This window comes from Pediococcus pentosaceus ATCC 25745 (assembly GCF_000014505.1).
Taxonomy (GTDB): domain Bacteria; phylum Bacillota; class Bacilli; order Lactobacillales; family Lactobacillaceae; genus Pediococcus; species Pediococcus pentosaceus.
On record NC_008525.1, the window covers coordinates 346,028 to 403,698 of the forward strand.

55 protein-coding genes, 1 pseudogene and 1 riboswitch (2 of these 57 running past the window's edge) are annotated in these 57,671 nt (G+C 37.5%); of the genes and pseudogenes, 34 read left to right on the forward strand and 22 right to left on the reverse strand.

All coding sequences use genetic code 11. From position 1 onward, the window contains the following. The 4 genes from PEPE_RS01485 to PEPE_RS01500 all read left to right on the forward strand — a co-directional run. Positions 1-422, forward strand: the final stretch of a protein-coding gene (locus PEPE_RS01485) for an asparaginase (protein ID WP_011672990.1). It extends 550 nt beyond the left edge of the window; the window shows 422 of its 972 coding nt (coding positions 551-972); its start codon lies beyond the left edge, outside the window; it ends in the stop codon at positions 420-422. Positions 423-476: 54 nt separating this feature from the next. Next, entirely contained in the window at positions 477-2,390 is a 1,914-nt protein-coding gene (locus tag PEPE_RS01490) for a M13 family metallopeptidase (RefSeq protein ID WP_011672991.1), read from the forward strand. Between the two features lie 184 nt (positions 2,391-2,574). Continuing rightward, on the forward strand, positions 2,575-3,882 hold the full coding sequence (locus PEPE_RS01495) for an NCS2 family permease (RefSeq protein WP_002832732.1): 1,308 nt from the start codon (positions 2,575-2,577) through the stop codon (positions 3,880-3,882). A 114-nt stretch (positions 3,883-3,996) separates the two neighbouring features. Then, positions 3,997-4,815 (forward strand): ribonuclease H family protein, encoded by an 819-nt coding sequence (locus tag PEPE_RS01500; protein ID WP_011672992.1) that lies wholly within the window; start codon positions 3,997-3,999, stop codon positions 4,813-4,815. On the opposite strand, the gene PEPE_RS01505 is transcribed toward PEPE_RS01500, so the two are convergent. The 3 genes from PEPE_RS01505 to PEPE_RS01515 form a co-directional block, all read right to left on the reverse strand. Further along, complete coding sequence (locus PEPE_RS01505) at positions 4,802-5,320, reverse strand: GNAT family N-acetyltransferase (protein ID WP_011672993.1); 519 nt, start codon at positions 5,318-5,320, stop codon at positions 4,802-4,804. The genes PEPE_RS01500 and PEPE_RS01505 overlap by 14 nt on opposite strands. Positions 5,321-5,432: 112 nt before the next feature. Further along, the gene (locus tag PEPE_RS01510; RefSeq protein ID WP_011672994.1) at positions 5,433-5,624 is read right to left on the reverse strand and encodes an LBP_cg2779 family protein; all 192 of its coding nucleotides are present in this window, start codon (positions 5,622-5,624) and stop codon (positions 5,433-5,435) included. 102 nt (positions 5,625-5,726) lie between these two features. Beyond that, positions 5,727-6,581: a LysR family transcriptional regulator gene (locus PEPE_RS01515; protein ID WP_011672995.1), complete on the reverse strand. Its 855-nt coding sequence runs from the start codon at positions 6,579-6,581 to the stop codon at positions 5,727-5,729. Positions 6,582-6,695: 114 nt separating this feature from the next. Here PEPE_RS01515 and PEPE_RS01520 point away from each other — a divergent pair, with 114 nt between their 5' ends. After that, a complete protein-coding gene (locus PEPE_RS01520; protein WP_011672996.1) occupies positions 6,696-7,721 on the forward strand; it encodes a YeiH family protein in 1,026 nt (341 codons plus the stop codon). 59 nt (positions 7,722-7,780) lie between these two features. Here PEPE_RS01520 and PEPE_RS01525 read toward each other — a convergent pair whose 3' ends face one another. Then, positions 7,781-8,716, reverse strand: coding sequence for an AEC family transporter (locus PEPE_RS01525; RefSeq protein ID WP_011672997.1), 936 nt, complete (start codon positions 8,714-8,716; stop codon positions 7,781-7,783). 93 nt (positions 8,717-8,809) lie between these two features. On the opposite strand from PEPE_RS01525, the gene PEPE_RS01530 reads away from it, so the two are divergent. The 15 genes and pseudogenes from PEPE_RS01530 (at position 8,810) to PEPE_RS01600 (ending at position 28,342) form a co-directional block, all read left to right on the forward strand. Beyond that, positions 8,810-9,139 (forward strand): hypothetical protein, encoded by a 330-nt coding sequence (locus PEPE_RS01530; protein ID WP_002832740.1) that lies wholly within the window; start codon positions 8,810-8,812, stop codon positions 9,137-9,139. 16 nt (positions 9,140-9,155) lie between these two features. Next, positions 9,156-9,977: a Cof-type HAD-IIB family hydrolase gene (locus PEPE_RS01535; protein ID WP_011672998.1), complete on the forward strand. Its 822-nt coding sequence runs from the start codon at positions 9,156-9,158 to the stop codon at positions 9,975-9,977. 253 nt (positions 9,978-10,230) lie between these two features. After that, positions 10,231-10,900, forward strand: a pseudogene (gene pyrE / locus PEPE_RS01540) (orotate phosphoribosyltransferase). Positions 10,901-11,029: 129 nt separating this feature from the next. Next, positions 11,030-11,956 (forward strand): aspartate carbamoyltransferase catalytic subunit, encoded by a 927-nt coding sequence (locus PEPE_RS01545; protein ID WP_011672999.1) that lies wholly within the window; start codon positions 11,030-11,032, stop codon positions 11,954-11,956. Continuing rightward, the gene (locus PEPE_RS01550; protein WP_011673000.1) at positions 11,956-13,233 is read left to right on the forward strand and encodes a dihydroorotase; all 1,278 of its coding nucleotides are present in this window, start codon (positions 11,956-11,958) and stop codon (positions 13,231-13,233) included. Before PEPE_RS01545 ends, PEPE_RS01550 begins: the two co-directional genes overlap by 1 nt. 6 nt (positions 13,234-13,239) lie before the next feature. After that, entirely contained in the window at positions 13,240-14,325 is a 1,086-nt protein-coding gene (locus PEPE_RS01555) for a carbamoyl phosphate synthase small subunit (protein WP_011673001.1), read from the forward strand. A gap of 2 nt (positions 14,326-14,327) precedes the next feature. Further along, positions 14,328-17,501, forward strand: coding sequence for a carbamoyl-phosphate synthase large subunit (gene carB, locus PEPE_RS01560; protein ID WP_011673002.1), 3,174 nt, complete (start codon positions 14,328-14,330; stop codon positions 17,499-17,501). 11 nt (positions 17,502-17,512) lie between these two features. Further along, positions 17,513-18,427 carry a dihydroorotate dehydrogenase gene (locus tag PEPE_RS01565; RefSeq protein WP_002832748.1) on the forward strand — a complete coding sequence of 305 codons (915 nt, stop codon included), beginning with the start codon at positions 17,513-17,515 and terminating at the stop codon, positions 18,425-18,427. Positions 18,428-18,441: 14 nt separating this feature from the next. Beyond that, positions 18,442-19,830 carry a flavocytochrome c gene (locus PEPE_RS01570; protein ID WP_011673003.1) on the forward strand — a complete coding sequence of 463 codons (1,389 nt, stop codon included), beginning with the start codon at positions 18,442-18,444 and terminating at the stop codon, positions 19,828-19,830. A 171-nt stretch (positions 19,831-20,001) separates the two neighbouring features. Continuing rightward, positions 20,002-21,129, forward strand: a complete 1,128-nt coding sequence (locus PEPE_RS01575) for an LptM family lipoprotein (protein WP_011673004.1) — start codon at positions 20,002-20,004, stop codon at positions 21,127-21,129. Positions 21,130-21,142: 13 nt separating this feature from the next. Continuing rightward, entirely contained in the window at positions 21,143-22,630 is a 1,488-nt protein-coding gene (wsfD, locus tag PEPE_RS01580) for a glycan biosynthesis hexose transferase WsfD (RefSeq protein WP_011673005.1), read from the forward strand. Next, on the forward strand, positions 22,623-24,173 hold the full coding sequence (locus PEPE_RS01585) for a hypothetical protein (protein ID WP_011673006.1): 1,551 nt from the start codon (positions 22,623-22,625) through the stop codon (positions 24,171-24,173). The genes wsfD and PEPE_RS01585 overlap by 8 nt, the downstream gene beginning before the upstream one ends. Positions 24,174-24,209: 36 nt before the next feature. After that, positions 24,210-25,439 (forward strand): glycosyltransferase family 2 protein, encoded by a 1,230-nt coding sequence (locus PEPE_RS01590; RefSeq protein WP_041525452.1) that lies wholly within the window; start codon positions 24,210-24,212, stop codon positions 25,437-25,439. A 31-nt stretch (positions 25,440-25,470) separates the two neighbouring features. Beyond that, positions 25,471-27,504, forward strand: a complete 2,034-nt coding sequence (locus PEPE_RS01595; protein WP_011673008.1) for a cellulose biosynthesis cyclic di-GMP-binding regulatory protein BcsB — start codon at positions 25,471-25,473, stop codon at positions 27,502-27,504. Beyond that, complete coding sequence (locus PEPE_RS01600; RefSeq protein WP_011673009.1) at positions 27,488-28,342, forward strand: nucleotidyl cyclase domain-containing protein; 855 nt, start codon at positions 27,488-27,490, stop codon at positions 28,340-28,342. Before PEPE_RS01595 ends, PEPE_RS01600 begins: the two co-directional genes overlap by 17 nt. Before the next feature lie 57 nt (positions 28,343-28,399). On the opposite strand, the gene PEPE_RS01605 is transcribed toward PEPE_RS01600, so the two are convergent. Beyond that, positions 28,400-28,807 carry an iron-sulfur cluster biosynthesis family protein gene (locus PEPE_RS01605; protein ID WP_002832756.1) on the reverse strand — a complete coding sequence of 136 codons (408 nt, stop codon included), beginning with the start codon at positions 28,805-28,807 and terminating at the stop codon, positions 28,400-28,402. A gap of 174 nt (positions 28,808-28,981) precedes the next feature. Between PEPE_RS01605 and gloA2 the strand changes: the two genes are divergently transcribed. The 4 genes from gloA2 to PEPE_RS01625 all read left to right on the forward strand — a co-directional run bounded on the left by gloA2 (position 28,982) and on the right by PEPE_RS01625 (position 33,509). Continuing rightward, positions 28,982-29,362: an SMU1112c/YaeR family gloxylase I-like metalloprotein gene (gene gloA2, locus PEPE_RS01610; RefSeq protein WP_002832757.1), complete on the forward strand. Its 381-nt coding sequence runs from the start codon at positions 28,982-28,984 to the stop codon at positions 29,360-29,362. 148 nt (positions 29,363-29,510) lie between these two features. Then, positions 29,511-30,077 carry a TetR/AcrR family transcriptional regulator gene (locus PEPE_RS01615; RefSeq protein ID WP_011673010.1) on the forward strand — a complete coding sequence of 189 codons (567 nt, stop codon included), beginning with the start codon at positions 29,511-29,513 and terminating at the stop codon, positions 30,075-30,077. A 48-nt stretch (positions 30,078-30,125) separates the two neighbouring features. Next, positions 30,126-32,783, forward strand: a complete 2,658-nt coding sequence (locus PEPE_RS01620) for an MMPL family transporter (RefSeq protein WP_011673011.1) — start codon at positions 30,126-30,128, stop codon at positions 32,781-32,783. Positions 32,784-32,885: 102 nt separating this feature from the next. Beyond that, the gene (locus PEPE_RS01625) at positions 32,886-33,509 is read left to right on the forward strand and encodes an NAD(P)-dependent oxidoreductase (protein WP_011673012.1); all 624 of its coding nucleotides are present in this window, start codon (positions 32,886-32,888) and stop codon (positions 33,507-33,509) included. Positions 33,510-33,577: 68 nt separating this feature from the next. Here PEPE_RS01625 and PEPE_RS01630 read toward each other — a convergent pair whose 3' ends face one another. The 5 genes from PEPE_RS01630 to PEPE_RS01650 form a co-directional block, all read right to left on the reverse strand. Continuing rightward, positions 33,578-33,808 carry a hypothetical protein gene (locus tag PEPE_RS01630; RefSeq protein WP_011673013.1) on the reverse strand — a complete coding sequence of 77 codons (231 nt, stop codon included), beginning with the start codon at positions 33,806-33,808 and terminating at the stop codon, positions 33,578-33,580. Between the two features lie 75 nt (positions 33,809-33,883). After that, positions 33,884-34,624, reverse strand: coding sequence for an ABC transporter ATP-binding protein (locus PEPE_RS01635; protein ID WP_011673014.1), 741 nt, complete (start codon positions 34,622-34,624; stop codon positions 33,884-33,886). Between the two features lie 20 nt (positions 34,625-34,644). Continuing rightward, positions 34,645-35,655, reverse strand: coding sequence for an ABC transporter substrate-binding protein (locus PEPE_RS01640; RefSeq protein WP_011673015.1), 1,011 nt, complete (start codon positions 35,653-35,655; stop codon positions 34,645-34,647). Continuing rightward, on the reverse strand, positions 35,642-36,415 hold the full coding sequence (locus PEPE_RS01645) for an ABC transporter permease (RefSeq protein WP_041526951.1): 774 nt from the start codon (positions 36,413-36,415) through the stop codon (positions 35,642-35,644). The genes PEPE_RS01640 and PEPE_RS01645 overlap by 14 nt, the downstream gene beginning before the upstream one ends. Further along, positions 36,387-36,683 carry a thiamine-binding protein gene (locus PEPE_RS01650; protein ID WP_011673017.1) on the reverse strand — a complete coding sequence of 99 codons (297 nt, stop codon included), beginning with the start codon at positions 36,681-36,683 and terminating at the stop codon, positions 36,387-36,389. The genes PEPE_RS01645 and PEPE_RS01650 overlap by 29 nt, the downstream gene beginning before the upstream one ends. A 93-nt stretch (positions 36,684-36,776) precedes the next feature. Then, positions 36,777-36,888: riboswitch (TPP riboswitch) on the reverse strand. Positions 36,889-37,015: 127 nt separating this feature from the next. On the opposite strand from PEPE_RS01650, the gene nagB reads away from it, so the two are divergent. From nagB to pta, 3 genes are all read left to right on the forward strand, one after another. Continuing rightward, positions 37,016-37,726: a glucosamine-6-phosphate deaminase gene (gene nagB, locus PEPE_RS01655; RefSeq protein ID WP_002832768.1), complete on the forward strand. Its 711-nt coding sequence runs from the start codon at positions 37,016-37,018 to the stop codon at positions 37,724-37,726. Between the two features lie 302 nt (positions 37,727-38,028). After that, positions 38,029-39,228: an acetate/propionate family kinase gene (locus tag PEPE_RS01660; RefSeq protein WP_011673018.1), complete on the forward strand. Its 1,200-nt coding sequence runs from the start codon at positions 38,029-38,031 to the stop codon at positions 39,226-39,228. A gap of 3 nt (positions 39,229-39,231) precedes the next feature. Then, positions 39,232-40,203, forward strand: coding sequence for a phosphate acetyltransferase (gene pta, locus PEPE_RS01665; protein ID WP_002832770.1), 972 nt, complete (start codon positions 39,232-39,234; stop codon positions 40,201-40,203). Between the two features lie 34 nt (positions 40,204-40,237). On the opposite strand, the gene PEPE_RS01670 is transcribed toward pta, so the two are convergent. Then, entirely contained in the window at positions 40,238-40,681 is a 444-nt protein-coding gene (locus PEPE_RS01670; RefSeq protein ID WP_002832771.1) for a Fur family transcriptional regulator, read from the reverse strand. 156 nt (positions 40,682-40,837) lie between these two features. Here PEPE_RS01670 and PEPE_RS01675 point away from each other — a divergent pair, with 156 nt between their 5' ends. Both PEPE_RS01675 and PEPE_RS01680 read left to right on the forward strand, forming a co-directional pair. Further along, positions 40,838-42,259 (forward strand): MFS transporter, encoded by a 1,422-nt coding sequence (locus PEPE_RS01675; protein WP_011673020.1) that lies wholly within the window; start codon positions 40,838-40,840, stop codon positions 42,257-42,259. A gap of 13 nt (positions 42,260-42,272) precedes the next feature. Continuing rightward, positions 42,273-43,175: a YihY/virulence factor BrkB family protein gene (locus tag PEPE_RS01680; protein WP_002832773.1), complete on the forward strand. Its 903-nt coding sequence runs from the start codon at positions 42,273-42,275 to the stop codon at positions 43,173-43,175. A 41-nt stretch (positions 43,176-43,216) separates the two neighbouring features. Here the strand turns inward: PEPE_RS01680 and PEPE_RS01685 are convergent, their stop codons facing one another. The 4 genes from PEPE_RS01685 to nrdI all read right to left on the reverse strand — a co-directional run bounded on the left by PEPE_RS01685 (position 43,217) and on the right by nrdI (position 46,107). Continuing rightward, entirely contained in the window at positions 43,217-43,681 is a 465-nt protein-coding gene (locus PEPE_RS01685; RefSeq protein WP_002832775.1) for an ASCH domain-containing protein, read from the reverse strand. Between the two features lie 75 nt (positions 43,682-43,756). Beyond that, positions 43,757-44,536, reverse strand: coding sequence for a tyrosine-protein phosphatase (locus tag PEPE_RS01690; RefSeq protein ID WP_002832777.1), 780 nt, complete (start codon positions 44,534-44,536; stop codon positions 43,757-43,759). Positions 44,537-44,833: 297 nt separating this feature from the next. After that, positions 44,834-45,625, reverse strand: a complete 792-nt coding sequence (locus tag PEPE_RS01695; RefSeq protein WP_011673021.1) for a tyrosine-protein phosphatase — start codon at positions 45,623-45,625, stop codon at positions 44,834-44,836. A gap of 14 nt (positions 45,626-45,639) precedes the next feature. Further along, positions 45,640-46,107 (reverse strand): class Ib ribonucleoside-diphosphate reductase assembly flavoprotein NrdI, encoded by a 468-nt coding sequence (nrdI, locus tag PEPE_RS01700; protein ID WP_041526984.1) that lies wholly within the window; start codon positions 46,105-46,107, stop codon positions 45,640-45,642. Between the two features lie 173 nt (positions 46,108-46,280). Between nrdI and PEPE_RS01705 the strand changes: the two genes are divergently transcribed. Beyond that, on the forward strand, positions 46,281-47,096 hold the full coding sequence (locus tag PEPE_RS01705; RefSeq protein WP_041526952.1) for an HAD family hydrolase: 816 nt from the start codon (positions 46,281-46,283) through the stop codon (positions 47,094-47,096). Positions 47,097-47,139: 43 nt separating this feature from the next. On the opposite strand, the gene PEPE_RS01710 is transcribed toward PEPE_RS01705, so the two are convergent. Further along, a complete protein-coding gene (locus PEPE_RS01710; protein ID WP_011673024.1) occupies positions 47,140-48,525 on the reverse strand; it encodes a hemolysin family protein in 1,386 nt (461 codons plus the stop codon). A gap of 159 nt (positions 48,526-48,684) precedes the next feature. Between PEPE_RS01710 and PEPE_RS01715 the strand changes: the two genes are divergently transcribed. Further along, positions 48,685-49,623, forward strand: coding sequence for an aldo/keto reductase (locus PEPE_RS01715; protein ID WP_002832783.1), 939 nt, complete (start codon positions 48,685-48,687; stop codon positions 49,621-49,623). 51 nt (positions 49,624-49,674) lie between these two features. Here the strand turns inward: PEPE_RS01715 and PEPE_RS01720 are convergent, their stop codons facing one another. Beyond that, positions 49,675-50,304, reverse strand: a complete 630-nt coding sequence (locus tag PEPE_RS01720) for a GyrI-like domain-containing protein (protein ID WP_011673025.1) — start codon at positions 50,302-50,304, stop codon at positions 49,675-49,677. Between the two features lie 20 nt (positions 50,305-50,324). Further along, a complete protein-coding gene (locus PEPE_RS01725; RefSeq protein WP_002832786.1) occupies positions 50,325-50,657 on the reverse strand; it encodes a hypothetical protein in 333 nt (110 codons plus the stop codon). A gap of 145 nt (positions 50,658-50,802) precedes the next feature. Between PEPE_RS01725 and PEPE_RS01730 the strand changes: the two genes are divergently transcribed. Then, entirely contained in the window at positions 50,803-51,333 is a 531-nt protein-coding gene (locus PEPE_RS01730) for a DUF1836 domain-containing protein (RefSeq protein WP_002832788.1), read from the forward strand. Positions 51,334-51,377: 44 nt separating this feature from the next. Here PEPE_RS01730 and ybaK read toward each other — a convergent pair whose 3' ends face one another. Next, the gene (gene ybaK / locus PEPE_RS01735; RefSeq protein ID WP_172797352.1) at positions 51,378-51,881 is read right to left on the reverse strand and encodes a Cys-tRNA(Pro) deacylase; all 504 of its coding nucleotides are present in this window, start codon (positions 51,879-51,881) and stop codon (positions 51,378-51,380) included. A 109-nt stretch (positions 51,882-51,990) separates the two neighbouring features. Here ybaK and PEPE_RS01740 point away from each other — a divergent pair, with 109 nt between their 5' ends. Together PEPE_RS01740 and PEPE_RS01745 are read left to right on the forward strand one after the other, a co-directional pair. Beyond that, the gene (locus PEPE_RS01740) at positions 51,991-52,713 is read left to right on the forward strand and encodes a GntR family transcriptional regulator (RefSeq protein ID WP_002832790.1); all 723 of its coding nucleotides are present in this window, start codon (positions 51,991-51,993) and stop codon (positions 52,711-52,713) included. A gap of 186 nt (positions 52,714-52,899) precedes the next feature. After that, a complete protein-coding gene (locus PEPE_RS01745; protein ID WP_002832791.1) occupies positions 52,900-55,263 on the forward strand; it encodes a phosphoketolase family protein in 2,364 nt (787 codons plus the stop codon). A 57-nt stretch (positions 55,264-55,320) separates the two neighbouring features. Here PEPE_RS01745 and PEPE_RS01750 read toward each other — a convergent pair whose 3' ends face one another. The 3 genes from PEPE_RS01750 to PEPE_RS01760 all read right to left on the reverse strand — a co-directional run. Continuing rightward, the gene (locus PEPE_RS01750; protein WP_011673027.1) at positions 55,321-56,211 is read right to left on the reverse strand and encodes an RluA family pseudouridine synthase; all 891 of its coding nucleotides are present in this window, start codon (positions 56,209-56,211) and stop codon (positions 55,321-55,323) included. Positions 56,212-56,292: 81 nt separating this feature from the next. Beyond that, the gene (locus PEPE_RS01755; RefSeq protein WP_002832793.1) at positions 56,293-56,745 is read right to left on the reverse strand and encodes a universal stress protein; all 453 of its coding nucleotides are present in this window, start codon (positions 56,743-56,745) and stop codon (positions 56,293-56,295) included. A 230-nt stretch (positions 56,746-56,975) separates the two neighbouring features. Continuing rightward, a protein-coding gene (locus PEPE_RS01760; RefSeq protein WP_011673028.1) for an NAD(P)-dependent oxidoreductase crosses the window boundary here: on the reverse strand, positions 56,976-57,671 show its 3' portion. 168 nt of this gene lie beyond the right edge of the window; 696 of the gene's 864 nt are visible here — the last part of the coding sequence; its start codon lies off the right edge, out of view; it ends in the stop codon at positions 56,976-56,978.

Genomic DNA, 57,671 nt, shown 5'->3' on the forward strand with positions numbered 1-57,671 from the left:
GATTCTTTCAAGCTTTAGTTAATCAGCATGTTTGTGATATTGACCACCTTGAAAAAGGAGTCTATTTAATTAAAGCTTACGCAGGAATCCCTAAAGAAATATTTGAAATTATTAATCGCCCAGGGACCAAGGGGATTGTAATTGAAGGGCTAGGAGCTGGAAATCTACCAGTAGAAGTAGTCGAGCCCATTCAAGCATTAATTGATAATGATATTACGGTTGTAATGGTTTCACGTTGTTACAATGGCTTGGCCGAACCCATCTACGATTATGTGGGCGGCGGAATTGATTTAGAGAGAATGGGCGTTGTATTCTGCCAAGGTCTCAATGGTCAAAAAGCACGTATTAAGTTACAAGTGGCAGTAAGTGCTGGTATGAATTCCAAAGATATTGCTAAGTATATGCATGACGCGGTGTCATAGAAGTAGATAAGAGTATAATACAGAGTTAATAAATTTTGAAAGTGAGGAATTAGAATGCCAAGTTCAATTAAAGACGATTTTTATGATGCAGTGAATGGTGAATGGCTAGCAACTGCAGAAATCCCCTCAGATCATTCATCAACGGGTGGGTTTATGGACCTAGTTGATGGCGTGGATGAAAATTTGATGAAGGATTTTGCAGAAATGCGTTCAGGTGCCAAAGAACCTAATACGCCAGAATTAAAAGAATTTATCAAGTTTTATGAAATTGCAGCTGATTTCAAAAAACGGGACGAAGATGGAGTAAAACCACTTCTTCCGTACTTAAAACAAATTGAAGATTTAAAGAGTTGGGATGATGTAAATGCCAACTTAAAAGAATTATTTTTTAATGGCGTAGAATTACCAGTAGATTTAGGTATTGAACCTGATTTAAAGGGTAATGGAGCAGATAAACGCAATGTTTTATGGGCTGGTGGTGTAAGTTTAATCCTCCCAGATAAAACCTACTATGACCAAGATAATCCGTCTGGACCACAGTTGATGCAAGTCTTTACCCAAATGATGATGCAATTACTAACGAAGTTGGGTAAGTCTGAAGATGAAGCCCAAGCTATAATTGATGGAGCTAAACGTTTCGATGCTAGTATTGCTCCTTTCCGTAAAAACTCTGAAGAACTTAGCGATGTAGCTAAGCTTTATAATCCATGGGAGCTTGATCATTTCGCTGACATGGTTCAAGAGATTGATGTTAAAAAATTAGTCCAAGCATTGATTGGAACTGTTCCAGAAAAATTAATTATCACTGAACCTAAATTCTACGAAAACTTGCACCAAATTGTTAACGCCGATACATTTGAAGATTATAAAAAATGGGCCTACGTTAACATGGTCCGCTCGTTGTCAGGCTATTTGAGTGAAGAATTCCGCCAAATTGGTGGCACTTTTGGGCGAGCATTATCAGGGCAACAAGAATCAATGCCACAAGAAAAGAGTGCATTTTACTTAGCACGTCGCACGTTTAGCCAAGTCGTTGGTGAATACTATGGACATAAATATTTCGGGGAAACTGCTAAAAAAGATGTTCATGATATGGTGGTTTCGATGATTGATGTTTATGAAAAACGACTGGCAGAAAATACTTGGTTAGGGGATGCAACCCGTTCTAAAGCGATTACGAAGTTACGTTCGTTGAAGATTTTAGTAGGTTACCCAGATGAATTAAAAGCAGTTTATAAGAAGTTGAAAACTAAAACAGCCGCTGAGGGTGGAAGTTTAGTGGAAAACGTTCAAGAATTTTCACGAATTTTCTTAGAAGATCAACTTGCTAAGTATGGTAAGGAAGTCGACCGTAGTGAATGGCATATGAGTGCTGATACAGTAAATGCTTATTATTCACCAGAAGGCAACTTAATCTGTTTCCCAGCTGCTATTTTACAAGCACCATTTTACAGTTTAGAACAAACCGCTAGTCAAAATTATGGTGGAATTGGCGCAGTAATGGCGCACGAAATTTCACATGCTTTTGATCCTAACGGAGCTTTATTTGATGAATTTGGTAACATGGACAATTGGTGGACAGAAGATGATTTGAAACATTTCCACCAACTTTCAGAAGCAATGGTAAAAGAATTTGATGGAATTCCATTTGCGGGTGGAAAAGTAAACGGTAAGTTGGTTGTTACCGAAAATGTTGCAGATGATGGTGGACTTAAAGCAGCGTTGGAAGCAGCTAAGGCTACTAAAGATGCTAATCTAGAAGAATTTTTTACTAACTGGGCCACAATTTGGCGCACTAAGGCTACTAAACAACGAGAAGAGTTGCTATTAGCAATTGATGTCCATGCTCCTGCAAAGTTACGGGCGAACGTCCAAGTAAAAAATTTTGAAGAATTTTATGAAACCTTTGATGTAAAAGAGGGCGATGGAATGTATCTTGCTCCCGAAAAACGAGTTCAAATTTGGTAAAAAATCAAACTAAAAAGACGATTGCTAATTAGCAGTCGTCTTTTTTAGTTATTTCTAAAGTAAAATACGAACTATAAAAGTTTAAATAATCAATTTATGGCGTTCTTTACTTATATTTTAAATTAGTGTAGACTTTATTGGTGCTATTTTTGATTTAGATTCGAACTAAAAGGGAGAAATGATTTTGAAACAAATCGCTAAGTATTTTCAATTTGATAAATTGAAAACAAACTATAAAACAGAAATTATTGCTGGGATTACTACTTATATTTCAATGGTCTACATTATGTTCGTTAATCCGAACGTTTTAGGAGCATCTGGGATGGATAAGGGAGCGGTCTTCACCGCAACAGCATTGGCTAGTGCCATTGGTTGTTTCCTGATGGGGATTATCGCTAATTACCCAATTGCTTCAGCACCTGCTTTAGGAATTAATGCATTCTTCGCTTATTCCGTGGTTATTGGGATGCATGTGCCTTGGCAAACGGCTTTGGCGGGCGTTTTCGTAGCTTCCTTAATCTTTGTTTTAATCACCGTTTTTAAACTACGAGAATTAATTATTAATGCGATTCCAGTCGATTTGAAGCATGCTATTTCTTCAGGAATTGGATTGTTCGTGGCTTTTCTAGGTTTGAGCCAAGGTGGAATTGTGGTTGCTAACAAATCTACGATGGTTGGATTAGGTTCATTCTTAGTTCCTTCCACATGGTTGACCGTCTTTGGGTTGGTTGTGACAATTTTCTTGATGGTTCGCAAGGTGCCAGGGGCTATTTTCGTGGGAATGATTTTAACAACCGTCTTTGGTTTATTGACTGGTTTAATTCATGCACCAGCACACATTGTTTCAGCTGCACCAAGCTTGAAACCAACTTTCTTGACAGCTATTTCACATGTTGGGGATATTAATACTCTCCAACTTTGGGTAGTAGTCTTGACTTTCTTGCTGGTAACGTTCTTTGATACAGCCGGCACATTGGTTGGTTTGGCTACTCAAGCAGGATTTATGAAAGACAATAAGATGCCGCGCGTAGGGAAGGCATTGATGTCTGATTCAGCTTCAATGTTGACTGGATCATTATTAGGTACTTCTCCAGTGGGGGCTTTCGTTGAGTCTTCAGCTGGGATTGCTGTAGGTGGACGTTCTGGCTTTACTGTAGTTGTGACAGGAATTATGTTCCTATTAGGACTCTTCTTCTCACCATTGTTAACCGTCGTTACTTCACAAGTTACCGCACCTGCATTAGTGATTGTGGGGGTATTAATGGCTCAACAAACTCGTGAAATTGCTTGGGATAAATTAGAAATTGCTATTCCAGCTTTCTTAATTATCATTGGAATGCCATTAACATATAGTATTTCAGATGGGATTGCATTAGGATTTATTACTTACCCCATTGCCATGATTGCTGCTAAACGTGGCAAAGAAGTTCATCCATTAATGTACGCACTATTCTTTGTATTTATTGGTTTTATTGCTATTTTAAATGCATAAGTATAAAGTTTGAAAATAATCATTTATAATAAGAGCTATGCTTTAAGGCAGTTGGATTAAAATAAAAATTCAACCCTTGGACATAGTTCTTTTTTTAATTTATGAGGTGATTTAATGGCAAAAAAAAGAAAATTTTATGCGGTAAAAAAAGGACGAAAACCAGGACTTTATTTAACGTGGGATGCAGCCAAACAACAGGTTGATGGTTTTGCAGGAGCGGTATATAAAAGTTTTTTGACCAAGGCAGAAGCTGAGGAATGGATGGCAACAGCTTCTAGAAAGACCACTAGAAAAGTATCAACGCAGACTCCATCGACTGTGACCCCTTCCATTATTCTTTACACTGACGGCGGTTCACGTAACACTGGTAATGTCCGTGGAGGGCATGTCCGTAAAGAAGATGTAGCTGCGTGGGCTTTCTTAATCCAAAAAGATGGTGAAAGTATTTCTGGATCCAATGGGGAATTCGGAGCTACCAACAATCGAATGGAAATTATGGCTTTAATTAACGGTCTCCAAAAAATAATCGACCGCTATGGTGAAAAAGCAGCGGTATTAGTGGTAGCTGATTCTAAATATGTTTTGGACGCAATTCAAAGAAATTGGTTAAGTGGATGGCAACGACGAGGTTGGAAGAAAGCTAACGGTGAAATTGTAGCTAATAAAGAACTTTGGCAAGCGGTAGCTAGCATTCTAAAACGAATGCCTAACCTAGAGTATCGTTGGACTAAGGGACATGCTACGAATGAGGGGAATGTTTTTGTGGATCAATTACTAAATAAAACCATGGATAGAATGTTACGGGAACCAACCGAATTTGAAGCACCCAAAAAAGCCGTTTCTAATCCTAAACCTAGTTTAGCGGTTCAAGATTCAACGGCTGATTTTGAGCAATTAGGGCTATTCCATAACCAACAAATTAGTGACGATTAAGTTCAAGGGTAATATTTTGATTATCAGTTTGAGAAGCAACAGCACTGAAACCAACTTGTTCAAGTAAAGTACGAGCAATGGTGTTGTTTTTCAAGGCAGTGGCAAATAACTTTTCGAGTCCTAATTCTTCAAAACTGAAAATGGACATCCGCCGAAGAACTTCACTCATAATCCCCTTATGTTGTTGATTTCGAAGAATTTCAAAACGTACGGAAGCTGATTTCTGTGCTTGATCAAAGTCCCAGATGCAAAATGTCCCTAAGAATTCATGGGTATTTTGGTCCGTAATCCCCCAAATTAATGCTTCATTATTCATGACCAAACGCATCATTTGGTTAACGTAGGTAGTTGTATCCTCAATAGTTGCATCAATATCACGATCACTAGCTTTAGCGATTTCTGGATCGTGACGCAACTCAAAAATGTCACGAACTTTTGAATGTGTAAGCCAATCTAAGGCAAAATGTTCGGTAAGGATTGGATGATATAGTTCAAATTTATTCATAATTGGGCTCCTTGTTTTTTAATCTTTCCTTTACTTTACACTAGATTTGAAAAAAACTGAATGAAAAAGGGACGATGGCATTCATAGCATGTCATCGTCCCTTATTTTTTGATTATCTTTGTTGTTGTTTCATAAAATCATTGATACGTTTTAAGTCATCATCAGTTGGTTTGTAGGAATTTTCCTTGATTCGGTGTAGTTTTTCAACCGACAAATGTGCCCCAAATGCTACATCAGCATCTGTTAGATCATTTTTCTTTTGGCAGTTGATGATTTTTGCTGCTAGTTCTGTCACATCATTCATAATGAATTCCTCCATAAGCTCTTCATCTATAGTTAAAATCGTACCACAATTTTTACAATAAACCTAGGAATTATATTGTCAAAACGCTGAATTTATCCCAGTTTAAAAAAGTTGTCGATATTCGTTTTCGAAGAAGCTATCTTTAGCATATACCAATGAAATCGGACGCGTAAGGTCTAAACCTTGAATTTTGAGTAATGCGAGTTTTTTAGATTCTAATTCCGCTTGGATTAGAGATTGGTACATGAAACTGACCCCGGTCGTTTCTAGGAGTTTAATAATACCAGTGGAACTTCCCAACTCTAGCACTTGCGCAAAATCTTCCTTGTAGATGTTAAAAGAACTGGCCCAATCGGTAAAAATTGAGCGGGTACCTGAACCTTCTTCACGAAGTAAAAGAGGTTCCGAAAGTACTTTTTCAAGTGCTAAGTTTTTTTGATTGGCGAGAGGGTTACTTGAACGTGTGACGGCTACAAATTTTTCGTGGGTAACGATTTGGCTACCATATGCATGTTTATCAAAGTTTCCTTCTAAAACAGCAAAGTCTAAAGTACCTTCATCGATTTGAGATAAAATATCGCGCGTGTTTGAAACGATACATTGAATATTGTGATATTTTTTTCGCCAATTTTGGATTAAAGCCGGAGCGATAAGGATACTAACCGAATGCGTTACCCCAAACTTAAGATTGGTTGTCGAAATCGGCTGGCGTAATTGGGTTAATAATTTATCTTCTTGGTGTTGAGTAGTTTCAATGAAATGAGCCAGTTGCTCACCTGCACTGGTGATTTCTAAACGAGGATGGTGATATTCAACTAATTTTAGTTGTAGTTCATCCTCTAAGCTTTTAATTTGTTGAGAAACTGCAGGTTGCGTGATGAATAATGCTCGGGCAGTTTTAGTATATGATTTATTTTTACAGAGTAGTGCAAAAGTGGCGTAACGATTATCTAGCATCTTTTTTGTCCTTATAAGTTTAATTTATAAACCAATTATAAAACATAATTATATTTTATCTACCATTTTTGATACGATATTAAGCGTGAAGTTAAGAGATAGGAGAGAAGAAAGATGACTCGAATGATAAAAGATTCAAGTTTTTGGGTAGCTATATTAGTTACATTGCTTTGTGCAACAGCAGGATCGCTATTGGCGCAATTGCCTTACTTTAGTTTAATTGGAGCATTGGTAATTTCGCTGGTGTTAGGGATGTTTGTTCAAGTTAGCCCAGCAGTAGTTGAGCGTTCTAAAAAAGGTACTGGTTTTATTTCAAACAAGTTTTTGCGTTTAGGTATTATTTTATTAGGTTTTAAATTAAACTTGGTTGATTTAGCCGATGCGGGTGTTAAAACCATTCTATTAGCTATTTTCGTGGTTACATTTACAATTTTAGGTGTGTATACCTTGGCTCGTAAATTTGGTGTGGATTCTGATCTAGCAATCCTAGTTGCCAGTGGTACTGGTATTTGTGGGGCAGCAGCCGTAATGGGGGTTTCACCACAGATTCAAGTTCCTGAAGACCAACGTGAATTGAAACAAGAAAATGAGGTAATGGCCATTGCGGCGGTTGCCATCTTGGGAACGTTATTTACTTTTATTGAAATTGGATTGAAACCCATGCTTCACTTAACTCCAACTCAATTTGGGGTGGTAGCTGGTGGATCACTTCATGAAATTGCCCATGCGGTTGCTACCGGTGGAGCAGGTGGTCCGGTTAGTTTGGATACGGCGATTATTACTAAGTTATCTCGTGTTTTACTGCTAGCACCTGCTGCGTTAATTATTGGCTTTTGGCACCGTAGCCGTACAAATATAGATCGCGAAAACGTTGTTCGTGGGAAATTACCGATTCCATGGTTCATGGCGGGCTTTATTTTAGCTAGTGTAATTGGAACTTTTGTACCTTTAGGCGCAACTGTACTAGGCTGGTTAGTTAAATTTGCATACCTCTTCCTAGGAATGGCCATGGCTGCTTTGGGAATGTCCGTAAACTTCCGTGTTATTTTCAAACGTGGAAAAGGTGCATTTTTAGCTGCTTTCTTAGGTTCAATTGTATTATTGATTTTCGTAATTATTGTAAGTAAATTATTCTTCTAAAAAAATAAAAAACGAATTGATGGATTTGCGAAAAGGAGCAGAATCATCAATTCGTTTTTTTAATGACTTAAAATCGTCATCATGATGGGGACCATTACCAGAGAAAGCAGCGTGGTTTCAGTTACCATGATTGACGCAAAATCTGCGTCAGCATCGTAAAGTTGGGCAACTACTGGGGCATTGGTCATCACAGGCATGCAAGATTGTAAAATAAATACTTCTTTCATCATCATGGGCATGTGGCTTGGTAATACAAGTAAAGCCATGATGATTGGAGCGAAAATAAATCTTCCGGATAAGACACCTAAATTGTCTTTTTGGAAACGCATGTTTTTCAAACCAGCGTCATAAACAGAAATACCAATGAATAACATGGAGAGTGGGATGGTTAATCCGCCAAGATAATTAAAACTCGACATTAGAAAATTAGGGAGTTTGATGTTTAAGACAATGAGGACAATTCCAATCATAAAACCTAATAGCGGAGCGGAAAAAATCTTTCGTAAAGCATCTTTAAAATTCATTTGAACGTGATTGGAACTATCACGTTGAATGAAGTAGACGCCTAGTGTCCAAAAAATTGTGGTATTTGCCATATAATAAACGAGGACATAGGGAAGACTTTTATCACCAAAGATAGCTAGATTAATCGGTAAACCTACAAAAACGGTATTGGAATTGAAGAACATTGACATAAATAGTCCATGTCTCTTAGGATCAACTTGAATAATCCGAGCCACCAACCATGAAATTCCCATTAAAATAAACATTGATAGTACAGGATACCAAAGGTTAGGGAGCAGTTTAACTAATTCACTCTTAGTAAAATCTTTAGTAATCGAAACAATCATGTATGGCGGGAGGGCCACTTGGGTGACAATTTTGGCGATTAATTTTTTGGAACTTTCAGAAAACCAATGGAGCGAAGCGAGGTAGTAACCGACAGCAACCATGACAATGATTACTAAAACGCCTTGAATACTTTGTAATAACATAATTAAAAAATCCCTTCACAATTGTTTAACTACTATTCTAACTCAAAATTAATGGTAAAATTACATTTAGTAAATAAAATGGAGGACATTAAAATGGCATTTATTCAAATTCCACATGACATGACAGAACTACGGATTATGATGGAACAACTAAAAGAAATGGGTAAAGAGGCTAATGAGGATCAACTTATCGAACAAGCAGTGGTCGATAACGCGCAACAGTTGTTAGATGAAGCGCTTGATGGACACTACTTTACCTGTAAGTTAGAAGATGGAAAATTAGTCGTTTATGATGTGATCAATTTACCAACTGGAAGTATCGAACCATTAGGTAAAAACTTTAAGGAAGACTTTATTACTGACGCGGATAACCTTTGGATTCATCTTTCAAGTAATTTAAACCGAATTGCGGGCGGACGTTAGTTAATAGGAGGAACCGATGAGTATTCAATTAATTGCAAGTGATATTGATGGAACTTTTTTGAATGACCAACGTGATTTTGATCATGCTCGTTTTCAAGCACAACTTGATGAACTTAATCGACGTCACATTAAATTTGTGGTTGCGAGTGGTAATCAAATGGCCCACTGCCAAGAGGTTTTTGCCGACGTAAAGGGCGACATGACTTTTGTGGCTGAAGATGGGGCTTTGACGATGGAACAGGGAAAAATTTTGGATGATAATCCGCTGAAACCCGCTTTGTTGAGGGATGCAATAGAATATTTATTGACTACGCCAGCCTTTAAAGACGCTAAAATTATTCTTTCTAGTCAACATCGGGCGTTCACTAATATGGAAAAGAGTGGTTCCGACTGGTCTTCGAGTGCTTATTTCTACAGCCAGCTTACAGCCGTTGATCATTTTAAAGATATCACGGATCCAATTTATAAAATTGATACGCATTGGACCAATCTCGAAGATGTTCGAGAACAAGCCGCAATGTTGAAACGAGACCTTGGAGGAGATTTAGGAAGTGTGATGAGTGGTTTCAATGGAATTGATATTACAATGCCACATGTCACTAAAGCATACGGTCTCCAACAACTTCAAGAATTATGGAAAGTTTCGATGGATGAAACGATGGCCTTTGGGGATACCCAAAATGATGAAGCTATGTTAAAACATGCCCGCTTGGGTTATGCGATGAAGAATGCAGAACAAGAAGCACTCGATGCTACTGATTTAATTACACCGCTGGATAATAATGATAGTGGTGTATTGGATATGATCGATCGAGTGCTTAGTGGTGAGATTGCATAAAACCATGTAAAGTAAATTGGTCGAATCAAATAGACATACTTTAAAAATATCTTGACATTTCCGATTATTCTCAGTATGATTAGTGAAAATTAAATCGAGTCGCTTTAAGTTAATCCAGAGAGGTTAACAAGCTAGCAGAGTCGCCATCAACAGGTGGAGTGGACGCGGTTAGCGCCGGCCCATACCAACTTGTTGGTGGCTTTTTTTGTACCCAAATAGCGATATCGAAAAATTAAAAAGGGGATTCTTGATTATGAATGACGAACTTCGTAGTAAAATTATCCAGCAACTACTTGATTTAAAGGCGGTTTCGATTTCACCCAATGCACCGTTTACTTATGCTAGTGGGATGAAATCACCCATCTATACTGATTTACGAATGACGATTAGCAAGCCAGTTCTACGTTCAGATATTGCTAAAGGATTAAGTGCAGAAATCAAAAGAGCTTATCCTAACGCTACAGTAATTGGTGGGGTCGCAACAGCGGGAATTCCGCACGCTGCATGGGTGGCTGAAGAATTAGGCTTACCATTAATCTACGTTCGTTCCAAACCCAAGGATCATGGAGCTGGCAAACAAATTGAAGGTCAACTCAAAGCTGACGACCAAGTAGTTTTAATCGATGATTTGATTTCGACGGGTGGCAGCGTACTTAAAGCGGTTGAAGCAGTTTGTAAAGAAAAGATTCAAGTGATTGGAGTTGCTTCAATTTTTAGTTATGGTTTACCGGATTCAACTAAGAATTTTTAGTTATGGTTTACCGGATTCAACTAAGAATTTTGCAGAACAAGATACTGAACTACTTAGTTTGCTCAACTACAATCAAATGGTGGATTATCTTCAAACTAGCAATGCCTTATCCGCTGAGGAAGTAGCTTCGGCTAAGGAGTGGCATCAAGATCCATGGAATTGGAAAAAATAGAATAACACTTTGTTTCAATTAAATCGGTTTCCCGAGAGGAACCAATTGAATCGGCTTTTTAAGCTACTCCCAAGCGAGACGATTCGATTGGTGAGTAGCTTTTTTTATAATAATTTAGGAGGAAAAATAATGAATATGCATGACTTAACCACTGTAGAAAGCTTTAGTGAAGAGGACGTATTACATAAAATTCGGTTAGCTGAGGAATTTAAGAATGGTAAGACAATTGAACTTACACGACCGGTCTATGCAATGAACTTATTTTTTGAAAATAGTACCCGAACTCATACTAGTTTTGAAATGGCAGAAAGTCGTCTAGGAATGCGACTCCTTGAGTTTGAAGCTAAAACTAGTTCAGTTACTAAAGGGGAAAGTTTATTGGATACGGTTAAGACAATTGATGCAATTCAGACGGATATTGCAGTCATCCGTCATCCGCAAAACGATTATTATAAACAACTGCTAGAAGCCGATTTGAATATTAGTATTGTCAACGGAGGCGATGGAAGTGGACAACATCCCTCACAATCATTACTCGACATGATGACCATTTATCAAGAATTTAACCACTTTGACGGTTTAAAAATTGCGATTGCCGGAGATATCGCACATTCCCGAGTGGCCCGCTCCAATGCAATGCTATTAAACAAGCTGGGTGCAGAAGTTTACTTCGCCGGTCCTGAAGCATGGATGGCCGAAGATTTGAAGGCTTATGGAACCTTCCTACCAATTGACGAATTAGTAGAGAAAGTGGACGTCATGATGTTACTCCGAATTCAAAATGAACGTATTTCTCAAGATACCGCAATTAAATTTGAACCACACGAATATCTCCAAGAATATGGATTAACCTTCGAACGAGCCGATCGAATGCAACCAACTGCTATCATTATGCATCCCGCCCCAGTTAATCGTGGTACAGAAATCGAAAGCAGCTTGGTTGATGGAGAAAAATCAAGAATTTTCAAGCAAATGACTAATGGTATGTACATGCGCATGGCAATTTTAACGGATGTATTAGAGGCCAAGGGATTGATTAAGGGAGGATTGCATTAATGAAAGTTTTACTTAAAAATGCCCGAGTAATAAAAAGTCATCAAGTGCAAAAAACTGACGTCCTTGTGGAAAACGACCGAATCACTCAAATTCAACCCGAAATTAACGTTGAAGCTGAACAAATCATCGATGTAAAAAATCAACTTTTAATGCCAGGACTGGTGGATATCCACGTTCATTTTAGAGACCCGGGCCAAACGGATAAAGAAGATGTAGTTAGTGGCAGTGCTGCAGCAGTTAAAGGCGGATTTACGACAGTATTAACTATGCCTAACGTTGATCCTGTCCCTGATACACCCGAAAAAATGACAGCGATGGTAAAACATAATCAAACTGCTGGTAGTCTTCATATCGGACAATACGGGTCCATTACTAAAAAACGGACAAGCGAAGAATTGGTTGATTTTAAAGCTTTAAAAGAAGCTGGTGCGGTAGCTTTTAGTAACGATGGTAACGGCATTCAAACTGCCGAAACCATGTATCAAGCAATGCTTCAAATTAAAGAAGTGGGGCTACCACTGGCTGCGCATGTAGAAGATGAATCGCTAATGCAACACGGGGTGATGAATCAAGGAACGGTAGCCGAAAAATTGGGTTTACCAGGTATTTCAGAATTGGCAGAGACAGCTCAATTAGCACGGGACCTTGAAATTGCGCGTAATACAGGCGCTCATTATCACGTTTGTCATGTTTCAAAAGCTCGAAGTGTGGAATTAATTCGCCGTGCTCAGCGAGACGGCGTCCATGTTACCGCAGAAGTCGCACCTCATCATTTATTTCTTGATGAAACGATGATTTCGATGGATAACCCCATGATGAAGATGAATCCGCCACTACGAACCTTGGAAGATCGGCAGGCACTCTTAGGGGGGCTGCTAGATGGCACAATTGGTATGATTGCAACGGATCATGCTCCGCACACGGTGAAAGATAAGGCTGGATCGATGAAGACCGCCTCTTTTGGAATTACAGGGTTAGAAACAGCTTTCCCACTACTCTACACTAAGCTGGTTAAACCGGGACTTTGCACGGTAGAACAACTAGTGGAATGGATGAGCATTCAACCAGCTGAAATTTTTAACCTCAAGGCAGCTGGGCAATTGGAAGTGGGAGATGTAGCTGATTTAACGGTAATGAATGTTGAAGATGAATATGAAATTAAAGAAGCAGATTTTGCTTCAAAGGGAATCAATTCTCCGTTTATTGGTCAAAAGGTTTATGGACAGACACAACTGACCATGGTTGCTGGAAAAATTGTATATCAACGGGAAGGGTAATTTAAAATGAAACGTTATTTAATTTTGGAAGACGGTACTACATATGAAGGAAAGGCGATTGGAGCCAATCGTGAAAGTATTGGAGAGCTAGTTTTTAATACTGGGATGTCAGGATATCAAGAATCGATTACCGACCAATCATATAATGGGCAAATTTTAATGTTTACCTATCCGTTAATCGGAAATTATGGCGTTAATCGAGATGATTTAGAATCCGTTAAGTCAAGTTGCTTTGGAGTAGTAGTCCATGAGGTGGCACGTCGAGCAAGTAATTGGCAAATGAATATGAGCTTTGAAGAGTTTTTAGCATATCAAGATTTGCCCGGTATTAGTGGAGTGGACACGCGAGCAATTACTCGACATATTCGCGAACATGGAGCGATGAAAGCAGCCTTAGTTAATGAAATTTCAGACGCTAAGTTTGAAAAATTTCATGCAACTGATTTGATACAAAATCAAATTGAAATTAGCTCAACTCATAGTCCGTACCCTAATCCAGCCAACGGTCGTAAAGTCGTAGTAATTGATTTTGGACTCAAGTATTCCATCCTACGTGAACTTGCTCGTCGCGACTGCAACGTAATGGTACTTCCATATAATGCTACGGCAAAAGAAGTTTTAGCTTGCAATCCGGATGGGGTGATGTTTACTAATGGACCTGGTGATCCGGAATCAATGGATGAAAGTGTTCTAGAAATGATTCGCACAGTGGAGGCTGCGGTTCCAGTCTTTGGGATTTGTATGGGACACCAACTTTTTGCCCTAGCAAATGGTGCTAAGACAACTAAGATGAAATTTGGACATCGCGGTTTTAACCATCCAGTTCGCAACTTAGCAACGGGACGAATTGATTTAACTTCCCAAAACCATGGTTATGCGGTCGAACGTGCTTCCATTGCAAACACTGACCTTGAAATTACCCACGAAGAAATTAATGACGAAACCGTTGAAGGACTCAGACATAAACAATATAAGGCTTTTTCCGTTCAATTCCATCCAGATGCTGCACCGGGTCCTCATGATGCGGACTACCTTTTTGATGATTTTATGGAAATGATTGATGAAGCTAAACAAACCCAGGAGGACAAGTAAACATGCCTAAGAGAGAGGATATTAATAAAATTTTAGTACTCGGTTCTGGACCCATCATTATCGGTCAAGCGGCTGAGTTCGATTATTCTGGAACTCAAGCTTGTCTTTCCTTAAAAGAACTCGGATATCAAACGGTTTTAATTAATTCCAATCCAGCAACAATCATGACCGATACGGATATTGCCGATAAAGTTTACATTGAACCATTAACCTTACAATTCGTTTCGCAAATTTTACGTAAGGAATTACCAGATGCTATTTTGCCAACCCTAGGTGGTCAACAAGGATTGAACATGGCAATGGAATTATCTGAAGCTGGAATTCTGGACGAACTTGGAATTGAACTGCTTGGTACGAAATTAGATGCCATCGATCAAGCTGAAGATCGGGAACGTTTCCGAGCTTTGATGAACGATTTGAATGAACCAGTTCCTGATTCAGGAATCGCAACGACGGTGGAAGAAGCAGTTAGCTTTGCGGATCAAAGTGGTTATCCAGTAATTGTACGTCCTGCTTTTACCATGGGTGGAACTGGTGGTGGAATTGCACAAGATGAAGCTGAACTACGGAAGATTACCGCCAACGGTTTAACTCTTTCACCAGTAACTCAAGTTTTAATTGAACAAAGTATCGCCGGACTAAAGGAAATTGAGTTTGAAGTTATGCGAGATAGTGTTGATAATGCCATCGTAGTATGTAACATGGAAAACTTTGATCCAGTAGGAATCCATACTGGTGACTCAATCGTTTATGCTCCCGTTCAAACGTTAACAGATCGTGAAGTACAGATGCTACGGGATGCTTCACTAAGTATTATTCGAGCATTGAAGATTGAAGGAGGCTGTAATGTACAGTTAGCTCTTGATCCAGCCCAAGATCGTTATTACGTGATTGAAGTTAATCCTCGGGTTAGCCGTTCGAGTGCCTTGGCCTCTAAGGCGACAGGTTATCCGATTGCTAAAGTTGCTGCTAAGATTGCGGTTGGATTGACCCTAGATGAAATTTTAAATCCAGTTACCGGAACTACTTTAGCTGAATTTGAACCGGCCTTAGACTACGTAGTTTGCAAGATTCCTCGTTGGCCATTCGATAAATTTGTTCGGGCAGATCGGCGTTTGGGTACTCAAATGAAAGCTACGGGCGAAGTAATGGCGGTAGGGCGTAACGTTGAGGAAGCAACCCAAAAAGCAATTCGTTCTCTTGATATAGATATTAATTATATTGGCGATGAAGAACTCGCCGATTTAAATGAAGCAGACTTAGTCGATGGCATTATTCATGCGCGTGATGACCGGATTTTTTATCTGTATGAAGCAATTAAACGTGGATATTCTGTGGATAAATTAGCTGATCTGACTAAGATCAACGTTTACTATTTGGATAAATTATTGCACATCTACGAAATCGAACAGGAACTAATTGCTACGCCATTTAATGCTGATGTTCTTGAGTTAGCTAAAAAGAATGGTTTCTCAGACGAAGTTATTGGCAAAATGTGGAAAACTAACGAAAAAGAAGTACGAGCATATCGTGAACAGATGGGGTTATCACCTGTTTATAAAATGATTGATACTTGTGCCGGTGAATTTGAATCTCAAACTCCGTATTACTACAGTACCTACGAGCTAGAAAATGAAAGTATTGTCTCGAACCGCAAGTCAATTGTAGTACTAGGTTCAGGCCCAATTCGAATTGGACAAGGGGTTGAATTTGATTATGCTACAGTGCATTCGATTCAAGCCATTCGCCAGATGGGTTATGAAGCCATCGTAGTTAATAACAATCCAGAAACAGTCTCAACTGATTTTTCAATGTCCGATAAATTGTACTTTGAACCCTTAACTGTGGAAGATGTGATGAACGTTATTGACCTAGAAAAGCCGGAAGGAGTAATTGTTCAATTCGGTGGCCAAACAGCAATTAACTTAGCTGAACCACTCGCTGAACGAGGAATTAAAATTTTTGGTACAACTGTGGAAAACGTTAATCGGGCCGAAGACCGGGATGAATTCAATAAGCTAATTCAGGCTAATGGTATTCGTCAGCCTCAAGGACGTACGGCGACAACAACATCTGGAGCAATCGAAGCCGCAGAATCAATCGGTTATCCAGTTTTAGTCCGTCCTAGCTACGTTCTGGGTGGACGGGCAATGGAAATCGTTCATGCCAAAGAAGAACTTGAAAATTACATGAAGAATGCCGTTAAGGTTTCCCATAACCATCCGGTTTTGGTTGATCAGTATTTAGTTGGTAAAGAGTGTGAAGTTGATGTAATCAGTGACGGTGAGAACGTTGTGATTCCAGGAATTATGGAGCATATCGAACGTTCTGGGGTACATTCAGGAGATTCAATGACGGTTTATCCTGCGCAAACTCTTTCTCAAAAGGTCCAAGATGAAATTGTGAAAGTTTCTATCAAATTAGCTCAATCGCTCGAATGTATCGGATTGATGAATATTCAATTCGTGGTTCATAATGACGAAGCTTATGTCATTGAAGTTAACCCACGTGCAAGTCGGACGGTTCCGATTATGAGTAAGGTTACTGATTTACCAATGGCTCGCCTTGCTACGCGTGCCATCTTAGGTGAAAGTTTGGTCAATCAAGGTTTGAAGCCCGGGTTGCATCCAGCTGGTGAAATTATTCATGTGAAAGCACCAGTCTTCTCCTTTACTAAGTTAGATAACGTAGACAGTTTATTAGGACCTGAAATGAAATCTACAGGAGAAGTCATGGGAAGTGACCGTACTATGGCGAAGGCGCTCTATAAAGCGTTTGAAGGCGCTAAAATGCACATGCCAGACCATGGTAAAGTCTTAATCACGGTTAAAGATGAAGATAAGGGAGAAGCCATCGATTTTGCCCGACGTTTTTGGGAACTAGGTTATCAATTGGTTGCCACTAAAGGAACTGCTCAAACACTTGCAGCACATGGTCTGAAAGTTGAGACGGTTGGTAAGATGACTGAAGAAAATAACATTGTAGACCGAATTCACGATCATCGCATTCAAATGGTGATTAATACCATTTCAGACAGTACTACTAGTGCTGCCGATGGAATCAAAATTAGAAGTACCGCATTAACCTATGGAGTACCACTTTTTACGGCATTAGATACCGTTGACGCTATTTTACAAGTGCTTGAATCACAAGCTTTTACAACATTACATCTTTAGGAGGAAAACAAATGGATCGCTTAGAAACGACAATTGCTGGAGTCAAGTTAAAAAGCCCGGTTATGAATGCTAGTGGGACGGCTGCATATGGACAACAAATGGCTAAAAATATTGATTTAAATGAACTGGGAGCATTCGTAATTAAGTCGACAACTATGGAGCCGCGTGCAGGCCATCCGTGGCCAACTACTGCGGCCACCACTGGAGGCTGGCTGAATGCGGTCGGTTTGAAGAATCCTGGTATTGAACATGTTTTAGCTTACGAACTCCCTTGGTTAGCTGAAAATTATCCGGATCTTCCCATTGTTGGAAGTATTGCTGGTTCTAATCCGGATGATTATGTTGAAGTAGCTAAACGCATGGCGACCGCCCCGAATGTGAAGTTCATTGAAGTTAATATTTCATGTCCTAATGTTGCTAAAGGTGGTCTGGCATTTGGTACTGATCCAGTTGTAGTTGAAGATATGACCCGGCGCATCAAAGCGGTAGTTCCTAATAAACCCGTCTTCATGAAGTTAACCCCGGGAGTAACTGAAATTGTTCCCATTGCTTTAGCTGCTGAACGGGGCGGTGCAGATGGCTTAGTAATGATAAATACCTTAATGGGAATGGAAATTGATTTAGAAACTAGAAAGCCACGTCTTTCCAATGGGACGGGCGGTCTTTCCGGAAAAGCGATTCATCCCATCGCAGTTCGCATGATTCATCAAGTACGCGAAGTAACTAATTTACCAATTATTGGGGTTGGAGGGGTATTTTCTGCTAAAGATGCGTTAGAATTAATGGTAGCTGGAGCAGGGGCTGTTCAAGTTGGATCAGCAAATTATGGTAATCCACATGCTTGCCACGACATTATTCAAGGCTTAGTTCCAGCAATGGATCAATATCACTTTAACAACATTGCGGAGTTTAGCTCCGAGAAATAAGCGGAGGTTTAGTAGTGACTGAACGAGTAGAATTTAAACCAACAAGTATTGATGATTTAAGTAGCCAATATGATGTAATTATTATCGGAGCTGGGAGTACGGGTTTAACCAGTGCTCTAGAACTGACTGAGTTGGGCAAAAAAGTGGTTGTCCTAGAGAAGATGGAGAAGCCTGGTGGAAACTCTATGCGGGCATCTTCAGGGATGAACGCCGCTGAAACAGCAATCCAAAGGCATGAAGGGATTATCGATAGTTATGAATCCTTTTATGAAGATACATATAAAGGTGGCGGCAAACAAAATGATGTCGAAATGTTGAAATATTTTACAAGTCATGCGGATTCTGCCGTTGAGTGGTTAAAAGAACATGATGTTGTTTTAGATGAAATCACTTTGACCGGTGGAATGAGTGTGAAGCGGGCCCATCGCCCTAGTAGCGCCCCTGCAATTGGTGGATATTTAATCCACCAACTACTAAATCAGTTAGCTGAAGAAAAGGTTCCAGTAGTTTGTGGAGCAACGGTTAGGGAAATTGATTGTGGGGATAATCATCAATTTAAAGTTGATTTTGCCGACGCCCAAGGCTCAAACCATTTACTTAATAGTGCAGCAATCATTCTAGCCACGGGTGGTTTTGCTGCTAGTGATGCTTTAATTAAAAAATATCGTCCCGATCTCGTTCACTACAAGACAACTAATCACCCTGGGGCGACTGGCGATGGATTACAATTAGCGGAGAATTTAGGTGCTCAATTGGTAGATATGGACCAAATTCAAGTTCATCCCACCGTTTACCAAGATGGAGACCATGCATTCTTAATTGGTGAAATGGTACGTGGGGAAGGCGCAATTTTAGTTAATCAAAGTGGTCATCGCTTTGTAAACGAACTAGACACACGTAAAGTTGTAACGGATGCAATTAACGCTCAAACCCAACCAGATGCCTATCTGATATTTAATGCAGCGTTAGCTAAAAGAGCCAGTGCGATTGGTTTTTACGATCACATCGGTCTAGTTCAACATGGTGATCATATTGATGAGTTAGCGAAGACTTTGGGATTACCAGTTGCTAATCTAAAAGAAACGATGCAGCAGTGGAGTGATGTGGTTGCTAAGCGTAAGGATGAAGCATTCGGAAGAACTATGGGTTTGGTTGATGGTTTTGAAGAAGGTCCTTATATGGCAATTCATATTGCACCAGCTATTCACTATACGATGGGCGGACTCAAAACGTCTGCTAAAGCCGAAGTTTTAGATAAAAAATTTAAACCCATCAAAGGGTTATATGCCGGTGGGGAAGTTGCTGGTGGATTACATGGAAACAACCGTATCGGAGGTAACTCAATCGCCGAAACAGTGGTTTTTGGATTGCAAGCTGCTCGCCAAGCATTCAAAAATTTATAATAGATATTATGTACAAATATATATATAACCAAATTAAAGGTAAGATTTTGTTAAATGTTCCAATTGACAAGGTCTTGCCTTTTTTAGACAATCAATATAAATATGCTTTTTTTATAATTATTATTAGTACAATAATTTTTGAAGAGTAAAACTTTTGTAAAGGAGAAAACTTTGAGAAGAAAAATCATTTCTTTAGGAATGTTGATTGGATGCATCTTAATCTTAGTTGGTTGTGGACAAAAACAACCACAAACTAAGATTCCTAAAGCAGACGCCGATTATTTAACCATTACAACGCAGTATCATAAAAACAAACAAAACATCGAATTGTTACATAATTTTTTAAAAGATTCAATGGTTCAAAAAGCTGGTATCTACACGAATTTTAATAATAATCAAAAAAAATCCGATAATGCCACGGGACATGATATGTTATCTGAATCATCAGGTTTATGGTTAGAATACTTGGCGCAAACTCATCAAAATAAGGCTTTTCGGGAGTTCTACAAAAATACCAAGAAATATTTTGATCAAGGTCGGCAATTTAGTTATCGCATCGATGGTAAGACTAAGAAAAAGTCCGATGTGAATGCTACGCTGGATGATTTAAGAATTATTCGTGCTTTACAAATTTATGCGCAAAATAATAATAGTAAAAAATATCGACACGAAGCGGCTGAACGGTTTGCTATGCTACAAACGACAAGCATTCAAAAAGCACGGGTACTTAATTTTTATGATGTACGTACTAAAAAAGCTAGTAACGAAAGTTCTTTAGCCTACTATGATTTGGCTACCCTAAAGTACTTTGAATCTGTATCTAAAAAAGAGCGGGGATATTATCGAGAACAATTAAAGCTAGTTGAAAAAGGATATCTGGGAGATATTTTTCCTTTGTACGCTCCGAGCTACAACTGGAAAACAAACCAATATGGCACGAAAAATCTGAATACTTCAGAAGCTTTGATTACAGTCCTGCATTTGGCTGAAATTGGTAAGATGAAACCTGAAACAGTCAGCTGGTTAAAAATGCAAATTGATAATAAGAAGTTATATAACAGTTACACTACTGCTGGAGCAATCGAGGACCATGACCAATCAACAGGTAATTATGCTATAGCAGCAATGATTTTCGCCAGAAATGGTGATCGTAAATATTATCAAAAGGCCATGAACTTGGTTTGGGATGATCAGGTTCGAAATAAGAATTCAAAAATTTATGGGGCATTAGGTGATACAAAAGATAATGACGCTTACTCATTTAATAACCTATTGGCATTGTTAACATCGCAATACTAAAGGATGGGATGAAATGGTTTCGATTAAAAACAGTTGGAGGGTATTTCAAAAACATATATCACCTGCTGCCGTTGCAACGGCTTTGGCAGCGATTATTTGTGCTGTCATTCTCTTTATACCACCGATTAATGGCTATGCCGATAATGGAGATTTTTATCGGGCAATGTTAAGTAACGGGATTTATCGACTACCAACCAAGGATAATCAGTATATTGGTTATGTGGTAACTAAGTTTGGGATTTTAAAGTATTTTAATGAAAATAACGTTGCTGTTTTTTCATCTCAAGCGCTTTTCGTTAAAGCCGCTGTAATACTAAATAAGTTACTTTATAGTCATCGTTACTTTGATATTCGCTTGTTAGGTATCGTCTATTATGTAGCTTTTTTACCTGGTATCTACCTATTAACTAAAGCATTAACCGGAACTTGGCGACGTATACGAAGTTATGTGATTGCAATTCTAGTAGTACTTATCTTTGCGGATGCTTCATTTATTCTGTATTTTAATTCCTTTTTCGCTGAACCGGGAATGTTAATTTCATTCTTGTATGTGGTAGGGTCTCTCATTTTATTAGCCCGTGGAGATTATTCTAAACGCTGGAAATTGTTATTAACCTACTTTATTAGTGTTGTGGTCTTAATTACTAGTAAACAACAAAATGCTCCTTTAGCACTAAGTTTTGGAGTCATGTCAGTGGGGCTCTTTTTCCTGCCCGGTTTAAAAAAGGCTAAGAAATTAGCTGTTATGGGTGGTGTTGTTGCTACTTTGGGAGCGGGAGTTCTGACGTATAGTTTAATCAATAAAGAATTCAACGACGTTAATCAATATCAATCATTTTCTCATGGAGTTTTGATGGAAACGGGAGATCCGAGTAAAAATATTGCCAAAAGTGGGCTGAGTGAGCAATTTGCCTTAATGCGGGAGCAAAACTATTATGCTAAAACTTTTGATACCGTTGACCCAAGTTCTCACTACGTTAGAAAACATTTAATTGAAAAATACAACTTTGCGTGGATTATTAAATATTATGCTAGAAATACTGATCAATTTTTACGCTTACTAGATGTAGCTAGTAAGGATATTATGGTTACTCAAGTAAAGGCAGTCGGCGATTATACCAAGGATTCTGGGAAAAAAGCGGGTCAACAGAGCACCTTTTTTACACTTTATAGTTCGCTGATGGAAGCTTTCTTTCCAGGAAAATATGCCTTTTTGTGTCTCTTGGCTATCACATTTGTGGCTGTATATGCAGTTAGTGCTTATATTGACTTTGTAGCTGGAAGATTATTTGGCGTTGTACGTTTTTTTCTAGTGCTGGGATTGATGACCATTTGTGTGTTTGTTCCAATTGTTTCAATTATTGGTGATGGCGATGCTGATTTAGCCAAACATTTATTCATGGTCCCTCTCAGTTTGGACTTTACCTTCATAATGTTTATTTCAGACATTCTAAATCATCAATTATGGCTAACTGAACAGGAGGAAGATGGGGATGCGTAAAATAATTATGTTTTTTTTAACGATTTTCTTCATGGCCCTTGGCGGAGTAGTTCAAGCCACCCGAACAGCACATGGTAGTGAACGCGATGATAATCGTGTTTTGCTCGTTTATGATTCTCAAAATACTGTCGAACAGGGTGAAAAAAAGATTGATACCTTACAGCGAATGTTAGCAGGGATGGGACTTAAAGTTAAGACAGTTAAAGAAAGTGAATATCAAAAAGGTGAGTTAAACCATAGTTATCAAGGGGTAATTACCATGATTAACTGGAAACAAGCGTCACTGGATAATCCAACTTTCGTTAAAGATCGTAATCAATATGACGGTGTTAAACTTCATATTGGTGAAGGCTTAGATCGAACCGAACAAAAACAGTTACAGGTTAAGCTAAAGACGATTTATCAACAACAATTCATTTTAAGTGACGATAGCAGTACAGAAATGTTGCCATTTGTGGAACGCATGGATGTTTTAACTGGAGTTCCAAAACAAGCACAGAGTTACGGCATGTTAAAGACGCAAAATAATGAAGGTCAATCCTATAAGTATGGGGTAATTAATCAAAAACAAGGTTACTTGCCTTTCTTCAACAATAAAGGACTGGGATTAATTACAGCTAGCAAGATGATAGCTATTTTATTTAATCGTCAAGAAGAAACCAAACCGTTGTTAACGATTACGGATGTTTCGCCTTATAGTAATCTAAAGCTGTTAGATCAATTAAGCGTATTCTGTGAAAAGCATGGTATACCATTGGCAATCAGTACTTCCACAGTAGCTAAAAACACGGAAATGCACGCGTATAAAAGGTTTACCATGTATTTACGTAGACTTGAAGATCGAGGCGGTGTGATTTTCTTACAAGCTCCGGTGATTGGGGGAGCTACTGCGGATAACGCAGGAGAATTGAGTGAATTATTTGATAACTATCTACTTAATTTGGCACAAAATCAAGTTTATCCAGTTGGAATTAGTGCCCAAGGTTTTTGGAATCAGGATCGAGTCTTGAGGAATAGTGCTTTGAAAAAAGCTAATTATCAGATGCTACTTCCTAATAAAAAAGTAGTTTATCTCGATCAAGATAATCAAGGTGGTACCAATAGCCGAAGTTATTTAGCATTACTAGCCTCAAGTTTTAATAAAATTAAACACCAAGCAGATGTACGATTTGCAATGCCCACAGCGCTAACTTTTAAGATGCCTGATAGTAAGGTTAAGTTGAAAAATTTAAAAGAACAAATTCAAGCGTTGAACTTTGAATGGCAAGCTCCGGATGAAGCTATTAATTCAAAAATTGATTTTGCAAGTTCATCACTTGCTTTTCAAAATGGACAGTATTTGGTGAATGGTAAGGAGACGGAAGTTGAAGTTAATTCAAATATGGAAAATACTGATAAGCCAACTCCTACGCCGGCGCTATTTAAAGGCTTTTTCAGAGTTGAAGGGCAAATTATTACCGTGTTCTTCGCCATTATCTTTACCGTCTTAATCATTTTTATCGCCTTTGGAAGAAAAATTTACAAGAATATGTTCAAGAGATAGGAGGAGTGAATCATCACAATTTTGGATTTTTTCCTAATGGTAGCTATCATTGCCATTTGGGGAACATTAATAATTAATTTGATTTTAACGGTAGCTGGATATACGTGGTATCTCCAAGAAGCTCCCAAACCGGATAAGCAACTTCCTGAAAAGATTCCCTTTGTGACGGTGATGGTACCTGCACATAATGAAGGAATCGTAATTGTTAAAACTGTTTTATCGTTGCTCAGTTTTGACTACCCCCATGATCACTATGAGATCATTGTAATTAATGACAATTCAAGTGATAATTCGGCAGAGTTATTAAAAGAAGTCCAAAATGATTTTGGCGAAGAACGTTTGAAAGTTATTAATACAGATAATGTTACGGGAGGAAAAGGCAAGTCCAATGCCCTAAATATTGGTTTGAAGCAAGCCAAAGGAAGTGTTATTGCAATTTATGATGCAGATAACACTCCAGAACGAGGTGCGCTTCGTCTTTTAGTAGCAGAACTTTTAGGAAATGACCGTTTAGCGGCGGTTATTGGAAAGTTTAGAACTAGAAATAAAGAAGCAACTATTTTAACCAGATTTATTAATATTGAAACACTTTCGTTTCAATGGATGGCTCAAGCGGGACGTCAACGGCTGTTTAAACTATGTACGATTCCAGGAACCAATTATGTTATTAGACGCGAAATTTTAGAAAAAATTGGTGGTTGGGATGTTAAAGCCTTAGCGGAAGATACGGAAATTAGTTTTCGGGTCTACCAGATGGGATATCAAATTAAGTTTCAGCCGCGTGCGGTTACTTGGGAACAGGAACCACAAACCTTAGATGTGTGGTTCCATCAGCGAACGCGCTGGGTGAAAGGAAACATTTACGTGGTCGTTAAAAATGCCAAATTACTCTTTAAAAAGGCCGGACGTCCCATTCGCTTTGACTTACTCTATTTCTTGTCAACGTACTTTTTATTGATGACCGCTTTGATTCTATCTGATGTAGTTTTTGTTCTTTCAGTCGCTGGGTTGGCTCATTCAGATTTACAAGGTTTTAGTAATGCTTTGTGGTTATTTGGAATAATAATGTTTATCATCAGTACCTTTGTCACGGTTACAACCGAAAAGGGTGAAATGCGTTTTAGCAATATTCTTTATATTATTTTTATGTATTTGGTATACAGTCAAATGTGGTTAGCAGTCGCAGCATACGGAATGGTGGGGTATATTCGTGAACAAGTCTTTCATAAACAAGCAAAATGGTATAAAACTAAGCGGTATAAGTAAATTAATTATTTTAACATTAACGATATTATTAATGTCATTAGTTGGCGTGGGCCAAGTACATGCTGAAGACCTAACTTATACTCAAAATTTTCAAAATGATACAACAACTTTATCTGGTAAATCAACAGCAACGAGCATGTACTTTACCAAGATGGATTATTGGAACGTTAAAAAAGCTACCTTTAATTTTAATTATCAAGTTTCACAGTTAGCTGATAAAACAACGTCTGATATCACGTTATCAATGAACGGCGTTAAATTTTATTCATTTCGTCCAGAGCATAAGAGTGGTTTTCAGAGTAAAGCTGTTGAGATTCCGCTAGAACTCCTGCAAGGTACTAATAAACTTGAAATTAAAGGACAAATTTTAAATAAAAAAGATGCTAAGAATTATGATTTAGCACAAACTCCAGCTAATTGGCTAACAATTAAGTCTGGTACTAATATGAATTTTAAATATGAAGTAAAAGATCCAGAAAACACATTGCGTTCATTTTATGATCATTTTTCTGGTGAAGATACAATAGCTAATCAGCACTCAAAAATTGTCACCCCTGATCAACCAATTAAAGCTGAATTAGCGGCTGGTATGACTGCTCTAACAGGTATCTCGCACGCAACTACTACAAACAATAACCAAATCAGTGTTGTCCAAAATACAAATATGGATGCTACTAAAGGTGATTATATCTTGTATGTCGCTAAATATGATAATCTTCCTAAAGCTTTGAAGCAGGAAATTAGCGAAAAAGACGTTGAGAAAAGAGCGGTAATTAAAACTCACTATACTAAAAAAGGTGATTATTTAATTGTAACGGCCAAAACAGATGGCTTATTAAAAAAGGCTTCCCAGTTTTTTGCTAATCCAGAACTAATGCAACAGACGAATAAGAGTACAGAAATGATTTCGTATTTAACAAATACCTTTATGTCTAAAGTTCAAGATAGAGGTAAGTATCAACTAACCAATGTCATTGATAAGATTAAAGGTGCTAGTCATCATGAAACCAATTATTTGGTAACATTGCCTAATGACCGAACAAACGCTGATGGTTCCGAAGTGAAATTACATTTTCGATATAGCAAAAACCTTAACTTCAAACGTTCCTTAGTGACGGTGTACGTTAACGATACAACCTTAGGAAGTAAAAAATTAACCGCTGCTAAAGCTAATGGAGACGAAGTTACTTTGGAGGTTCCTAAAGGGACTTCCTTAGGAAACAGCTTTGAAGTCCGAGTAGCTTTTGATTTGGAAATGAAGGATCAAGAAATTTCAGATAACTCTGAAACCCCTTGGGCAGAAGTAGATACGAATTCTGAAATGAAGGTTAAATCAGAAAAGAGTAACGATTTACTCTTTACCAACTATCCCACAATCTTTATGAAGAACCAAACATATAACAACTTAGCAGTGGTTATACCTAAAAAATTAACTGCGATAGACTTCAAGAGTTTAACAAATATTTTTAACTTGATGGGTGCTTACGCTAAGAGTAATACTGGAAAAATTAAATTTTATACTGAACAGCCTAATCAGGATACAATGATTAATGATAATTTAATTGTACTTGGGACCCCTTCTAATAATGCAATGATTAAATCCTTGAATAAAGATTTGTATTTCAAATATTCTGATGACTATCGAGGATTTGTTTCTAATGAAAAGCTCAGTATTGAGGAAGATTATGGCAAGACGATTGGAACAGCGCAACTAATTCGTTCTCCTGAAAATAGTAAAAAGGGCATTCTAGTCCTAACGGGGGCTACTCCGGAAGCCAGTTATCTAGCTTCGACACAGCTTAATTTTAAAAAGAATATCGATCAATTTACAGGCGACGCAATTGTGGTAGATCAAAATAACAACCACTATAGCTATCGCTTCAAGAAAAACAAGTATATTGATCGAAATTTAGAACACAAGCGGACCATTAGTAATAATAGTCAATTAATTATTTATTTGGGAATTGTCTTTTTAGCTTTGATTGTCATTGGTTTTGGAGTTTACCTAGTTTTTAGAAAGCAAGCCATGATGAATGGAGGTCGTAAGAATGCAAAACAAAAATAGCAAAGATCGTTTGTATGAAGATATTGGTCTACTCCTACTTTTATTAATGCTTAGCATTACGGCCGTTTTGATGATGCTTTCTCAAAACATCGTTGTGAATATAATTTATTTAATCATCACTATGGGAATTTTAATTGTAACTTACTTTATGGGAATTATTCCCAGCTTATTAGCAAATATGGTGTTTATTGCTTTCCAAACCGTAGTTATGTTGTATGAATATTTTGGTTTGAATCACGAAATTCAGTGGTCGTTGCTTTTCTGGCTAATCATGCCGTTGTTGATTTCACTGACCATGTATCTTTCAACACGGAGTCAGATTGCGTTGCAAAAGGCGAATAGTGATTTACATGCGGCTTTGGTAGAGCGGGGCGCCTTTGATCAACAAACTAATTTGCGGACGATGGTTGCATATGTGGAAGATGCCGGAGTATTTATTGAAACTAGTCGACGCTTTGAGATTCCCGTATCCACGCTAATTATTAAAATAAGATATTTTAATGATTTACGGAGAATGATGAGTGATCGCCAACTTCAGCTTTTATTACAAATTGCTTCAGAGGTAATCAAAAGTTCGACGCGTGATAATGATATTACCTATATTTTGGAAAATGAAGATCCGACGTGGGCGATTCTTTTGTACACTAATGCTACTGGAGGAAGAATCGCTGGACAACGGGCTAAAGATGCGTTTGAAAAACGGATTAAGGAAAGCTCAGAGTTAGTGAATCTCGCTATTTCAATGGTTGTGGGTGTTTCAGAATGGAACGCAGAGGAAATGAGTAATCCATATGATTTAATGAATGATGGAATTAAAGAAACTCAATATGATGTTTAGAGCAGCATAAAAAAGAACCTTAACTTCAGAAAAAGAAGTTAAGGCTCTTTATTTTTATTAGCAAATTTTATTACCAATATCTTTCATATCTTTAGCGAGTTCGTCTTTAGTTTGGGCATCTGTTGGTTCGTAATTTTGAACAGTAACGGCACCATCTAAGATGCTACTATCATCACTGAGTTTAAGCAGTCCCATTTTATAATCTAATTTTAGCCCATTACCTAAATAATTAGCCTCTTCTTTACCAGTAGTAAGATTAAGATCCGCATCGTTTTCAATTGTATCCGTGTAAGCTTGATCAGGAACAGATGAGATAACTAGTTGGAATTTATTACCAATAGCACATGATCCACCTAATTTTGAAAATTTACTAGAACCATCATCAAGTGCTAAGAAGATATGCTTACCGTCGATATCTTTCTTTAATAAATAATCTTTTGCATTCTCTGTAATATTAATTTTCATAATAAAATTCCTCCTATGCGTAAAACAAACACTGAGCTCCTACGACTTGATATTACCTTAATTTAAAACAGAAGTTAAATATTGTGCTCAGGATTTGGTTCGGTAAATTAAATCAGTTGTTCTAGCTAGCCCTTCAGGCTAAAATGAAGGAAACAAGTTTTGGGGAGGAACCAGATGGAAGTTAGGGCTGTTAATCATATCGCAATTATTTGTACGGACTACGTTTTAGCTAAAGAATTTTATGTTCATAAATTAGGGATGGAAGTAGTTGCAGAAACGGAACGCGTAGATCGAAACGACGTAAAACTAGATTTAAAATATGGAGATTTGATGTTTGAAATTTTTATCAAACCAGACGCTCCTCAGCGGGTTTCATATCCTGAAGCAGCGGGGCTACGCCACATTTCGTTTGCTACGGATAACATCGAAAAAGATGTAGACTATTTACGTTCCGTCGGGATTAAAGTTGAAGATATTCGGCGGGATGAATTGAATCAGCAAAAGATGACGTTTTTCTTCGATCCAGATGGGTTACCTTTAGAATTACATGAATGATACCAAGGCAGAGTTACGATAATTAATTTTATCGTAACTTTTTTTGTATGAAAACGTATTTTTACACATGTCTAAATTTAAACTGTTGCAAAAATAAATATGTGGAGATAGAATAGTTTATCGAGAAAAACATTTTTGGAGGGAATAAATGAAATATGATTTGACGAAAAAATCAACCAAAGGAGCGCAAAGAACTTTAAGAGCATTTTCGGATGCGATGTATAAGCTACTAGCGGAAAAATCGTATGACGATATTAGCATTAATGAAATTTGTAAGATTAGTAATTTCCCGCGGGCAACTTTCTATAACTATTTTGAAGATAAAAAAGATTTATTGAATTATTGTTGGTTATTATTCAAAGAAGAAAGCAATATTGAGCAGTATCATGACGTTGCTGACGAAGATCTTCAAGAATATGTATTGGGTCAAATCTTTGAGGCCATGGATCAGCATCGGGAACTATTAACTCAATTAGCAAAGCATAATGCTAATAATAGTTCGATCGTGAGCAGCATTTATGAGTACTTTAAAAACGAGGCTATTACGATTTTAAAGCAACATCTAAAAAATCAAACTTCGAAAGTACCACTAGAATTAGTAGCAAAGCATTATAGTAATACGATTTTGTTGGTACTTAAGTGGATTTTCATCGAGAATCATCCATTGTCTAAGAGAGAAGCGATGGAATATGTTGATGAGTTACTAGGGAAATAAGCATTAAGAGAAGAGTGAATTGATTAATTATAGATAGGAGAGAAGAGTATGAGTAAGTATATCAAACAAAACATTGCCAAGTTTGTGACTTGGATTATCGTTTTGATTTTAGGAATCGTAATGTTACCTAATATTTCTAGCTTAGTAGCTGAAAAAGGTCAAACCAAAATTCCGGATACGGCTAAAAGCCAAGTTGCTAAAACCATCCAAAAAGATTGGGGCCACAAAATTAGCAATACGCGCCAGGTCGTTTTGGTCTTTAATAATGGTGACCAAGCTTTAACCCATAAGCAAAAAGATCGTATCAATGACACTATTGATAAAATCAAAGATAATAAATCTAAGTATGATATTAAAGGAGTTACTGCTCCTAACGATAGTGAGGCAACTAAGAAGCAATTAATTTCAAAAGATAAATCAACCCAGTTGGTGCAACTAGATGTAGGTAAGCGGGATTCAGTGCGGAAGATGAATCAAAAGCTGGTTAAAGAAGTTAAGACGAGCGGAGTGAAAACTTACGTAACTGGTAGTGATATCTTAAATGATGATTTCTCGGTAGCTATTGAAGAGGGGCTTAAAAAGACTGAAGTTATTGCCATCGTCTTCATTTTGATTGTGCTAATTCTAGTCTTCCGTTCCCCAATTGTTCCTTTAATTTCTTTAGGAACTGTTGGACTATCTTTCATCGTTGCTTTATCAGCAGTGATGAATTTAGCTAAATATACAGGATTTACGATTTCAAACTTTACCCAAGTTTTCATGGTCGTTGTTATGTTTGGAATCGGGACAGATTACAATATCTTACTCTATAACCAATTCAAGAATGATTTGATTGAGGGGATGGATAAAGAAACTGCCACGAAGCATTCACTTAAGGTGGCAGGAAAAACGATTCTTTATTCAGGAAGTACCGTTCTATTAGGATTCTTGACTTTAGCATTGGCTAAGTTCTCCATTTACCGTTCGGCAACGGGGGTTGGAATTGGGGTTGCTATTTTACTACTAGCATTATTGACCGTTAACCCCTTCTTTATGTCACTACTCGGGAATAAGGTATTCTGGCCTAGTCATAATTCAAAAGAATCAAACCACAGTAAGTTGTGGGATTGGCTTTCAGGACACTCAGCTAAAAATCCATTGATTGCTTTAGGCATCATCGTAATTTTAGCAATTCCAATGCTGTTAACTTATAACAATAAACTTAATTATGATACAGTCGTTGAACTACCAGCTAATTATTCTGCTAAGCAAGGATTTAAAACGGTGCAAAAGCACTTTAGCAAAGGAACGGCGGAACCTACTACCATCTATATCAAGAGCAATCACAAGCTTGATAATGAAAGTGATTTAAGAGTTATTGATAACTTAACTAACCAAATTAAAGGTATTGATGGAATCAAGACGGTTGCATCAGTTACTCAACCAGGTGGCGATAAGTTAGATCAGCTTTATGTTAATGATCAATTGAAGACGTTGACTTCCCAAACAAGCAAGGCCCAAGCGGGCTTAAAAGAACTTCAAAAAGGTTTAACTGGTGGAGATTTTGATGCTAGTCAACTTGAAGATATCGGTGCTAAAGCGACCTTAATTGGGCAAGAGTTGAAGAGTATCCAATCAACTAGTGGTAGCTCTGTAAGTGGTCAACAATTGATGACGGCCTTACAACAAAAGATGGCAGCGGCTGGTCAACCATTATCACAAACACAAATGACGATTCTTTCTGGAGCAGCTAGCCAAGAAATGGCTTCAGTAAGTTCAATGCAAACTCGCCTTCAAGCAATTGCCACTTATACCCAAGCAATCGGTAATGATGCTCAAACTCTTGGAAATGAACTTAAGGGACAACAACAAAAAATGGCAACCGCTGGTGGCAGTGTTGGTAAACTAAATGACGGGCTATCTGAATCCAATGATTACTTGAAAGAACTTCAAGATTCATCTGCATCTAACACATTATTTGTGCCTAAAGCAGTGTTAGAAAGTGATACATTTAAAGATTCAGAAGATGTCTACTTATCTTCAAATAAAAAGGCCGCTAAGATCACGGTGGTCTTAGATTCAGATCCATTAACTGCTAAGTCGATTAAAAAAGTTGAAAGTCTGCAAACGATGATTAACAACAATATCAAGGGAACTTCATTGAAGAAAGCTTCCGTTTCGATTGGTGGTCAAACTTCTGAAACTTCTGATACATCAAGTATTGCTAATCAAGATTTCTTACGTAGTGCAGTAATTATGTTAGTTGGCATTACGCTTGCATTGATGTTAGTAACGCGCTCTATCTTACAACCATTCTATATCATTGCTTCATTGCTACTAGCATACGTAGGTGGACTAGGAATTACACGCTTTATTAGTAGTACATTCCTTGGTGAAAATCTATTAGGATGGAATGTACCTTTCTTCACCTTTGTAATGTTGGTTGCCCTTGGAGTAGATTACAGTATCTTCTTGATGATGAAGTACCGTGAATTTGGTAACGAGGATGCTGGAGATCGAATTGTTAAATCAGCAGGAATTATTGGAACGGTGGTAATTTCAGCTGCAATTATCCTAGGGGGAACATTTGCTGCCTTAATTCCAGCAGGAGTTCTGACCTTGACGCAAGTTGCTGTTGGGGTAATTAGTGGTCTGGTTATACTAGTCTTCTTAATTCCAGCAATGAATAGTAGTTTAATTCGTTTAACTTATCCAAGAAAAAATTAATCATAAAGTCGTAACTCTATTTGGGGTTACGGCTTTTTATTTGCTTACGATTAATAACTCGTTTATTCTGGGGGTATAAATAATTAGGTGAGGTGATGTTTCATGAAGATTGGGATTATTGCGGCAAGTGGCAAAGCCGGCGCATTGATTACTAAAGAAGCAGTTCAGCGTGGGCACGAAGTGACCGCCATCGTCCGTCATCCAGACCGAGTTAAAATGGATGTTTCAATTTTACAAAAAGATTTATTTGATTTGACTACAACTGATTTAGAAAATTTCGATGTAGTAGTTGATGCATTTAGAGCGGCCGAAGGAAAAGAAGAACAATTTTTGACATCAATTGAGCACTTAGTAAAAATTTTGACAGGAACGTCAGTTAAATTATTTGTAGTGGGTGGGGCAGGAAGCCTATACGTCGATGATCATATTACCCATCTTTATGAAACTCCGACATTTCCAGAAGTGTTTAAGCCCACTTCAATCATGATGGGAAGAGGACTAGAAGTTTTAGAGAATCAGAATGGATTGAATTGGACTTATATTAGTCCAGCGGCTGATTTTAAAGCTGATGGTCCCAAGAAGGGACATTACGTTTTAGGAAATGAAATGCTAATGAGTGATGCTAACGGTAAAAGCGAAATTAGTTATGCGGATTATGCAATTGCTATGTTAGATGAAATTGAAACTGGAGAACATAACTGTGAACATTTAAGTATAGTTTGGTAAAAAAAGATGGAATCATGCCCGATTTTAAACGAGGTATGATTCCATCTTTTTAATTGTTTTCTGAAATTTTAAATCTTTTTGCTAACATCGTATTCGATGCTGTTTTCAGTTTTTTCGGGATGACGATCCTTAACGTAGAAAATAGCGTACTCCTCATTTTTACTAGGATTATTAACAATTACTAGATCATCGTCTTGACGTTGCTTTTGTTTGTATAGATGTCCCTTACGAACAGCTTCATTATAATCATGGAAGTTACCAATTGAATCTCCGGGATTAAATAAAATGGTTTCACTCATTAAGTCCACCTCCTTGTTGTGCTACCTTAACTATAGCGGATGTTAACGCTATCAACAACCGAAATGGACTCTAATTTAAGGATTTAATATATCCAAAATTTCTTTTTTATAGTGAATGAAATCGGCAGTTAGCTCAAAATCGGCCTGTTTACGTTTGGCAGACGTAATTTTAATTTCATGGCTGATGGTAGCTGGTTTACCACTCAGGATATAAATACGATCAGATAAAGTAATGGCTTCATCAACGCTATGGGTAATTAGTAAGGTTGAATTCTGCATTTGACGACTAATATCGGTGTACCACTGATAAATTCCACGTTTGGTTAATTCATCTAGCGCACTAAAAGGTTCGTCTAAAAGGGTTAGGTCCTTAGTTGAAAGGAAAGTTCTTAGCAAGGCTGCACGTTGTTTCATTCCACCAGAAAGTTCATGGGGGTATTTATTTTCATAACCCGTTAAGCCAAAAAATTCAAAAAGTGGTTCGGCACGGGCAGTGGCTGCGCTTTTTTTAACCCCTTTGACTAAATCAGGCAAGATTACATTATTCATAATCGTTCGAAAGGGGAGGAGCAAGTCTTTTTGCAGCATGTAGCCTAGGTGCCCAGCTTGTCCGGTAATATCTTCATCGTTAAAGACGATATTGCCAGACTTGGGTTGATTAATACCAGCTATGATGTTAAATAGGGTGGTTTTACCAATCCCACTGACCCCGAGAATTGATACAATTTCGTTTGGTTTTACTGATAAAGAAACATCATGGAGAATTTCCTTGTCACCGAAACTTTGGTTAATATGTTGTACAAGTAATTCTGTCATTGTAATTATTCCTCGATAAGTTACTGTTTTGGTAAGTATTGATTAGTGAAGCCTTGATTTTTAGCGAGTTTTTGTTCAACAAGTTTATGATCATTAAGCCACTTGTAAAAGTTATTCCAGCGCATAGCGTCAATTTTTCCAAATTGGCCGTCTTTAGTTAAGTAGTATTTAGATAAGTAATTTTGACTCTTGTAAATTAACTTCTGATTACTCTTAAGTTCTGGAACGGCCTTCATTAATAAATCAGCAGAAGCTTTAGGATTTTTAGTGGCATATTGATAACCTTCGGTGGCTGCAGCCATGAATGCTTTAGCAGCCTTTGGATTTTGCTTCAAGAAACTATTGTTCCCAATAATGAGCGGGGTGTAGTAATCAAACACAGGATTAATAGATCTAAAACTAAAGTAATTAACTGGATAGTTTTTAATCTCGGCGTTAATACCTGCCCAGCCGTAGAAAATCCAGATTGCATCAGCAGCCTTGGATTTGAGACCAGCGACTTCATCAGTAATATTGTTAGGGACCGTTTTTACCTTAGAAAAATCACCACCATCATCTTTAACCACTTGTTTGATGGTTGCTAGTTCTGTAGGAGTATTCCAGGTTGCATAGCGATAGCCTTGCATTTTTTTAGGGCTAGTGATTCCATCAGCCTTACGCGACATAATTCCTGAAGTATTATGTTGAAGAATTGCTCCCATGGCAGTGAGGGGAAGGGGATTCTTTTTGCCAATTGCACTAGCTAAGGAATCTTGACCAGAAATCCCAATTTGAGCTTTGCCACTAGCTACGATTTGTTCGGCACTATCTTTAGAAGGCTGAACAAACTTTACTTTTAGATGATGTTTTTTGAAGTAGCCTTTTTCTTGGGCAACATAGAGGCCTGTATGGTTAGTATTGGGCGTCCAATCTAAGGCAACCGTAATGGTTTGAGTTTTAGCCGCTGAATTTGATTTTCCACAGGCAGTGAGTAATAGCGTAAAAATAGGTAAAAGGACGATTAGACTAAAAAATTTTTTATGCTTGAGCATGATTAGTTCTCCTCCATGGGGTAATAAGATACTGAATCCAGTTAACAAGTAAAATTAAGGCCAAACTTAAAATTGAAATTAAAAAGATTACCGCAAACATTTTGTCGTAAGCATAGGCCTTCATGACACGGGTCATGTAAACCCCTAAACCATTGAAACCGCCGACCCATTCTGAAACTACGGCGCCTACTAATGAATATGAAGCGGAAATTTTTAAGCTAGCAAAAAGTGAATCAATTGCATCGGGAAACTTGATGTAAAAATAAATTTTAGGTGTATTAGCCCCTAAAGTACGCATCAAGGTAATGAGATCTTTATCAGTTGAACGAAAAGCATCTAGCATGCCGACTGCAATCGGAAAGAAAGTAGTAGCGACTACTAAAACTACTTTTGGCAAAATGCCATAACCGAACCAAAGGATTAATAAAGGTGCAATCGCGACGGTGGGGATGGTTTGAGTAATCACTAGCAACGGGTAAAGCGCTTTATAAATGGGATGAAATAAATCCATGATTAAGGCTAATCCAACTCCTAAAAGCACTCCAAAGCATAGTCCCCAAAATGCTTCGATCAGAGTAACTAATGAGTTTGAAAATAAGGCGGAATAGTCACTTTTAAAAACTTCTAAAACCGAAAGTGGGGATGGTAACAGGAATTCAGGGATAATCTGGAAGAAACTAATTGCTTGCCAAATGGCTAAGATTAATAAAACAGCTACGATAGGTAGAAAATTAATGCTGGTATTTGTCAGTTTTTTCATGAATGCCAAGAACCTGTCCTTCTGGTTTGTAATTAATCTTTACATAAGACATTACTTGCGGAGCGCCAGCGTCAGCAGTTATTTTAGTAATATTCTTAACGATTTCCATCAATTGATCATAGTCGCCCTCAAGGGTGGTTTCAAAAGCACCTACTTGATAATTAACACCGGTAGATTTTATATATTTGATAGCTTGGTCGACGGCGGCGACTAGCTTCTTTTCGTCTTCCATTATAGGAAGGACTTGAATTGCGACACTTGTGTTCATAAATAAATTCCTCCATTTTTAAAATTTAGGTACAAAAAAAGCCGGCTTAAAAAGCCAGCTTCACTGCATCTTGTGTTAGAAAATAATCATTCTAATATTACAATTGAGTCTTCCTGCGCTGGCATTATCCATATCAGGTTCGAGGGTCAAAAACCATTTAGTTTTAATCTCAGCCAGGTAAAGCCCAGCACCCCTGTTACAAAATCAGTATATCTTAAATTCTAAATAAGTAAAGAGAAAGTTATTTTTAATTTTTTAGGATAAATCCTTGCATTTTGGTTTAGACCATTTTATAATTGGACTATACCAAAAACGAAAAAGGAGATTTGATCATGAAGGTTATTATTGTTAAAGATAACGTAGAAGGCGGAAAAGAAGGATACAAACTATTTGCTGATGCAAAGAAAAATGGAGCAACAACATTTGGGTTAGCTACTGGTAGTACACCGATTACCACTTATCAAGAAATTATTAAGAGTGATCTAGATTTTACGGACTCAATCTCAATCAATTTAGATGAATATGTTGGTTTGCCAGAAGATAGTGACCAAAGTTATGATTACTTTATGCACGAAAACCTCTTCAATGCTAAACCATTCAAGCACTCATACTTACCAAATGGTCGTGCAGCAGATCTTGAAGCCGAAGCCAAGCACTATGACCAAATTATCGAAGATAACCCAATTGATTTACAAATCCTTGGTATCGGACGTAATGGTCACATTGGTTTTAACGAACCAGGTACACCTGCAGACAGTACAACTCACAAAGTGTCACTAACTCAATCAACAATTGATGCTAACGCTCGTTTCTTCGAACATGAAGAAGACGTTCCACGTTATGCTATTTCAATGGGACTTGCTTCAATTATGAAGAGTAAGCATATTTTGATCGAAGCTTACGGCGAAGACAAAGCTGATGCAATCAAAGGTATGATCGAAGGTCCTGTCACAACTGACTTACCAGCTAGTGTTCTTCAAAACCATGATAACGTTACTGTTATTATTGATGAAGCAGCTGCTAGCAAGCTTTCAAACAAATAATTTAAAATATTCAGCCTAACATAAAGTCTTTGTGTTAGGCTTTTTTTATTGCAGTCAAAATGTAAAATTTGTTGATAGTTGAAAACGTTTACGCAAAGAGATATTATGAAATAGTATGTTGGTGGGATACTTGAAGCTAAAACGTCACGCTTAAAAAAAGTTTTTACGACATTTTAAAACCAAAATACATTGAAATATCAATAAATAATAATATTTAAAAATTCTAACGATGAATTTTACAAGCTTACAAACAGATAATACGTTACAATAAGCTATTATTATGAGAGAAGGAGCTATTTAAGTTGGAAAAGACAATTGCAATCAATGCGGGAAGCTCAACCCTTAAGTTTAAATTATTTGAAATGCCGGAAGAAAAGGTTATTTCATCAGGAACTGTCGATCGGATCGGTATTCCAGGATCAAACTTCACGATTAAGACCACTGATGGTAAAAAAGTTGAAATTGACCAACCAATTAAAAATCATGAAGAAGCAGTTAATTTACTCTTAAAAGAGCTATTAAAATTAGATATTATTAAAGATTACAGTGAAATTACCGGTGTAGGACACCGAGTAGTTGCGGGTGGAGAAATTTTCCAAGATTCTGCTTTAATTGATGACAAAGTCTTAAAGCAAATCGAAGACTTAAAAGAATATGCGCCTTTGCATAATCCAGCTAACGCTACAGGAATCCGTGCTTTCAAGAAGGTTTTACCAGATATCACTAGTGTGGCAGTTTTTGATACATCTTTCCATGAAACGTTACCTGAAAAAAATTATCTTTACAGTATTCCTTATGAATACTATGAAAAATATGGGGCTCGTAAATACGGTGCTCATGGTACTAGTCATCAATATGTAGCAGGTCGTGCGGCTAAGATGATGGGCAAGCCATTAGAAGAACTAAAAATAATCACCTTACATTTAGGGGCTGGTAGTTCAATTACAGCTATCAAGGATGGAAAATCATTTGATACATCAATGGGCTTTACACCTCTAGCAGGGATTACTATGGCAACCCGTTCTGGTGATATTGATGCCTCTTTAGTAGTTTACTTAATGCAAAAACTTAATATTACTAATCCGGAAGACATCTTAACTATTTTGAATAAGAAGTCTGGTTTGCTAGGACTATCAGGAATGTCACCTGATTTGCGTGATATAATTGATGCCGCTGAAAAAGGTGAACATCGTGCACAAATGGCCATCGATATTTTTGTTAATAATATTGTGAAATACATTGGTTCCTATGCAACTGAAATGGGTGGTTTAGATGGAATTGTATTTACAGCAGGAATTGGTGAAAATAGTGTTCCAATGCGTGAAAAAATTACTTCTAAATTAGGAATTTTCAATGTTAAACTTGACCAAGCGCTTAATGAAAAACGTGGAGAACGTTTCATTAGTGCGGAAGACTCGGCTGTCCAAGTCATGGTAATTCCAACTGATGAAGAATTGGCGATTGCTCGCGATGTTGAAAAGTTTAAAAAAATGGGGGACTAACTCATGGATTTATTTGAAGGTTTGAAGTCAAAAATTAAGGGCCAAAATAGAACAGTTGTATTTCCCGAAGGTGAAGATGTTCGAGTTTTAGCTGCCGCTATTCGACTAGCTGATGATGGCTTAGTTCAATCAATCTTACTCGGAGTGGAAGCTGATATTAAAGCTACTGCTGAAAAGCATGGATTAAACCTTGAAAATGTGCAAATTATTGATCCGAGCCAATATCCGGAAGCCGATCAAAAGGAAATGATTGATAAGTTAGTTGAACGTCGTAAGGGTAAAAATACCGAAGAACAGGTTATCGAAATGCTCAAAGATGTAAATTACTTCGGAACTATGCTAGTTTACTTAGGCAAGGCGGATGCCATGGTATCTGGAGCAGTTCATGCTACTGGTGATACAGTTCGCCCCGCTCTTCAAATTATCAAGACTAAACCAGGAATGCGTCGAATTAGTGGAGCATTTATCATGCAACGCGAAAATGAACGCTATGTCTTTGGGGATGCAGCTATTAATATTGATCCCGATGCAGAAACATTGGCTGAAATTGCGATTCAAAGTGCAGAAACTGCTCGCCTATTTGACATCGACCCTAAGGTTGCAATGTTAAGCTTTTCAACTAAAGGCTCAGCGGCTGGACCAATGGTAGATAAAGTTCGCGAAGCTACTAAGGTTGCCCAAGAACGTGATCCAAAGACCCCATATGATGGTGAACTTCAGTTTGATGCAGCCTTTGTTCCAGCTGTTGGAGCAAGTAAGGCTCCAGATTCAGAAATTGCAGGACATGCGAATGTCTTTATCTTCCCTGAACTTCAATCTGGAAACATTGGTTATAAGATTGCTCAACGTCTAGGCGGTTTTGAAGCAATTGGCCCAATCTTGCAAGGACTTAATGCACCGGTTTCCGATTTATCTCGTGGAGCTAGTGAAGAAGATGTCTATAAAGTAGCAATTATTACCGCAGCTCAAGTTTAGAAAATAAAAATAGGAATCGGAATTTTTCCGACTCCTATTTTTTTTGTGCACATTCAGGGCAATACCCTTCGACTTCAATATGATTGGCAATAATGTCGTATCCAGTTTTTTTAGCAGCAATGCGGTCGATTTTAGCTAAATCAGATGCGTATTCAGGATAATCAACATCAATGATTTTTCCACAGTTAACGCAAATTACGTGGAAATGAGGATGGCCATAGTAGTCGTAATGAATTCCATCTTCACTACTAGTTAATTCAATGACTAGACCTTGATCTACCAGAAGTTTAAGTGAATTATATACAGTGGCTAAACTTAAGCTAGGTTCTTTGGCGTTGACCGCTTTAAAAATAGTTTCCACAGTTGGATGATTTCTTTTTTCAATCAAATATTCCAGTACTAACCGACGTTGAGGAGTAATCCGTATATGATTATCACGTAAATGGTCAATTGCTTCATCAATAGTCTTTTTCATCATCCTATTTCTCCTATGTGTTATTAACTAATTGAAACACTTTTTAAGTTTGGTTTCAATGTGCCACAATCGAATTTGAAAAAAGTTTTCGTTGCGCCTTTACTTTACCTTTTTTAATTAATAAAATTATAATTAAGCTTATTTGAGGAGGGCGTATACATGAATAAGATTCGCCACCAGTTTGATCAATTGGTGCAAGGTGAATATCGTGAGGCCTTCATTCTGATTCTAGGAATGATTGTGATGCTGATTGGAGAGTTTTCAACCGCATTGGCAGTCACTAAAATTGTGGAAGCATTTGGAAATAATGAAGTTGTCGTACAACTGACGAATATTTTACCTTTGGCTTGGTTAGCTTTAATGTATCCATTGGGCCCAGTTTGGTTGCAAAAAAAGTCAGTCGTTCAGTTGTTAAAGTTATCCTTAGCTATTTTTATGATTGGTTCTTTATTAGTAGGGATAGCTTTTAATATGCCTATTTTATTACTGGGCCGGATTATTCAAACCACGGGGTGTGGAATTCTATTACCAATGCTTCCGAGTTTAATTGCGACAATTTTACCAGAAAAAAATGTGGGTTTAACCAAAATGGGAGATGTTATGTTAGGAGTAGCGCTAGTTTTAGCCTTATTTCTAACCGGAATATCCTTTTTATTGGGAAACTGGCAATTAATCAATATTTTCTTAATTGTTTTAAGTCTGATCATTTACCACAATGCGTCAAGTATTAAAATCGATTTAGAAATCAGTACATATAATATTGAACGGGTAAACGTAGTTCTTTCGAGTGGCTTTATGGTCTTCATTGGTTGGATAGTTACTTTGGGAGATCAAATCACGAGTAGCTGGTTTAGCTGGGGCTTATTGGTGATAGGTATTGGTCTAATCGCAACTTATCTGTGGCGTGAATTATCTGTACCCAATCCGTTGATTGATTTTAAAGGATTATTCAATGTTCGATACTTGCGGGCTGTATTACTCCAAGGAATTGGAGATGCTTCCTTAGTAGTGTTAATGATTATCGGGATTTTATATTTGCGTCAAGGATTACATTATTCGGTCATTATTATTGGATTAGCCTTGATGCCATCGATCGTCGTGATGATTTTAATGCATCATGCTACCAAACGATGGTTTAACAAATTCGAATCGGTCAATAACGTCAGAATGGCGATGAGCTTAATGATGGTGGGATGGGGATGTCTATCCTTGTTCTCAACCTACTTAAACCTAATTTTATTTATTGTTTTAACTATAATAATTGAAGCTGGGCATGGATTGTTAATGCAGGTGGGTCAAGAACTCAGCCAAAATCAAAAATCGGCACGTTTAAATAACATGGCCGATATTTTTATGGCTCAGTTCAAATTGATGTCCTCAGGCATGATATTGGCAATTTTGTCAGTTGTTTTGCAGAATGTAACCAACAGTCACACTAGTAACGGATTACCAGGTAAATTATCAACCCTCGTGGGATACCGAGCTACTTTTTCACTTTTCTTTGTGATTACAATTTTAGGTTGGATTATCACGATGTTGGCAGGCAGAAACTTAAACTTAAGCAAACATATTGTAAAATAATTGGGGAATTCAAATGGATTTTAAAGTAGTTTTTAGAAAAACAAAAACGTTTTTAAGTGCTTTACTGAAGCGGTTCAACGATTCGGAAGTTGTAAATAATTCGATTGTTTTAGCGTATTATTTACTACTTTCATTTTTTCCAATGGTAATGTTGATGGGATCGTTATTACCATTGTTTGATATCAAAGTGAACACGGTGCTAGAATACATTGAAACAGTGGTACCGGTGACAATTTACAACATTACCGAGCCCATTGTTAAAGATTTTCTGGGGAGTGGAAATGGCGAGTTACTATCGTTCAGTTTGTTGTTGACAATCTATTCAGCTAGCCAAGCTGTGGCTGCTTTTCAACGGACAATTAATCGAGCTTATGATGTAGCTAAACATCAAAATCCCATTGTTAATCGGATTGTCGCGTTTGTTTTGACCGTAATAATCATTGCTATTATGGGGATTTTGGTATTCCTCTTTAGTTTTGGACAAACGTTGATTAGTTATTTAACCCCAATTCTGAATTTACCAACGCATCTGTTTGATTTGATCGGACAGTTGAAATGGCCTGTAACTATCGTGGGCTTATTTGTTGGATTAGCGTTGTTATACTACTTGGTGCCTAATGCTAAAATCAAATTTAAGTACGTTATTCCAGGATCAATTGCCGCAACCATTGGAACAATGATTATCTCGCAATTTTTCTCATTCTACTTACGAATTTTTGCCCGTTCAGTAACCAGTTATAAGACTTTGGGAACCTTTATTGCGATTATGTTCTGGCTAAATTTCTCGGCAATGGTAGTTATGTTTGGTGGAGTTTTGAACGCTACCTGGCAAGAGCTACGTGAAGGAAAGATTGTGGAAACCTCCGGCAGTCTTAGAAAAGTAGCTGGTAAGTATAAAATTAAAATCAAAAAATAAAAGTTATCCAACAGTGGAATTAACCGCTGTGGATAACTTTTTTATTTTTCTGAATAAACCACTTCAAAAACTTCGGAAACCACCGGCTTATCCTCTGTAAATTGAGTATCATATTTTTGCATGAGTTTAGTAAATTTAGCTAACGAACGTGCCCGCCAATCTTCAATCGATAAGTCGCCTTCACCCTCATTATAGGCGTGCTCACCTGAGATTCGAAGGAAAGGTACTAATTCCGAGACGACCGTCTGGATGATTGCGATTGGTTTCATGTCACCATTTAAAAGGATGAAATAATCACCAACCTGAGGAACGGCCTCTTGTTCTGCTGAATAATAGGCAAGTGGTTTCGAGGTAGAACGTTTCTTACCACTTAAAATCAAAGCGTTAAGACGGTTAATTTCGTCTGGTTGATCTTGAGGACCAAACCACCGTGTCTGGTAAGTTTTACCTTCAATTTTATTTTTTGTAGTAAAATCATGCCACATTTTTTCTGCTGGAGTTGTCATAATATCATTCCTTTCGAATGTAATTAACCTATTTTAACATTGTGAAAACGGTTACGCAAAAACTGTGAAATTATGCTATTCTAAGTAAATTTGACGTAAGTCAGCTAAATCTTGATCTGAAAATTCGAGTGCTTCCTTGAAATAATGATCAAATGAACCAAAACGATCAAGAATTAAATCATGGGTATGATCGAGACTGGAAGCAGTCACTGAGAATACACTATTCATTTTTTGGATAAGTTTATCCACATGTTTACCAGTAATTTGGCGGCGAAGCTCATCGGGATCTTGATTGCTGTATACCAAATTAGTTAGAAGGTAGTCTTCACGAATAGTTTGGTAGGGGACCTGAAGGGCTGAAAGAATCAGCATACCGGCCATGCCTGTTCGATCTTTACCAGCTGCACAGTGGAAAAGTAATGATTCTTTTTCGTTGGTATTAGCTAATAAATCGACAAACATCTGGTGAAAAGCAATCCGCGAGTGTTCACTAAAGGCCATTGTTAGGTATGGATCATATAAGGACTGTTCATAAGCTTGATATTTTAAATGTTTATTTTGGGGTAAATCAGATTTTTCGTTATCTTGGATAGGATAAACTGGATAAAAACGATAGATAGTTTGGGCTGGGATTTTATCGGAACTCCAGGACGCTTCAGCTGGTGAGCGAAGGTCGATATCATATTTGAGTCCATAATCAGCCAATAGGGCCTGAGTGCGAGGAGTTAAATGACTCAGCTCACCTGAACGGAGCAATTTTTGCCATTTAATAGTCTGATTAAATTTAGTTTGATAACCACCCAGCTCACGAAAGTTTACTGCACCAGGTACATTTAAAATACGTTCCGGTTTCATAAGAAAGAAAACCTCCCTTTATTAATATCATTACCATTATAGTCTGATTTAATTCCATTCGGGAAATAAAAAATTTGAAGGTAAGTAAAAAGACGCCGATTAAGGCGTCTTTTTGGGGAGTAGGTTGTTGAAAACTAAATTCTGTACTTTTTGGAGGAGTAATCAGAATAAAAGTTTAACGAATGAGGAAATTTCTTTCCTCATCCATGTAAATCATATTAAAGCATAAATGTGAATTTTTTGTTAACGAAGTGTATTGAAAGTAACAAACTTTGTTAAGTTAGTTTTAAAATATCTTTATTCTAAGTAAATTTTACGTAAATCGGTAATATCTTGTTCAGTTAGCTTTAGATACTCTCTTAAATAATTATCCATAGATCCAGAAAGTCTACGAATTTCATCCATGGCGGAATTATAATAAGAAATATTTACAGATTGAAGAGCTTTAACACTTTGAATAAAGGCGGAATTTTTATTTTTGAGTTTAAGATCCATCACGACACCATTTTGATAAGCTTTAGTGGCGCGATTAGTTAAGAGATAGTCAGCACGAATAGTGTCTTCATCCACGTTTAAAGCACTTAATAGAAAGATTGCTCCCATGCCTGTTCGGTCTTTACCAGCCGTGCAATGGAAAAGTAGCGCAGAATCATCAGCACTATTAGCAAGCAGCGCATCAAAAAACTTGCGATAAGCCTTTTGAGAATGTCTTTGGCGAATTACATCCCGATAAACACGGCGCATTTCGACTAATCCACTAGTAGGATCGCTATTCATTTTACGCTGAAGTTCATCAGTTTGTTTTGTGCTTTGAGTTTCATCAACTCGAAAAACAGGAGCAAAAACATATTCAGCACCTGAAGGGACACGATCAGGAAATTTACTTTTTTCTTCGGGAGAACGAAAATCGACGTCAAATTTAACATTGTAATCTTCTAAAAGGCGTATATCTGCATCAGCTAGACCTCCTAGTTTTCCAGAACGAATCAACTTATTCCACTTGATAGTTTTACCATCTAAATTTGTATATCCGCCTAGTTCACGAAAATTCAATCCGGATGAAATAGGTAAAAGTCTTGGTTTTGTCATACAATCTCCTCGCTTTAAATATTATTTTTAACTCGGTTGGCCATGTTGTCATAGATCCGTTTACAATCGCTGCTATTACCCCGTAATTCGTAGTCATCAATCATTTCAAAACCGTAATCTTGGGCATAGCGACGAGCTGTTAAACAGTATTGTTCGTTAAAGTTACGATTTCCACTACCAATTACACCTAAGCAAAATTTTCGGTTATCATGGTAAGCAATATATTCGCCGAGCGTATTGGTCATCAGTTCTTTAACGCCATTATCAATGCCATTTCCACCGTCAAGATAAGTAGGGACGAAGGCAAAATATGGTTGAGTTTCATCTGCAAAATCAGTTTGATCGGTAACTTCTTTGCTAATAATCAAAGGATTACTAGTATCATTTTGATGCATCTTTTCAGCATAATCTGCCAGATCATCTACAAATGACTGGGTATTCCCAGCAACTGATATATATATAATGTAAATCTGATTTTCCATGTTAAAAACTCCCTGTCTAGAATTTACTTCAAAAAACATTTTACGCCCCTCTTACCTAAAATGATACCACGGTAAAGTTGCAAACTCATAATGTTATGCAAAAGTAAGATGTGATATGGAAACGGTAACAAAAAGTAGTACAATGATAGTTAATAATGTAAGGGGTGAAGAATTTGGAGCCATATCTTGTGTTTATGGATATTGATGGAACCTTAATCGATAACCATCAGAACGTTTTACCGGAGACGAAGAGAACCATCGAAAAATTACAACAACGCGGTGTAATTTTCTATATTGCGACGGGACGGATGCTTTCGCTAGCTGAACTAATTCGCAATAAAATCAACGATCAAGTTGAAATTATAGCTTCAAATGGATCTGTATATCAAAAAGGACATCATTTTCATAAGGAGCATTTAGGATGGAATGCACTTAAGGAAATCTATAATATAACGTCAGAACTGGGTCTTTCGACTAACTTTTTCACAACAGATATGACGTATTACACACGTGAAAAGCCGTGGATGTTGAGTCGTTTAGCTCGAGTTCGGGTTATGGCCGATAAGACTGGTAACCGACGTTTTGAGAAAGTTAGAGACCTGGAACATTTACACCAACTTAGTAGTCAAATTATCAATGGGATTACCATTGATAAGACTAAGTCGGAACGGCTAGATGAAGCGCGTGAAAAAATGGAGGCAACTGGGTTACTTAAGGTATCGTCGTCTTCACCAAACAACTTGGAATTAATTCCTAGGCGAATTTCAAAAGCAACTGCTGTACGGGCAATTATGGATAAATATGGCATCCCGCTTGAACGCACAATTGCTTTTGGAAATGACATGAATGACCTAGAAATGATTAAAGCCGTTGGCACGGGGGTTGCGATGGGGAATAGTCCTCAAATCCTAAAAGACGAAGCCGATGCGGTTACGGATAGTAATGTGGAAAACGGGATTGGGAATTTTTTGGAGTCATATTTTAAATAAATAAAAAAGGAAGTAGCCTTTAAAGGACTACTTCCCTTTTTATTTAATCAAACAAAGTCTCGGTTATCGCGACAACAGGAGGGACATCAGCGAGTTCCTCAGGTTTTAGTTTGTGAACTAAGAACCAATCGATATGGGCATTTTCATTATCGAGAACTTCGAAATCATAATTTTGAATTCGGACGTGTTCACCAACTTTGATATCTGGTTTGTGATCAATAACGTAACCACCAAGAGTAACGACGTCTTCTTCTTCAAAATCTGGAACATCAATGCCAAAGTAACGTTCAAAATCATAAACGGTCATTTTACCGCTAACTTTATAATGTCCATTTTCTTCTTTATGAATATAGTCACCAGAAACGTCATCGATTTCATCATTGATGTTGCCGAAGACTTCTTCGTAAATATCCTTATCAGTGATAATTCCACTGGTTCCACCATATTCATCCACAACGACTGAAATTGGTACCTGTTTTTGAATCATTTGTTCTAAAACATCTTGTAAAGCGAGCGTTTCAGGAACGGTAATGATATTACGAAGTAATTTGCTAACTTTGATATCGCCATCAACTTGGCTTTGACGAATAATATCGTAATTGTAAATATAGCCAAGAATTTTATCTTTATCATTATTGGCTACCACTGGGAAACGACTGAAACGGCTTTGAAGATACTGACGTAGAGCTTCATCAACTTTACTATTAATATCTAAGACAACCAGTTGCGTACGGTCAATCATGATATCTTTAGCGACTTTATCATTAAAATCAAAAGCCCGTTGCATGTAAACATAATCATTTTTATCCAATTCACCGCCACTAACGGCATTTCGAGAAAGATTTAAAATTTCTGCTTGAGAGAATATTTCGTCACTTTCATCGGCGGGTTGCATCCCTAGCAAACGGACAATTCCATTGGCCGAAGCATTAAGCAACCAAACGAATGGATAAAAGGTGGTATGGAAATAATGGAGGGGTGTTACGACCCACATTAAAACTTTTAGTGGAATATCGATACTAATATTCTTTGGAACAATTTCTGTAATAACCACTTCTAAGTAAGTTAACAATAGAACCCCAACAACTGCTCCCACAATATGCAGAGAAGCTGAGTTAATTAGGTGAGTTGCTCCAAAAACTTCAACAACAAAATATTCAACGGTTGATTCACCAATCCAACCTAAGATAATACCACAGATCGAAGTACCTACCTGAGTGGTGGATAAATATTCGTTAAGTTTACGAACCATCCGCATCGCCAGTTGATATTTCTTCTTTTTACGAGCACTTGTTGTTTCTTTTTCAGCCTCTTCTAAGGCACTGAGCCGTGTTTGCACTAAAGCAAATTCTGCCGCAACAAAAAAGTAAGCTAATATAAAAGTAATTAGCATCACAATCAGGTTAGAGACTATCTGACCGCTATCCAAAAATAATTCCCCATTTCTTTTTTCTAGTTATTGTTACATTATACAACGAGAATTTTAAAAATAGTATGAAAAGTAGCTTTCTTTTTAATGTTGTATAGTGAAGTTTAATGTTATCATGGAGCTATAATTTATTATATAGTGGATGGAGGTTCTTGTACTATGAAAAAGATTAACATTGGTGGTATGCGCGTTTCTAACGTTGCTTTAGGTATCATGCGAATGAATGCGCTATCAGACAAAGACGCAGCAACGGCCATTGAGGCTGCTTTTGATATAGGAATTAATTATATTGATTCAGCTGATATTTATGGACATGGTGAATCCAGCAAAAAATTCCGTGAAGGACTAAAGCTATCGAGTGTAAATCGTGAGGATTTGTACATTCAATCTAAGGGTGGAATTGAAAATAGTAATAGTGGCGACATCCCTTATGGCAATCGCTATAACTTTAGTAAAGAGCACATCATTGGTGCGGTCGACGGCGAACTTCAGCGTTTAGGTGTGGACTATCTAGATGCCTTTTTACTTCATCGACCTGATCCACTAATGGAACCAGCACAAATCGCAGAAGCTTTTGATGAACTTCAAGCTGCTGGTAAAGTACGTCATTTTGGGGTTTCTAATTTTAATCCAATGCAGGTTGAATTAGTTCAAAAGTACACTAAGCAAAAACTTGAAATTAATCAGCTTCAATTTGGAATTATGCATACAGGAATGATTGATTTTGGCATGCATACTAACATGTTCGACGAACGTAGTATTGATCATGATGGCCAGATTTTGGAATACGCAAGATTACACGATATGACAATCCAAGCTTGGTCACCTTACCAATATGGTTTCTTTGATGGTGTATTTATTGATAATCCTAAATTCCCAGAATTAAATAAGAAGATGAAACAAATTGCAGATATTTATGGTGTAACTAAGAATGCCATTGCAACCGCGTGGATTTTGAGACATCCTGCGCAATTCCAAGTATTACTGGGAACCATGAATCCTCAGCATATTAAAGAATCAGCTGCTGGTAGTGATGTCGAACTTACTGGTCAAGAATGGTATGACATTTACTACGCTGCTGGAAACGACATGCCTTAAATTAAAAAATAGTAACGTCCCTTACTTTATAGTGAGGCGCGTTACTATTTTTTATTTCTTTTGAATGGCTACTCGTAAAATTGTTTTACGCTGTGCTTCTTCAACACGCCGAAAATCACTCATATAGATTTCGGTATGTTCTTTTTCACTGCGTACGTACCCAGCTTCATCGATAAATTGCTCTAATTTGGCGAAGCTTTCAGGTTCATCGTCGAACGCACCGACATGTAAAATCTGCGCTACTAATTGTTCTGGTTGATGGTCGAAAAAGACTTGGTCAAATAAATCAGCATCGATTTTAGATTTTGCCCGAACTAACGCTTCTGCAGCAATTGCATCAGTCACAAAATCAGGTTGTTTAATACTGATTGTATATGTGAAATGTTCTTTTTGCATGACTGGCGCATCTAAATATTGAGGTTGAATTCCCCAATATCCTTGGAGCGGATAAACGGTGTATAACTTAAAGTTAGGAATATTCCAATCATTTTTTTGACTCATGCGAATTGTATAGGATAAAGGATAAAGTGTTTGAACTCGCTTCTGAAAATCGGGTAAATTGGGATCACCGTTACCTTTGATACTAAAATAATTTTGAGCAGGGATGGTTAAAATTTGAGGCTTTTTTCTAAGTGAAAAACCAGCTTCTTCTTTACGCCATTCGATTTTTTCGTCCGTCATAAGAATTCCTCGTGAATTACTTAGTTGAGCGCTTTGTTAGCGTCACTGATTTTCATTGTGATATTTTTAGGGTGATCTTGAACCACCACAATGGTTCCCTTACCTAAGAAATCTTTTTCTCCAGTATATTTGACGGTATATTCTTTAGCGACTGCCCCAGAATTTTGAAGTCCCATGACGTATATTTCTTCATCCGTAGAGTCATCACTAAAAACGAATGCGATGGCGGGAGTAACGACAATTTGGTCCTTCTTCATTTGACGTAGGGTATCCCATAAACCATTGATGACTTCGATTGGGAACATTGCTTTTACTTCTTCAGATACTTTTCTTTTTTTAGTTGGATCAAACATTAAATTTTCCTCCGTTTTTATGCATGTAAATAGAGTACCATAAATGCTAATTTTTGATAAACAATTCTATGCATCGAGGTTAACTAGTTTTTAAAACTAGATGAAGATGTTATAATAATGGTAAATAAGTAAAGGAGCACTAGTTATGAGTGATTATAAAGAATACCAAAGATGGCTTGAATTAGTACGATTAATTGAATTACCCCATTGGGATGATTTGCCTAATTTTGATCTTTATATGGATCAAGTAGTGGCATTAATGACCGAATACACAGGTCCTTTGGGACTTGAAGCAGTGACTCCGGCGATGGTTAATAATTATGTTAAAAATAAGGTAATTGTCGCTCCCACTAAGAAGAAATATCAAGTTATGCAAATTGCTGATATCTTGTTAATTACACTTTTAAAACAATCTTTTTCCATTCAAGAAATCCGTTCAGGAATTGATCGGGTGACTGCTAGTGAGTATCCCAAACAAGCTTACGATCGCTTCATTGATTTAGTTAATAATAAAATCAAGCATATGGGACTATCACGTCCAGACCGTAATGCCAACAATCTAACAGATCAACTTTTAGAAGCAGCTTCCAACATGATTGTTGATCAATTAGAAACTAATCAATTAGTTAAAGTGGTTAAAGATTCGAAAAAACATCAACCGACTAAGATTAAATAAAAAAAGAGGATCTACGATTTATTTGTCGTAGGTTCTCTTTTTTACTATTCAATAATGTCACCGAAAGTCCCGTGAACTAGTTGAGCTAAATCCTCCGCCTTTAATTGAACAGATCGACCAATTTTTCCTGAAGATACGATGATTGTGCCTTGTTCTTTGGCAACATCTGAAATGTAAATAGGAAAGTGCTTAGTTTCATAAATTCCAATAGGAGTATTAGCCCCATGTTCGTAACCCGTGGTGGCAATTAAATCCTTTAATGGAATCATACCAACTTTTTTATTACCCGAAATTTTAGCAAGTTTTTTGTAACTTAGATGTTCATCAACTGGTAAAACTCCAACAATGGGGCCAGTTTTATTTCCAATTAATGCTAAAGTTTTATAAATGAGGTGATCATCAACACCGATGTGATCAACGTTTAATTGCTTAACATCACCATCTTGAAATGTCGGAAAAATAAATTGCTTGTATTCAATTTTGTTTTTGTCTAAAATCTGTTCAACAAGGGTTTTAGAGACTTTTTCTTTCTTCTTTTTACCCATGATCTCACCACCTACCCTTGTATTTTAGCATAGGAAAAATCGTTAGTTAATAAAATCAAAGCATTCAAGTTTGCTATAATGGTGAAAGCAATTAACAATGGGAGATAGTTTAATGGAAGATCTGATCTACAAAAAAATCATTCACGACCTTAAAAAAAGAATCTTTAATAATGAATTTCCAACGATGCGTTTACCAGATGAACGTTCGTTAACTACGGAATATGACGTGAGTCGTAGTTCCGTCAAAAGAGCATTAAGTTCCATGGCACATGAGGGAATAGTTTTTAAAAAACGAGGTTCCGGAACTTTTATCAATCCGCTCTATTTGAAAAGTCAATCCTCTTTTAATTATGAAGGATCTAATCTAGGTATCACAGATAGTTTGAAATCCAATGGTAAAAAGCAGGGAATTAAAGTGCTAGATTTTTCAGTAGTTCCTGCTACGGAAAATATGAAGACAGATTTATTTTTAAATGAAGGTGACTTTGTCTATCAAGTTCGTCGCTTACGTTTGTTAGATGATGAACCAATCATGATTGAAACGGGCTATATTCCAATTAAAATTGTGCCGGAGTTATCCAAGGCCATTGTGGAAAAATCGATTTTTAATTATTTAGAGGACGCTCAAGGCCAACACGTAACACGTTCGTTTATGTCGATTCAAGTAGAACCCTCCAATGCTGAAGATCAAAAACTTTTAGGATTAACCGAAAATGAACCCGTCGGTGTTATGTCCGGAATTTTCTTTATGGATGATGGTACGCCGTTTGAAATTTCAAATATGCGAATTCACTACAAATATATGAATTACAGCACATTTGTGTCTGTCGATTAAGCAAAGCATCTAATTTTGATTAGATGCTTTTTTACGTTAGAATAGCCGTTGAAAAGGTGATTTCGTATCATTTTTAAAATTGGACCGTATCAATTTAAAAAATGATTGACCTTTTTTGAGAAAGCGGTTATAATAAATTCATAAATTAAAAACAACCTATTTTTCGCTCACGAAAGGAAGAGTACAATGACAGATTATTCATCAAAAGAATATTTTGACAAGCTTGAAAAATTTTGGCGTGCTGCTAACTATCTTTCAGTAGGACAATTATATTTAAAAGACAATCCGCTATTAAAACGCGACATTAAACCAGAAGATGTAAAAGTTCATCCAATTGGACACTGGGGAACAATTCCTGGACAAAACTACATCTATGCTCATTTAAACCGTGTTATCAACAAATACGGTGTAAACATGTTTTATGTTGAAGGACCAGGTCATGGTGGCCAAGTTATGGTATCTAACTCATACCTTGATGGTTCATACACTGAAGCATACCCAGCTATCACTCAAGATGAAGAAGGTATGAAGAAACTCTTCAAACAATTCTCATGGCCCGGTGGGGTTGCTTCACATGCTGCTCCTGTAACACCAGGTTCAATTCATGAAGGTGGGGAACTTGGTTACTCATTATCACATGGTGTTGGTGCTATCTTAGATAACCCAGACCAAATCGCTGCTGTTGTAGTTGGTGATGGTGAAGCTGAAACAGGTCCTTTGGCTGCTTCATGGCAACATAACCGTTTCATCAACCCTATTACTGATGGTGCTGTTCTTCCTATTTTGGATATTAACGGCTATAAGTTAAGTAACCCTTCACTTACATCACGTATGTCAGATGAAGAATTAACTGAATTCTTCCATGGTCAACATTGGGACCCATACTTTGTTGAAGGTGATGATTCAGAAGCTATGGATCCTAAGATGGCTGAAGTAATGGACAAGGCTATCGAAAAGATTCAAGAAATTCAAAAGAATGCTCGTGAAAACCACGATGAAACTATGCCATACTGGCCAGTAATTGTATTCCGTTCACCTAAGGGTTGGACAGGTCCAAAGACTTGGGATAACAAGGTTATTGAAGGTACATTCCGTGCTCATCAAATTCCAATCCCAGTAGACCAAAAGAACCTTGAACATGTTGATGCTTTGATTGACTGGATGAAGTCATACAAGCCAGAAGAACTATTTGATGAAAATGGTCGCGTATTACCTGAAATTGCAGAAATTGCACCTAAGGGTGAAAAACGTATGGCATCTAACCCAATCACAAACGGTGGAGTTAACCCAACTGACTTGAACTTGCCAGATTATCGTGACTACGCTGTTGATACAACAAAACGTGGACAAAACATCAAACAAGATATGTTGGTATGGTCAGACTACTTACGCGATGTTATAACTAAGAACCCAACTAACTTCAGAATGTTTGGTCCTGATGAAACAATGTCAAACCGTCTATATGGTTTGTTTGAAGTTACAAATCGTCAATTTGTTGCTCCAATCAAGAAGGACTGGGATGAAGCACTTGCTCCTGAAGGTCGTATTCTTGATGCTCAACTTTCAGAACATTCAGCTGAAGGTTGGCTAGAAACATACACATTGACTGGTCGTCATGGTATCTTCACTAGTTACGAAGCATTCCTACGCGTTGTGGATTCAATGATTACACAACACTTCAAGTGGTTACGTAAGGCTGATGAATTAGATTGGCGTAATGATTATCCATCATTGAACCTTGTATCTACATCAACTAGTTTCCAACAAGATCACAATGGTTACACTCACCAAGATCCAGGTCTTTTGACTCACTTGGCTGAAAAGAAACCAGAATTCATTCGTGAATACTTGCCAGCTGATGCAAACTCATTGCTTGCTATTAGCCCACTAGTTATGAACGATCGTAACAAGATCAACTTGATTATTGCTTCTAAGCAACCTCGTCCTCAATTCTACTCAATGGAAGAAGCAGAAGTTCTTGCTAAGAACGGTTTGGGTATTATTGACTGGGCAAGCACAACTAATGGTGAAGAACCAGACGTTGTCTTCGCTGCTGCTGGTACAGAACCAAATATGGAAAGTTTAGCTGCAATCAACATCTTGCATGATAACTTCCCAGACTTGAAGATTCGTTTCATCAACGTTGTTGACTTATTGAAACTTCAAAGTCCTAAGGTTAACCCTAATGGTCTAAGTGATGAAGAATTTGATCGTTACTTTACTAAGGACAAACCAGTTATCTTTACTTTCCATGGTTTCGAAGACTTAATTCGTTCAATCTTCTTTGACCGTCATAACCATAACTTACACGTTCATGGTTACCGTGAAGAAGGGGACATTACAACTCCATTCGACATGCGAGTTCTTAACGAACTAGATCGTTTCCACTTAGCACAAGATACAATCAATTCTATTCCAGAATTTGCTGAAAAGGGTGCAGACTTCTCTCAACAAATGGATAACACACTTGAACGTCATTACCAATACATTCGTGATAACGGTGATGATCTTCCAGAAGTTACTAACTGGACTTGGAAAGATGTTAACTAATTAAATCAAAACAAAAAAGCTGAAAGCTTTGCCAATAGGGCATAGCTTCCAGCTTTTTTATTTAGTTAAAAAATTAAAATAATCGGGTATAGGAGCAGTGACTTCTATTGTTTCTAGATTAAATGGAAGTGGAAAACGAATTTTCCAAGAATGTAATAACATTGGCTGCTGGGTATTATCCAGATTATATAAAGGATCGCCAATAATAGGGTGACCCAGATATGAAAGGTGAACGCGAATTTGGTGGGTTCGACCCGTTTCTAAATCTACTTGTATAAGACTGCTATTTTCATACTGAGCTAGCACTTGATAGTGGGTAATAGCAGATAAGGGATTTAAACCATTAATTTGGCGTTTACGTTTATCATCGGGGTCAAAACCAATTGGAACATTAATGGTGCCCTTAGATTGCTCTAAATGGCCGCTAACAACGCATAAATAGGTGCGATTAATGACTTTAGTACTAATTTGGCGATTAAGAATAGGCACGACCACTGGATTTTTAGCAACTAACAAAGCGCCACTCGTGAACTGATCTAATCGGTGGACATTATATGCTTCGTTTTCGGTGTCCTTGAAGTAAGCTTGTAAGAAATTCATCATGCTTCCCAATTCATGAGGTTGATTAGCATGAGTTTTAACGCCTGTAGGTTTATTAACGACCATTAAGTCCGAATTTTCATAAAGAATAATTGGCGCTTGCGTAAAATCTGGATCAAACGGCGGAAGGGGGGTATCAAAATCAGACGATTCAAAATTAAGCTCAATTAAGTCGCCACCTTGGACGATGGTGTTGACGGGAACATATTTTCCATTAACCAAAACGCGTTCGTTAATCCGTAAAAAGTGGACAATTTTCCGCGATAATAACCAAGTTCTTTGCAGTAATTCTCGTAAACTCTGAGGTTGGTATAAACTGGAAAGTCTAATAGCATAGTGCCATTGCATAATGAAACTCCTTAACGAAATAAAAGAATCGACTCAACAAAATGTTCAATCGATCCTTTAAGTATATGGTATTAATGATAATTATTTCTTTTCTGGTTTAACAATCAATACATCGCAAATCGCGTTACGGCTAACGTAAGTTGCAACAGAACCAACCATTAAACGTTCCAAAGCATTAAGTCCTGTTGAACCAATCATAATCAATTCGTTTTTATGGTCAGCTGGAAATTCGCGTGCAATAACTGGTTTTGGATTCCCAAAACGAATGTGAACACTAACATCTTTAACTCCAGCGTCCTCAGCTTTTTTCTTGAGTTCTTCTAATCGATGTTGGACGTCCTCTGAAAGTTTATAGATTACATCTCCACTAACTGCCCCACCATAAGTATCACTAAATTGGTTTACTTCAAGGACATTTAAAATATCGAGATGAGTGTCATTTCTTTTTGCAACTTCAATTGCGCGATCTAGAACAACATCAGTTGTTTTAGACCCATCAACAGGTGCTAAGATATTTTTGTATTGTTGTAGCATGTTACCCACCATCCAATCATCTTTTCTTATACTAATGATATCATTTTCACAAAAAAATGTAAGCCTTTTTACATCGAATTTACCGGATAAACTAAAATATTTCTAATTAGACGGCAAATGCGTTAAAATGAACTTGCGCAAATTAAATGGCGACTACGGCCGCCATTAAGCACTCTGCTTCTCCATGGAGACTGAATGCAAGGGCTCGTGGTAATTACTGCGAGTCTTTTTTATTTCCACCAGAGTTTAATCAAAGCCTGGGTTCCATCGTCGCCTAATCCCTGTTGGTTAACTAAATTATCATAAAGTTGAGTGGCCAGACGCGTGGCAGGTAAATCAACTTGCATTTGCTTAGCTTGATCAAGTGCAATTTTTAAATCTTTAAGGAAATGCTTAGCGAAAAATCCCGGAGTATAGTCATTTTTTAAAATTCGTGGAACGTAGTTTTCCATACTCCAATTTGATGCACCGCCATTGGATAAAGTTTCGAGAACTGTCTTTAAGTCAAGCCGGGCAGCTTTAGCGTATACTAACATTTCAGTTAAGCCAGTCATGGTCCCGGCAATCATGATTTGATTAGCCATCTTAGCATTTTGACCGGCGCCATAAGTACCAAAATAGTTAGTTGCATGTCCAATTTGACCAAAGATTGGTTTCATGGTTTCGAATGCTGTCTGGTTACCACCGACCATAATTGTTAAAGTAGCATTTTGGGCGCCAATGTCGCCACCAGAAACAGGAGCATCTAAGGCCATAACAGCTAGTTCATCAGCTTTTTTACCAATTTTTTCGGCTAATATGGGCGAACTAGTTGTCATATCAATTAAAATTTGTCCGGAAGTAACTGTTGAAAAAATCCCGTGATCACCAAAGTAAACTTCTTCCACATCTTGTGGAAAACCAACCATGGTAATAACTGTTTCCAC

Excerpts from the sequence above, each read along its gene's own strand:
- PEPE_RS01505 (WP_011672993.1), bottom strand. The coding sequence starts at position 5,320 with ATGAATAAATTTGAACTATATCATCCAATCCTTACCGAACATTTTGCC.
- PEPE_RS01565 (WP_002832748.1), top strand. The coding sequence starts at position 17,513 with ATGGATCGCTTAGAAACGACAATTGCTGGAGTCAAGTTAAAAAGCCCG.
- PEPE_RS01675 (WP_011673020.1), top strand. The coding sequence starts at position 40,838 with ATGAATAAGATTCGCCACCAGTTTGATCAATTGGTGCAAGGTGAATAT.
- PEPE_RS01680 (WP_002832773.1), top strand. The coding sequence starts at position 42,273 with ATGGATTTTAAAGTAGTTTTTAGAAAAACAAAAACGTTTTTAAGTGCT.
- PEPE_RS01595 (WP_011673008.1), top strand. The coding sequence starts at position 25,471 with ATGTCATTAGTTGGCGTGGGCCAAGTACATGCTGAAGACCTAACTTAT.
- PEPE_RS01500 (WP_011672992.1), top strand. The coding sequence starts at position 3,997 with ATGGCAAAAAAAAGAAAATTTTATGCGGTAAAAAAAGGACGAAAACCA.
- PEPE_RS01625 (WP_011673012.1), top strand. The coding sequence starts at position 32,886 with ATGAAGATTGGGATTATTGCGGCAAGTGGCAAAGCCGGCGCATTGATT.
- PEPE_RS01615 (WP_011673010.1), top strand. The coding sequence starts at position 29,511 with ATGAAATATGATTTGACGAAAAAATCAACCAAAGGAGCGCAAAGAACT.
- PEPE_RS01750 (WP_011673027.1), bottom strand. The coding sequence starts at position 56,211 with ATGCAATGGCACTATGCTATTAGACTTTCCAGTTTATACCAACCTCAG.
- PEPE_RS01620 (WP_011673011.1), top strand. The coding sequence starts at position 30,126 with ATGAGTAAGTATATCAAACAAAACATTGCCAAGTTTGTGACTTGGATT.
- PEPE_RS01515 (WP_011672995.1), bottom strand. The coding sequence starts at position 6,581 with ATGCTAGATAATCGTTACGCCACTTTTGCACTACTCTGTAAAAATAAA.
- PEPE_RS01640 (WP_011673015.1), bottom strand. The coding sequence starts at position 35,655 with ATGCTCAAGCATAAAAAATTTTTTAGTCTAATCGTCCTTTTACCTATT.
- PEPE_RS01635 (WP_011673014.1), bottom strand. The coding sequence starts at position 34,624 with ATGACAGAATTACTTGTACAACATATTAACCAAAGTTTCGGTGACAAG.
- PEPE_RS01490 (WP_011672991.1), top strand. The coding sequence starts at position 477 with ATGCCAAGTTCAATTAAAGACGATTTTTATGATGCAGTGAATGGTGAA.
- PEPE_RS01630 (WP_011673013.1), bottom strand. The coding sequence starts at position 33,808 with ATGAGTGAAACCATTTTATTTAATCCCGGAGATTCAATTGGTAACTTC.
- PEPE_RS01585 (WP_011673006.1), top strand. The coding sequence starts at position 22,623 with ATGCGTAAAATAATTATGTTTTTTTTAACGATTTTCTTCATGGCCCTT.
- PEPE_RS01590 (WP_041525452.1), top strand. The coding sequence starts at position 24,210 with ATGGTAGCTATCATTGCCATTTGGGGAACATTAATAATTAATTTGATT.
- PEPE_RS01685 (WP_002832775.1), bottom strand. The coding sequence starts at position 43,681 with ATGACAACTCCAGCAGAAAAAATGTGGCATGATTTTACTACAAAAAAT.
- pta (WP_002832770.1), top strand. The coding sequence starts at position 39,232 with ATGGATTTATTTGAAGGTTTGAAGTCAAAAATTAAGGGCCAAAATAGA.
- PEPE_RS01525 (WP_011672997.1), bottom strand. The coding sequence starts at position 8,716 with ATGTTATTACAAAGTATTCAAGGCGTTTTAGTAATCATTGTCATGGTT.
- PEPE_RS01605 (WP_002832756.1), bottom strand. The coding sequence starts at position 28,807 with ATGAAAATTAATATTACAGAGAATGCAAAAGATTATTTATTAAAGAAA.
- gloA2 (WP_002832757.1), top strand. The coding sequence starts at position 28,982 with ATGGAAGTTAGGGCTGTTAATCATATCGCAATTATTTGTACGGACTAC.
- PEPE_RS01555 (WP_011673001.1), top strand. The coding sequence starts at position 13,240 with ATGAAACGTTATTTAATTTTGGAAGACGGTACTACATATGAAGGAAAG.
- nagB (WP_002832768.1), top strand. The coding sequence starts at position 37,016 with ATGAAGGTTATTATTGTTAAAGATAACGTAGAAGGCGGAAAAGAAGGA.
- PEPE_RS01510 (WP_011672994.1), bottom strand. The coding sequence starts at position 5,624 with ATGAATGATGTGACAGAACTAGCAGCAAAAATCATCAACTGCCAAAAG.
- PEPE_RS01650 (WP_011673017.1), bottom strand. The coding sequence starts at position 36,683 with ATGAACACAAGTGTCGCAATTCAAGTCCTTCCTATAATGGAAGACGAA.
- PEPE_RS01725 (WP_002832786.1), bottom strand. The coding sequence starts at position 50,657 with ATGTTTGATCCAACTAAAAAAAGAAAAGTATCTGAAGAAGTAAAAGCA.
- PEPE_RS01690 (WP_002832777.1), bottom strand. The coding sequence starts at position 44,536 with ATGAAACCGGAACGTATTTTAAATGTACCTGGTGCAGTAAACTTTCGT.
- PEPE_RS01755 (WP_002832793.1), bottom strand. The coding sequence starts at position 56,745 with ATGCTACAACAATACAAAAATATCTTAGCACCTGTTGATGGGTCTAAA.
- wsfD (WP_011673005.1), top strand. The coding sequence starts at position 21,143 with ATGGTTTCGATTAAAAACAGTTGGAGGGTATTTCAAAAACATATATCA.
- PEPE_RS01645 (WP_041526951.1), bottom strand. The coding sequence starts at position 36,415 with ATGAAAAAACTGACAAATACCAGCATTAATTTTCTACCTATCGTAGCT.
- PEPE_RS01600 (WP_011673009.1), top strand. The coding sequence starts at position 27,488 with ATGCAAAACAAAAATAGCAAAGATCGTTTGTATGAAGATATTGGTCTA.
- PEPE_RS01550 (WP_011673000.1), top strand. The coding sequence starts at position 11,956 with ATGAAAGTTTTACTTAAAAATGCCCGAGTAATAAAAAGTCATCAAGTG.
- PEPE_RS01520 (WP_011672996.1), top strand. The coding sequence starts at position 6,696 with ATGACTCGAATGATAAAAGATTCAAGTTTTTGGGTAGCTATATTAGTT.
- PEPE_RS01695 (WP_011673021.1), bottom strand. The coding sequence starts at position 45,625 with ATGACAAAACCAAGACTTTTACCTATTTCATCCGGATTGAATTTTCGT.
- PEPE_RS01535 (WP_011672998.1), top strand. The coding sequence starts at position 9,156 with ATGAGTATTCAATTAATTGCAAGTGATATTGATGGAACTTTTTTGAAT.
- PEPE_RS01545 (WP_011672999.1), top strand. The coding sequence starts at position 11,030 with ATGAATATGCATGACTTAACCACTGTAGAAAGCTTTAGTGAAGAGGAC.
- PEPE_RS01720 (WP_011673025.1), bottom strand. The coding sequence starts at position 50,304 with ATGACGGACGAAAAAATCGAATGGCGTAAAGAAGAAGCTGGTTTTTCA.
- PEPE_RS01715 (WP_002832783.1), top strand. The coding sequence starts at position 48,685 with ATGAAAAAGATTAACATTGGTGGTATGCGCGTTTCTAACGTTGCTTTA.
- PEPE_RS01740 (WP_002832790.1), top strand. The coding sequence starts at position 51,991 with ATGGAAGATCTGATCTACAAAAAAATCATTCACGACCTTAAAAAAAGA.
- PEPE_RS01745 (WP_002832791.1), top strand. The coding sequence starts at position 52,900 with ATGACAGATTATTCATCAAAAGAATATTTTGACAAGCTTGAAAAATTT.
- PEPE_RS01670 (WP_002832771.1), bottom strand. The coding sequence starts at position 40,681 with ATGATGAAAAAGACTATTGATGAAGCAATTGACCATTTACGTGATAAT.
- PEPE_RS01730 (WP_002832788.1), top strand. The coding sequence starts at position 50,803 with ATGAGTGATTATAAAGAATACCAAAGATGGCTTGAATTAGTACGATTA.
- carB (WP_011673002.1), top strand. The coding sequence starts at position 14,328 with ATGCCTAAGAGAGAGGATATTAATAAAATTTTAGTACTCGGTTCTGGA.
- PEPE_RS01530 (WP_002832740.1), top strand. The coding sequence starts at position 8,810 with ATGGCATTTATTCAAATTCCACATGACATGACAGAACTACGGATTATG.
- nrdI (WP_041526984.1), bottom strand. The coding sequence starts at position 46,107 with ATGGAAAATCAGATTTACATTATATATATATCAGTTGCTGGGAATACC.